The organism is Streptomyces sp. NPDC051183, assembly GCF_040682455.1.
GTDB lineage: Bacteria > Actinomycetota > Actinomycetes > Streptomycetales > Streptomycetaceae > Streptomyces.
Genome location: NZ_JBFBBA010000027.1, coordinates 57,672 through 115,342 on the forward strand (window position 1 = coordinate 57,672; position 57,671 = coordinate 115,342).

Here is a 57,671-nt window from a genome sequence, read left to right on the forward strand (position 1 = left end):
GGTCGCCGCGCCCCTCGGCCGCGTACTCGCGGGAGAACAGCTGGACGAGGTCGTGGCAGGAGTACCGGCCGATCGAACGTTCTTCGATCAGGTGGGCGCTGGCCAGTACGCCCAGTGCCCGGCGGGACGTGGCGAGCGGTATCCGGCACGCGGCCGCGATGGCATGGGCGGTGAAGTCGCCGCCGGGCACCACGCCGAGCGCCGTGAAGACCGCCTGCGCCTCGCTGTCGAGAGCGCGGACGCTCAGGGCCAGGGCCGCGGTGATGTCGGCGTCCTCGATCGAGAGCGCGGCGAGGCGCTGCTGCTCGTCGCCGAGTTCGTCGGCGACCGACCTCAGCGACCAGCGGGGATGCGCCACCAGCCGGGCTGAGGTGATCCGCAGCGCGAGCGGCAGGCCGCTGCACAGCCGGACCAGTTCCGCGGCGGCCTCGGCCTCCCGCTCGATGCGGTCGTCGCCGAGCGCGGCCCGCAGCAGGGCCAGGCCGTCGTCCTCGCCGAGCAGGCCGACCGGCACCGGGGCCGCACCGTCGAGGGCGAGCAGCCCGTCCAGGCGGAGCCGGCTGGTGACGATGGTCGCCGACCCGCCGCCCGCCGTCAGCAACGGGCGGACCTGCGCGGACTCGCGGGCATCGTCCAGCAGGATCAGCAGCCGGCGCTGCGCCAGCATCGAGCGGTACAGGGCCTGCGCGGCGGCCGGGTCGTCGGGAATGGAGTGCTCCGGCAGACCCAGGGCCGAGAGGAACCCGCTGATCACCACGGACGGTTCCACCGGCGTCGAGCCGTCGAACCCGTGGAGGTCGGCGAACAGCTGCCCGTCCGGGTAGTCGTCGGCGTGCGCGTGGGCCCAGCGCAGGGCGAGGGAGGTCTTGCCCACCCCCGCCTGACCGACGACCAGGGCGAGTCCCGAGGAGTCCGGGGCCAGCGCGCGCTCCAGGCAACGGAACTCGTCCTGCCGCCCGACGAAACCGGCCGGGGTACGGGGGAGCTGCGCGGGGTGGACCCGCAGGGGGGCGGGTGCCGGCCGGGGCGCGGCCTCGGACGGGGACGACGCCGATCCGGTGGGCTGCCGGGGTACGACCGCCGGCGACCGCTTGTCGGGAGCGGGGGGCATCCTGCTGAGCAGGTCGGTGAAGACCCTCTGGAGCTGCGGACCGGGTACGACGCCGAGGTCCGCCTTCAGCAGCTCGCGCGTCGCGTGGTAGAGGTGCAGCGCCTCCGACTGCCTGCCCTCCTGCTGGTGGCAGAGCATGAGCAGCCGCACCAGGGATTCGCGCAGCGGGTTCTCCTCCACCGCCTCGGCCAGCCGGGCCAGGGCCAGCTCCCCCCGCCCGGTCCGCAGCAGCCGCTCGCCCAGCAACTCCACGGCGTGCAGCCGCGTCTGCTCCAGCCGGGTCCCCGCACCCCCGCGCAGCGCCTGCGACTCGCAGTCCTCCAGGGCCGGCCCGCGCCACAGTCCCAGGGCCGCGTCCAGCAGGCGGATGCCCTCGTCGTCCGAGGCCTCCTGGGACGCCGTCACCAGGTCCTGCATGTGGTGCACGTCCACCCGGGCCCGGTCCGCCATCAGCGCGTAGCCGGGGGCCTTGGTCACGAGCGTGATCGTGTCGTCGAAACGGCTGCGCAGGCAGGCGACATGCCCCTGGAGCGCCGCCTTGGCGCTCGGCGGCGGCGCCTCGTCCCAGACCAGGTCGAGCAGTCGCTCCACCGGCACCACCCGGTTGAGGTTCAGGGCGAGGGCGGCCAGCACGGCTCTGCGCCTGGCGCCGCCGAGGGGTATGGACTCGCCGTCGTCGGAGCGCAGCTCCGACGGCCCCAGGAGCAGCAGTCTCATGTTCCCCACCCTTACCAACCGATGCACGAAGCACGTGGAACCGGCCCGGGCGTACGGCACTTGCAGGTGCCCGGGCGTCTCGGGGTGGTGCCGGCGGCAGCGCTTGGTCACGGCGCCGGTTCGGCAGGAGTTCAGGCCAGTGGCCGGATAACCGCTGATTCTGAGCCAAACCGCCCCGAGGTGAGTCGAGGCTAGCCCATTTCGGACGCATGTCCCGCAGCGCCCTCCGGTTCGACCGACTCCAGCGGCGCCAGGTGAACTCAGGGCGAATTCGCGGTGTCGGCAAATGCTTCTACAGGTGAACCTCCGTGGTGTCGCACCAGGTCGGATCCGCAGGACGGGAATCACCAGGGGCTGCTGCCCGTGGTCGGCCCGTGGGAAGTGCCGCGGGCGGGCGAAGCCGCGGGGGGCGCGGTGAAGGAGGGGCCCGCCGACGAGGACGAGGTGCGCGACCGGGTCGGGCCGGCGGAGGGGCGGTGGGCGAGGCCGCCGGACGAGGACTCGGTGGCCGACCGGGCCGGGGCGTCGAGATCACGACCGGCGACGTGACGCTCCGTCGGCTCCTCGGCCCACTCCAGGCGCAGCACCAGGTTGCGCTCGTGCTGGTTCCGGGCCCAGTCCACGTCCTTGCTGTGGATGGTCTGCGTACGGATCCCGTCCGAGGTCTCCCAACGGCTCTTGACCGCACGGATGTTGGGCCGCCAGGTGCCCTCGTACTGGTGCTCCAGCTCCAGGTGCCAGCTCCGGGCCTCGATGTAGCGGGCCGCGCCCACCGTGCCCGGGATCACGATCCGGGCGCCGCCCGCGCCGGAGACGGCGACCACGGCGCGCTGGGGCCAGGCGGCGTCGACGCCGATGACGGTGATCCGGCAGGGGCCCTCGTACCAGGCCATTGATTTCCTCCAGTTGGGTGGGGGTCTCGGGGGAGCGGTCAGGCGGTGCGGGCGGTGGTCACCGGTCGAACTCCTGCGCCACCACGGCCGCCAGTTCGTAGTAGGCGGCCCTGGTCCGGCCGCGCATCCGGTCCGGGTCGACTTCGCCGCCGACGGCGAGGTGGCCGTCGTAGGGAACCGTCACCACGGCCCGGCAGCGCCGGCGGAAGTGGGAGACGACGTCATCGACCCGGATCATCCTGCTGGAGGAGGACCGCACGCCGGAGACGACGGTCACCGCGCGCCGCGCCTCTTCGTGGAAGCCGTGGGCGTCCAGCCAGTCGAAGGTGATGCCGGCGCTGTTGGCGCCGTCGACGCTCGGGGTGGCGAGAACCACCAACTGGTCGGAGAGTTCCAGGACGCCGCGCATGGTGCTGTGCAGCAGGCCGGTGCCGGAGTCGGTGAGGACGATCGGGTACTGGCCGCTGAGCAGCTCGACGACCTGCCGGTAGTCCTGCTCGTCGAACGTCCGGGAGACCGCCGGGTCGGAGTCGTTGGCGAGGACCTCCAGACCGCTGGGCGCCAGCGAGGTGAACGCCCGGATGTCCATGTAGGTGTGCAGGTCGGGCATGGCCGCCACCAGGTCGCGGATGGTGGCGCCGGACTGCCGCTGCACCCGGCGGCCCAGCGTTCCGGAGTCCGGGTTCGCGTCGATGGCGATGACCCGGTCGGACCGTTCGCGCGCCAGGACCGTGCCGAGGGCCATCGTGGTGGTGGTCTTGCTGACCCCGCCCTTGAGGCTGATCACCGCGATGCGCCGACTGCGCCCGAGCGGGGTGCGGATGGCGTCGGTGAGCCCGTCCGGTACGCGGTGGCGGACGGTGCGGAAGATCCGGCGGGGCGTACGGCGTACCAGGCGCTCGGCGGAGAGCTCGGAATCCGCCGCCCAGCCCAGCCGGGCGGGCGCCGCGACGACGGCCGAGGGCGCGGGCGGTACGGGTGCGGGCGGCGCGGGCGCGGGCGGTGTGGCCGGCGCGGCCGCCGTGGCCTCGGGATCCGGCGCGGGGTCCTGCGCGGCATCCGGCGCGGGGTCCTGCGCCCGAGGCGCGGCGACCGGGCCGGGCGCCGACTGCGAGGGCCGGCCGGGCCCGGCGGGGTCGACGGCCGCAGCGGCGGCCTCCACGGGCGCGGCCTCCGGCTCGGGCGGGCCCGGCTCGCCGGCGTCCGGCCACGCGGCCGGACCGTAGTCGGGGGCCTGCGCCCAGTGCCCGGGCTCGGTCATGCTGTTTCTGTCTACGACGGTGGTCACCTCGGTGGTCCCTCCCAGTGTCCCGGCCGTGGTCATCCAGGGGAACGCGACCGGGTCCGGGGCCGGTTCACCTGCCGGGAGCGCGGAGCGTGCGGCCCGGGGATCACGCGGGGGCGAAGCCGTTCCGCTCCAGCAGCGGGCGGCAGGCGCGCACGGCGTAGAAATTGCGGGACTTGACCGTGCCCGGCGGGACGCCGAGCACCGCCGCCGCATCCACGGTCGAGCGGTCGTTCAGGTGCAGCTCCACGAGCACCTCCCGGTGGTGCGGGGACAGCTTGGCGAGGACGCCGCGGATGTCGTGGGCGACCACGACCTCCTCGTACGGATCGTGCGCGCCCGCACGCTCCTCCGGGTTCTCGTCGCCGAGCTCCTTGGCGCGGGCGGCCTGCATGCGGAAGTGGTCGATGGCGATCCGGCGGGCGACGGTGTAGAGCCAGGGCCGGCCGTGCTCCGGTCCGCGGGTCAGCGCCTGCGGGTGCCGCCAGGCGCGCAGAAACGTTTCCTGAACCATGTCCTCGGCCTTGCCCCGGTCGCCGCTGGTCAGCCGCAGCAGCGCGCGGAGCAGGTACGGGGCGTGCAGCCGGTAGAGCTCCGCCAGCGTGTCGGGGTCCAGGGTCGGGCGCTCGCCGCCGTGGACCGCACCCTCCCGCACGGCCGCGCCCGCCGTCGTGTCCCCGTCCGGACCGTGCCGCTCGATGCCCATCACGGCTGTACCTCCCGCATTGCGCCGCCGGCCGCTTCCCGTGGCCCGCGACAGCACCAACCGGCCGCCCCTGAGCAGGGCGTGCCGGGCTTGACAGAGGGAGAGTCGCAGCCGTCCCCAACGCCCCGCCAAAGAACCACCAACGATCGGCCAGTGCTGCGGCCGGGGAGGTTTGCCGTGCCGGGCGCCGTGACACGGCGAACCTTCCCGGTCACAGCACTACAGGAGCTCAGAACCGCGGTTCCCGTCCCCCGCCGGGGCCCGGTACCGGCCCGGCCGCCAGCCCCGCCGCCGCCCTCCGGGCACCACCACGGCGGCGCCTGCCATGCCCACCCCCACCGCGAAGGCCGCCGCGGTCACCAGCCAGGCCGGACCCGCCGCCGACGGCCCGGGCGCCGGGGGCATCACCACGCCGGGCGCCGACGCCCGGGCGTCGCCGGGCAGGCCCGATGCCGCGCCCTGCAACTCCTCCGGGAGCACCGCCGTGACGGCGGCCACCGGGTCCACGGGCCCGTACCCCTGGAGCGGGTCCGCAGGCCGGGCGTCCGACCCGGAAGCGGTCGCCCGCAACCGGTGCGCGAGCGCCTCGCCGGAGAGCTCCGGCCGGTAGCCGAGCACCAGCGCCGCGGTCGCGGCCACCAGCGCGGCCGCGTAACTCGGCCCGGACGCGGTGAAATGCCCCTTGCCGCCCGGCCCCGGGCCCAGCACCGCCTCGCCCGGCGCCGTCAGGTCCACCCGGCCCCCGGCCGCCTGCTTGGCCGGAGTCCCGCCGGGGCCCGTCGCCGCGACCGACAGCACCTGCGGATGGGCCGCCGGGAAGGCGGGCCCGCCACCCTCCCCGTCGGGCACTGCCGGGGCGACCACGACGGCGCCCTTGGACACGGCGTACCGGACGGCGTCCCCCAGAGCCTGGCTGTCCGAGCCCGCCACCGCCATCACCGCGATCACCCGTGCCCCGCCGTCGGCGGCCACCCGGATGCCCGCACCCAGCAGATCGGGAGTGGTGCCCCCGCGCCGGTCGGTCACCGGCACGTCCAGGATCCGGGCGCCGGGGGCCAGACCCGCGAACCCCGACCCCGGGGTCCGCGCCGCCGCAATCAGCCCCGCCGTGAACGTGCCGTGCCCGGCGCAGTCCACTGCCGGGCCGCCGTCGAACTGGCGCGGCGCCCGGCCCAGTCGGCCGCCCAGCAGGCCGGCGGAGTCGTCCACGCCCGAGCCGACCACCGCCACGGTCACCCCGGCGCCCTCGGTCAGCGGCCAGACGGTGTCCGGACGCAGGTACGCCTGTGGCCACGGCATCCGGGTGACGGTACGGTCCGACGCCTTGCGGCACTCGTCGCCGGTGAGCCGCTGCGTGAGGCCGGGCAGCGAGGACGGCTCCGCATTCGCCCCGGCCGGGGCCGAAGCGGTGGGTGTCCCCGCACCCGCGGCGGCCGGCGCCGAGGGCGCGGCCACCGCGGGCACCGTGGCCGAGGGGCCGGCCAGCAGCGCCCCGCAGACCAGCGCGGCCGCCACCGCGGCGCCGGCCCGGCCGGTACCCGAGGTCGCGCGGCCGCCGGTCACGCGACACCCCCCGGCACCCGGTCCCACGGGATGTCCTGGGGCAGCAGCAGGCTGAGCTCGGCCAGGTCCTCGATGTCCAGCCTGCTGAGCCGCCCGGCCTGCCGGGTGATCATCGACTCCAGCGTCTGCCGCGCGAAACGGCCGTTGCCGAAGCTCCGGTCACGCGGTACAGCGGCGAACAGCTCCCCGAGCGCCGCCAGCGACTCGGGCGGGCACACGTACCCGGCCTTCTCCGCCTGCACCTGAACGATCTGCACCAGCTCGGCGTCCGTGTAGTGCTCGAAGGAGACCGACCGCGAGAACCGGGAGGCGAGACCGGGGTTGGAGTCCAGGAAGCCCTGCATCTCGTCGGAGTACCCCGCGACGATGACCACCACCTCGTCGCGGTGGTCCTCCATCAGCTTCATCAGCGTGTCGACGGCCTCCTGGCCGAAGTCGTTGCCGCTGCCGCCGCGCGGGGTCAGCGTGTACGCCTCGTCGATGAACAGCACACCGCCGCGCGCCTTGTCGAACGCCTCCTTCGTCAGCTGCGCGGTATGACCCACGAACCGGCCCACCAGATCGGCCCTGGCGGTCTCGATCAGCTGGCCGCCCGGCAGCACGCCCAACTCGGCGAGCAACTGCCCGTAGAGACGGGCCACCGTCGTCTTGCCCGTACCCGGCGGACCCGAGAACACCAGGTGATGGCTGATCGTGGCGGTCGGAAGCCCCGCCTCCTTCCGCCGGTTCACCTGCTTGATCAGGTTGACCAGGTCCTCGACCTGCTCCTTCGCCGCAGGCAGGCCGATCATGCCGCGCAACTCGTCCAGCAGCTCGGTCTTCCGCTCGGCAGGCACCCCGGCGGCGGCCGCGGCGACCGCGGCGGCGGCATCCGCCCCGACGTCCTCGGGCTTCAGCAGCGCCAGGTCCGCGTTGCCGATCTCCGACAGCACGGCCAGCCGGGACGCCTGCCGGTCCACCATCTCCTCGAACACCTTCCGCGCCGCCCGGCCGTTGCCGAAGTCGGCGCCCTTGGCCACGCTCCCGAAGTGCGCCTCCAGCGCTTCGCAGGTGCCGTCGGCCAGCTCGTAGCCGTGCGAGGCCGCGGCCATCGCGACGATCGTCGTCAGCTCGGCGTCCGAGTAGTTCTCGAACTCCACCGTCCGGCTGAAGCGGGACGCGAGCCCGGGGTTGGAGTCGAGGAAACCCTGCATCTGCTCCGAGTACCCGGCCACGATCACCACGATCTCGTCGCGGTGGTCCTCCATCAGCTTGACCAGCGTGTCGATGGCCTCCCGGCCGAAGTCCGGTCCGCTGCCGCCGGTGCCCTGCGACAGCGTGTACGCCTCGTCGATGAAGAGCACACCGCCGAGGGCCTCCTTGAACACCTCCGTCGTCTTGATCGCCGTACCGCCGATGATCGCCGCCACCAGGTCCGCGCGCGCCACCTCGACCAGATGGCCCGACGGGAGCACGTCCAGCTCGGCGAGGATCGAACCGTAGAGCCGGGCCACCGTCGTCTTACCGGTACCGGGCGGCCCCGCGAAGATCAGGTGCCGGCTCATCGGAAGCGCCGGCATGCCCGCCAGCTCCCGGCGCCGCGCCAGCTTGTTGAGGTTGACCAGGGTGGCGACCTGCTCCTTCACCCCGTCCAGGCCGACCAGGGAGTCCAGGGCGTCCAGCGGCCCCTTCCGTGCGGGCGGGCCCGCCGGGGGCTGCCGCACCCCGTCGGCTCCGAACTCCCCGTCGGACCCTTCCGCCCCTTGCGCCCCGTCCGCCCCGTCCGGACCGGCCGCGCCCACGATTCCACCGGTGCGGGACCCGCCGCCCGCGGCCCCCGCACCGGCCTCGCCGTGCGCGTCCGGCATGCCGTTCTCCACACTGGTCAGGTTCTCCACCGCCAGCCGGTTCGAGGGCTTCGACTGGCGCAGTCCCGACCCGCGGTTCCCGGACACCGTGCAGTCGTGCACCCGTACCGCCTCGGCGGAGTCGATCCGGATGCCGTCCCCGGTGTTGTCCACCGCTTCGCACCGGCCGAGCACGGCACGGGCGCCCGCCGCGACCTGGAAGCCGTGCCGCCGGCACGAACGCGCCCGGGTGCGGGTGGCGTTCAGCTCCCCGCCGTCCTCGACGCGCACCCCCTCCTGCGAGGACTCGGCCACGTCGCAGTCCCGCAGCGTGGCCGCTCCGCCGTCACCGACCGAGACGGCGGCCGTGCCGGTGTCCCGCACCGCCGTGTTGCCGACGTACGCGTTGCCTCCGTCGGCGATCCGGATCCCGGCCTGACCGGTGCCGGAGATCTCCGAACCCTCCAGGCGGCCCCGCCCGTTGTGGGTCACCTCCACGCCGGGTCCGCGGACGTCCGACACGGTCACGCGCCGCAGCATCGGGTTCGCCCCTTCCAGGACGCGCACCCCCGCCCCGGCGCTGTCCCGGACCTCCAGCCGGTCGAAGTCCGGCGAGCTGTCCCCGGTCAGCCGGACCCCCGCGTCCTTGGCGTCCCGTACCGAGCAACGGCTGAACGAGGGCCCCGAGGACTCCTCCACCCAGATGCCGCTGCCCTCGGCCGCACTGGCCTCGCAGTCCTCGAAGGTGCCCCTGGAACGGCCGGTGACATGGATCCCGTTGCCCTTGGTACGGGAGGTCCGGCAGCGGCGCAGCACCGGATCGGTGCCCCCCGCCAGCGCGATGCCGTGCACCTTCGTGCCGGTCACCGAGCAGTCCTCCAGCACCACCCGGTCCGTCGAGCTGATGTACACGCCCAGCAGGCAGTCCCGTACCGACGTCCGCAGGACCCGGGTGGCGCTGTTCTGCTCCAGCGCGATGGCGGGCTTGTCGGTGGCCGAGATCTCGCAGTCCTCGACCAGCCCCCGCCCCTCGCCGTTGGCGCACACGCCGTTGCCGCGGGCGTCGCGCAGCACGCAGTTGCGGATCGTCGGATTGGCCCGCTCACCGATGACCACCGCCGAGGTGCCCAGGTGCTCCACGACGCAGTCCTCGATCACGCTGGTGCCGGTGGAGGTCTCCACGATCCCCGCACCGCCCGGGTTGGTCACCCGGCAGCCGCGCATCGCCAGCGAGCCCTGCTGGCGGGTGAGCACGGCCGTCCAGGCGTTGCCCACCACCTCGCAGTCCTGGAGCGCCGCCTGACCGCGCGGCACGTCCACCGCCGGCAGCTCCTCGTCCAGCCCCTGGAGCACCAGACCGGTCAGCTGCACGGCCTCGGCGACCACCTGGACCACCGTGCCCTTCCGGGGGATGACCCGTACGGTGCCCTGGGCGTCCTCGGCGGTGATCGTCACCATCTTGGTGATGACCAGGTTCTCCTCGTACCGGCCCGGTCGGACCGAGATCACCGCGCCGCTGCGTGCCGCCTCCAGTGCCTCTCCGATGGTGCGGAACGGGCCGCTGGACCCGCCGGAGCCGTACGAGCCGCCGCTCTGCGCTTGTGCGCACACGGTCAGCACATGGCGCGACATGCCTGATCGTTCCCTTCGTCGTGGGCCGGTGGCCGGAGTTGGCCGGGTTGGTTCAGGAGGAGGTGCACTGGACGCGGACCGCGTCGCCCGCGAGGTGGTCGTAGGTCTTCGTCGACCCCGACCAGTCCTGGCCCCGGTCGTGCAGCTTCACCGCCAGCTGGCCGCCGGTGATCCGGAAGCTGCCGGCGCCGACCCAGCGGCCCAGCTGGGACGGCTGGTCGACGTTGAAGGACCCGAGCGTGGGACCGCTCGCCGAGGCGGCGCCGTGCACGGTGTAGTAGGCCGGCTTCCCGCCGACCGCCTTGACGTCGCCGTTGTTCGGTACGTGCACGGAGACCTGGCAGGTGCCGGTGGTGACGGCGCCGGTCCGGAAGGTCCACAGCATGTGGTTGCCCGCGTCCTTTCCGCTGTGGCCGGACATCGGCATGGCGAGGAAGTCGCCGTTGCAGCCGCTGCTGCCGTAGCCGCCGGTGCCGTACGACTTCCAGCCCTCCTTCCCGTCCGTGTACCAGCCGTTGCGGCTGAAGGCGGCGCCCTCGCCCGCGCAGCCGGGGCCGGCGACCGCGGCGTACTCCTTCTTGGCCGGGGCCGGCGGGGGCGCCTGCTGGTCGGGGCGGGACTGCTGCGGGTCCTGGCGGGCTCCGGTGTCGGGGGACCCGCCGGAGCCGGGGTCGCCCTGGTTGCCGGAGGTACCGCCGGAGCCGGCCGCCGGGCCACCGGCCGGGCCGCCGCCGGGGCTGCCCTGACCCTCACCGCCTCCGGCGCCGGTGTTGGTCACGGGAGCGTTGGCGGCGCCCTGGCCCGGCGCGTCCGCGGCCGTTCCCGGGACGACGGCGCCGGGCAGCACGGAGCCCTTGTCCGCGTCGGTTCCCGGTACGAAGCCCTCCGGGCCGCCGTCGGGCTGGTTGTAGCCGGCGGGGCGGGGCGGGACCCTGCCGGGGCCGGCGTCGCCGCCGAGCTGGGAGAACAGCAGGGGCACGCCCATGAGCACCACGCCCGAGGTGGCGGCGGCCGCGAGCATCGGCTTCGGGATCCGCCGCGCCGGGCGCAGGCCCGTCGGCGCGGCCGGAGCCGCGACGGGAGCCGTGAGGGAGGCCGCGGCCAGGGCGTCCGGGGCGTCCGGGGCGGCCTCCTGCGACGACTCCTCGGCCGCCTGCGGCCGCTCCTCGGTCCCCTCGGCCTCCGGGACCTCCTCGCCCGCGGCGGCGGGGACCTCCGGGACGGCGCCGCCGGCCGGGGCGGCTCCGGGCTCCGGTTCCGTGACGGGCTCGGGCTCGGGCTCGGATTGCAGCACGGGAAGGGTCAGGGACGGGCGCGGCGCGACGGGGGCCGCCGCCGGCTCCTCACCGGCCGCGTGCCAGGCGACCGCCGGCAGGCTGATGGCACCCGGACCCCGTCCGGCGGTCCCGTGCCGCTGTTCGTTGTTGTCCACCGTGTTTCCCCTCGGTCGTCGCGGAACACCCGCATCACGTTCGAACGGACCGCCACCGCTTCGGGGTTCACCGGCACCGGTCAGCTCAGTACGTGGGCCGCTGCGGCTTCCGGCGCCGGGGTGAGCACGAAGGCCGCGGCCCGCTCGACCACCGCCGGGTCGAGGGGCGCCGGGAACGCGTAGTCCGGGCTTCCCAGGTGCGCGAGCAGGCCCGGCTCCGGGGCGAGGGCGTACTGCTCCAGGTAGTAGGTGACCGTGTCGGTCCACACCCACCGCCCGTCCGTACGGAAGTTCAGCGGCACCTCCGAACGCCGCTCGGGATCCAGTACGTCGTCCATCAGCACCGGCGTCATGAGTACGGGTGCGCCGGCGTTCAGCCGCTCGACCAGCAGGGCGAGCAGTGCGGGGTCCTCGACCGCAGGGTGGTCCGCGGCGAAGCCGGGCCCGGCCACCGGGTCCACGTGGTCGAAGACGGCGGCGAGCTGGAACTCCGGGTCGGTCATGACGGGGTCCTGTCCTTGGGGTCGGGGCGGCCCGGCGGCCGTACGCTCCCGGGAGAACGTACGCGGCGCCGGGCACGGTTCACGCCGACCAGTCCACGGTCGGCAGCGCGAGCGGGGTCCCCGGGCTCAGATGCAGGTACCAGTCCTCGTCCGGGGTGCCGTACTCGGATCCCGCGGAGGCGGCCAGCGCGCGCACGGCCGCCGCGAGGGCCGTAGCCTGCGCCGCCTCCAGCCGGGCGCGCTCCGCCGTCCGACCGGGATCCAGGAGGCCGAGCTCCTCGCGCGTCCGGCGGAGGTCCGCCATGGCCCGGGCGAGCGCCGTGCGCCCGTCCGCCCGGTCGGGGTCGGCCTGCTCCAACTCCCGTGCGATGTCGTGCATTCGATCTCCGTAGTGCTTGAGATTGGTCTCCACCGCCTCGCGCATGTCCTCCTCCAGGCGGTCGGGCCGGGAGGCGCTGCGCAGCGTGAGGTGCGGGCCCTGGGCGTCGCCCGCCAGGACGACCGGTGCGGAGCTGTCGGAGCCGCCGCCCTCCACGGTGACGCGGAGCAGGGTGTGCTCCGCGCCGTCCCCGCGGAAGCGGACGTACGAGGTGTCGTCCACCGTCAGCCGCAGCGTGCTGCCGGCCGCGGCGAGGCGGTCCCGTGCCTGCTCCACGGCCTGCGGGGCGGCGTAGAACTCCCTGGGCCGGCCCTCGTGACGGGGCAGCGCGTACCGGTGGTCACCGGACACCGTGAAGGCGGGGCGGTCCACCGTGTGGAGCGGACGGACCGGCCGGTAGGCCGGGAAGGACGCGGCGTCCCTGGCCGGGCCGTTCAGCGCGAGCTCGTACGGGTCAGCGCCGTCCGCCGCCGCCTCGATGCGCGCGTCCTCCGCCCGGCGGGTGGTGAGCGGGGCCGTGCCTCCCGTCTCGTACTCGGTCAGCTCGTAGGGGGCGAGCGGCGGTACCGGGTCATCGTCGTCCGAGTCGGCCGGATCGTCCGGGTCGTCGAGGTCCTGCGGGGACGCGGACTCGTCCCCGAAGATGTCCCCGGGGAAGTAACTGCTCGTGTCGCTCAGGGGAGTGGACGGGGACCCGGCGGCGTTCGACGCCACGCCGATGCCGGTCAGGTCCGCCCCGTCGAAGTCGAAACCGAGGTCGAAGTCGAGGCCGAAGTCGCCATCGCCGTCGACGTCGCCGTCGATGCCATCGTGAGACTGCTGGTCCGTCGTGACGGCTGCGGTCTCGACCTCGGCTTCGGCCTTCCCCTTGCCGTCCTGCGGGTCGCCGAGCATGCGCGAGAGGAACTTCACCCGGCCTTCGCCGATGCGCTGGAAGTGGGCGCGGACGGCCTCCGGAGTTGCGAACATCGCGGCGAGTTCCCCGTACATCCGCTCGTACTGGGGGGAGAAGGCGAAGCGGAGCGGTCGTACGGGCACACCCGATTCGTCCACGGCCAGGAGCGGGCCGCCGCGGAGCGGGTAGGCGGTGTTGGGGGATTCCTGGTCGTCGGAGGGGAAGAAGATGCTGTTGAAGGAGGACTTGCCCCGGCGGGCCAGGTCCTCGGTCGTCTGGTCGCCCCGTCGGCGCTCCCCGAGGCTGGTGGCGCGGGACTCCTGTGATTCCAGGGAGTCCTGGGAGACGTGGGAGTCCTCGGACCTGACCGACGCGGCGTCGTCCTCCAGGTGCTTCGCCGCGACGTCCGCCGCGCGCTGCGCCGCGCGCTGCCCCAGGGTCTCCTCGGCGCTCGGTGGAACGTACCCGAGCGGGTTCCAGATCAGGTCGTCGTGGCGGACGTACCGGCTGTAGGTGGTGTAGGAGGAGAAGTCGGCCTGGTAGTACTGGTGGAACTCGTGGAAGAGCCGGGAGATGGCCAGGGCGTCGGCGTCCGTCAGATCCGCGAGCCGGCGCCCGGCGCCGTCGTTGACGAGCACGGGCTTGCCGTCGAGCTTCAGGGCGGCCTCGGCGAGCCACTGGAAGGCGGTGTCGCGGTTGACGTTCGCCTTCTTGGAGTGCTTGTTGCGGTAGTAGAAGCCCAGCGGGTCGGAGTCGACCATCATGACGGCGGCCTTGAAGGAGCGGGTGTCCGCCTCCGAGTCGCCCCACAAGTACCGGTACTTGCCCATGAGTTCGACGGCGCCGCGGTGTTCGGGCTCCTGGTCGTGAGCCCCCTTCTCCTCCCCGTACATCGCCTTCGAGTTCACCTTCTCGATGTCGTGGAACAGGATCGCCTTGACGATGGCGTCGACGGGCACCGTCCGGTGCGGGTCGCCGGCATCGAGGGCGGCGAGCTTCAGGTACTGGCCCACGACCATCTGAGCGTGCTCGAAGAACGTGTACCCCTCGCTCGCGCAGATCTGGGCGTAGTTGTACGCCAGTTCGGGATAGTCCCGCGTCAGGCGGTCGACCATCCGGTACGTCGGGTTCCCGTTCTGCCAGAGCGCGGTGATCTTCTCCCCGGCCCGGAGCTGAAGCTGGATGTCCTCGCCCCGGTGCTGGCCCATCTCGCTGAAGTCGTGCATGAGCGGGGCGTCCGTCAGGTTCCGGTCGGCGAGGACCTCGTCGGCCTGGCGGGAGAGGATGTGGGCGATCTCCGCGTGGGAGGCCCAGGACAGGACGGTCTCCGTCAAGAAGCGTTCGACCGATGCCGTGTCGTGGTCCGGGTCCTCGATCGCGTGGTCGAGGATCCTGAGGTCGGGGTCGAGGTCCGGGTTCTGTGCGAAGGCCTCGCTGTGTTCCCGCAGGAACACCTTCAGTTCTCCGAGACGGCGGTCGTAGCTGGCTGCCGAGGTCTCGTCCAGCAGGGGGTGCGGCATGCGCTCGGCAGGAGGCTGCCGGAACTGCTGCCAGGTCACGTAGTGCGTGCGCAGCTGGTTGGAGATACGCCTGAGCTGGCCGGTCTGGTTGCGGTGCTTCTTGCCGTCCATCCACGGGTTGTACTGGTTGAGGAGCTGGCGGCTCTCGATGTCCGGGATGTCGAGCCGGCGGCGCAGCTCGTTCACGTGGACCACGCGGCCGTGCTTGGAGAACTGCGCGTCCGGATGGTCCGGGCTGAAACCGTCCGCGTCCTCGTAGTACGTGATCAGCGAGTTCGGCAGGATGTTCTCGCGCAGCAGCGCGAGGTGTTCGCCGCGGATACCGAACTGGTTGCGGTCGCCGGGCAGGTCCGTGTTGATCGTGCGGTCGGTGTTGGGCGCAAGGCCGTCGGGCAGCTGAACGGGTGCGGAACCCGGGCTCTGCGCGGCGTACTTCCGGGGGTAGTGGTCCTTGTCCCGCGCGATGGCGGGTTCGGGCACCCCGAGGCGCGATTCGTCACCGCGGAAGACGTCACCGGGCACGTTGACGTCCTTCTCGGAGATGGAGGTCGTCGTGATCCTGCGGTAGACGTCCATCGGGATCAGGTAGGACCGGATGAGCGGCTTGTTGAGTGCGGGGTCGTCGGCCTTGTACTTCATGGACCAGGCGATGGCCCGTCCGGGAGTGCCGACACCCGTCCAGATGGTGGCGTCGCCCGTTCCGCCGGTGCTCAGCACGACCCGCCCGGTGGCGGGGTCCTGCTGGATGTCCTTGTACTTGGCGGACGTGGCCCGCCCCGGGGTGTTCGGGTCGACCGTGAGCGCCACCTCGCTGACCACCGTGGTGTAGAAGCGCACGAACGGCTTCCCGTCGACCAGCTCGACCTCCACCTCCCCGCGGTGGATGGCGTGCGCCTCCCGGAACACGTACTGCTTCTTGCCCGCGTTGTACACCAGGGTGGAGTCCAGCGGGCGGCTCGGACCCGGGTAGCTCACGCCGGGGATGCCGATGACGGGATTCTTCGGCTGCGGCGGCCGGGAGGGTCCCTGGCCGGATCCGACGAGGGCCCGCGGGTTCACCTCGCGGAGGGTCACCTTGGTCCGGCCGGACTCGACGCGCTCCAGCGAAACGACCTCGAAGCGGGCGTCGGGCGCGAACACCACGCGGCCCTCGCCGAGGATCTGCCCGGCGTCGCGGGCGGTCAGGGGGAGCACCTCGAAGACCACGTTGTGGTCCGGCGCGGGCCGGTGCCGGGGGCCGGCCCTCCAGTCGGCGTCCGGCCCCAGCAACTGGTCGAGCGGCAGCGCGGTGTGGTCGGTGCCGCGGTTCTCGGCCTGCTGCCGGAGCGCCTTCACCTCGGCGAGGTTGAGCATGGTGCTGTGCCGTACGGGCTGCTGGTGGCGGGGCAGGGCCTGCTGGCCGTTCCGGACGGCCGCCGCGGTGGGATGGCCCGGCTGCCCGGCTTCGTCCCGCAGGGTCGCGTTGCCCTTGGCGTGGCCGATGGCCAGCGCCAGGTCCAGCACCTGGACCCGGCTGCCGCCGAGTTGTCCGAGGAGCTTCGCCGCGTCGGTGACGTACGGATCGTACTCGTCCCGGACCTCGGGGATCCGGAGCTGGGTGATGATCGTGCTCCGGCGGCGCACATCGGCCTTGGGTCCGTCGGAGGCCGCGTGGTCCCCGTCGATCGCGCGGCCCCGCGAGGTGACGACGAAGTCGGCCATCTCGGCCGCCCCGGGGAGGTTCTCCGCGTCCGCGGCCGACCGGATGCTCGACCTGAGTGCCTGGACGATGGAGTTGGCGCGCTCGGTGCCGGTCCTCTCCGCGGCCGGGGCGAACCAGTGGTTGCCGCCGGCGTTGACCTGGATCCGGAGCTTGCCCTCCTGCTGGAGATGACGGCGCCCCAGCTCGGGAAGCAGCTCTTGCACGAACTTGTGGAGCTGGGGCCCGTCGGCCGGATCGAGCGTCTTGCTGCCCTTCTTGAACGACACGGTCAGCTCATGGGACTTGGACGGCTCGCCGGACATGCTCACGGAGATGGAGACGGAGTCGGCGTCGTCCCGGGCGCCGGGCGGGGTGGCGGCCCCTTCTGCGTCTTCTGCCCCCTCAGCCCGTTGTGCCGTATCGGAATCGGTGCCGAACTTGACGGCGGAGGGGTGTTGGTCGCCGGGGTGTGTGGTGGGGGTCAGGTCGTCGTCGGTGTGGGTGGCGGTGTGGACCGGGGTGTGGTCGGGGCGGCCGGCGTCGGTGTACTCGTGCCAGGCGGCGTCGTTGGTGAGGACGGAGGGTTTGCCGTCGGAGGTGATGCCGATGTGCTGTGCGGTGACGAGGTGTCCGGTGGGGGTGTACCAGACGGGGGCGTTGGCGGCGAGGGCGGTGAGCGTGTCGGGGCCGGGTGCGGGCCGGCCGCTGGCCCGGTGTTGCCACAGACCGCTCATGACGGTCTTGAGGGTGGTTTCGTTGAGGGGCGTGGCGAGGTCGCAGGCAGTGAACTGGATCCGGTCGATGCCGTCGAGCTTGCCGGTGTCGTGGGCGGTGATGAGGGCCTTGAGGGTGGTCCGGGCGTCGGGCGGGCCGTTGGGGCCGGTGTGCATGCCGACGACGAACACGCCGGGTCGGGGCGGCAGTTGCCGGAGCGCGTCGATCTGGGCGGGGCTGAGTTCCCCGACGGTGATCCCGGCAGGGATGTCACGTACGGGCGCCAGGCGGGCGAACGCCTCCGTGCCCGAGGCCAGATCGTCCGCGATCTGATCCGTGGACCGCTGCCAGAACGGCAGGGTGTGGCCCTCGGCGCCCAGCAGGGCCGGGGTGAATCCCTGGTCGAGCAGGAAGCGCTGGGCCAGGATCCGAACGTCGGCGGTGATCCCGGTGCCGGGCTGCGATGGCTCCAGCCCCTCGAACCGCTGGAGCTGCTGCACGACGTCGGCGATGGCCACCAGCCGTTCCCGGTCCCCGGAGGCCCGGGCGACGGCCGTGTAGTAGTCATCGAAGATCTTGTCGAGATCCCGCTGTACGACGTCCACCTCCGGTGCGTCCTCGTCCTCGTCGCGCATCCAGGGCGAGGGCCCCTCGGGCTCCGACGGCGGCTCGCCCCCCTCGATCCTCCGGCGCAGTTCCAGATAGGAGTCGGCGTGGATCCGCCGCCAGTCGCGGCTGCGGCTCGGCTGCCGGTCCAGCACCTCACGGATCAACTGGGGTACTCCGTCGGGGGAGTCGGCGCCGTTCAGCAGCACCGGCCAGGACTCCTCGGGCAGCACCTCCGAGAGGCGGCGCCCCGCGCTCTGCGGGTCCGGTCCCTGCCACAGGAGATCGACGGGGCCCGACAACCTCTCGCGGGGTTCGAGCCCGAACGCGACCTCGTCCGGGAACCTTCCGCCCGGCATGGCCGTGCGGAGTTCACCCTCGGTCAGGGGCGCCAAGGAGCGGAACCTGCTCCAGTTGTCGGAGTAGTCCATCACGTCGTTGCCGAGCACGGCCCGCCCGAACTCGTCGGCCGCCCTCATGATCTCGTGGAGGGAGTGGTGGTGGACAGGGAGCATGTCCGCCAGCAGGGCGAGCCGTACCAGCTGGTAGTCGACCTGAAGGCTCCACTGCCGGCTCATCCTGTGGACCGCTTCGAGCACGAAGTACGTCGTGTTGGAGGTACCGGCGCTCAGCAGTCCGCCGGACTCCTGAGCGGTCGCCTGCCCCCAGCTCACCATCTGGATCGCACGGTGGTTCTCGCCCGGGAGCCATGCGAGCCGGCCGTCCTCCAGCGCGTGGCGGCGCTCGCGTTCGCTCAGCGGCGGCACCACCTCGTCCGCACGAAGGTCGGTCCGGACCAACTGCTTCATTGCGGCTTCGTAGGCATCGCGGTCCGGACCCGGCTCCATCGCGTCGAGCCGCTTCTGCATCGCGTCGCGGCGCTGGGCCACGTCGGGCGACACCTGCCGGTCCCACTCCTGCTTGAGGATCGGCGGGACGGTCTTCTTGAAGCCCACCAGCTTCTTGAGCACATCGCCGTGCACAGCGATCCCGAGCAGGTGCATCTGCTCTCGGAGGTTGCCCTCCCTGACGACCCGCTCCAGCTCGGCGAGGTCCGTGCCGACGGACCCGCTCCCGGTTGCGGCATCGGTACCCAGCGCACGGCGCAGGTCGTCGGTTCCGGCCTTGTCCCAGAGGGCCTGGACCAGCTGCCGCACCTGCCGCTGCACCGGCTCCAGCCCGGCGATGTACTCGCCCAGCGGGCGCTCGGCCTGCCGGGAGGCCTCCGCGTAGTTGATCCGCAACGCCAGCCGCGCCATCGGGCTGTCCACATCCACACCGGGGTTGGCGTGCAACGCCTGCTCCAGCCGCGTCAGCATCGCCAGCGGCAGACCGACCAGATCGGCCTCCGTCCGGGCCTGCCACGGCTGGAGCGTGCCGCCTTCGGCGAACACGCCCGTGACGCTCACGCGCTTCAGGTCGTCCTTGCCGACCAGGAGCCGGCCGTCACCCGCGTCGACGGCGCGACCGGTGGGAACGGTCACCTCCAGCAGGGTCTGCCCCCCGAGCAAGGGGCGCTGCGTCGTCAGCGTGGCCCACGGCTTGCCGCCGGTACGCAGGAACGCGTCGGACCGGCCCGTCACCTGGTCCACGGAGTGCGGGAGCACCAGATAGGCCGTGGTCACCTCGGCGGTAGGGCGACCGAGGGCGGCCAGCTCCGCCCGCCAGTCGGCGGGGTCCTCGGACTCGGCGACGTCGGAGTCGGCATCGGCGTTCCCGGGGGTGCGCTCGCCGTCGGCGGCGTCTGCGGGGGACGGAACACCGGCGTCGGCCTCGGGGTCCGTGGCCGGTGGGGTCACGGTGGCCGCGCTCCCGGGCGCGTCACCGCTCACCGTGGCGACGTCGGGGGCCTGTCCGGCCGCCAGGGACCGGGAGCGGGCGAACGAGGCCATGCCCATGGCCAGGTCCTCGGCGATCCGCTTCTCCATCCGCCGCCAGAACTTCGGGGTATCGGCGCCGGCCGGCAGCAGCGACGGGGCGTAGCCCAGGTCCAGCAGCAGGCGCTGGGCCAGGAACCGGCCGTCCGCCGTCATCCGGGTCTGCGGCGACGGCCCGAACTCCCCGACCTTCTGGAGCTGCTTGAGCGCCTTGGCGACGGCCGTCAGCCGAGCCCTGTCCCCGGAGGCGTCGGCCACGCTCCGGTGGTAGCCGTCGAAGACCGCGTCGAGCTCCGCCCGTACGCCGGGCGCGGGCTCCACGGGCGGCCCGTCGCCCTCGATCCGGGCGAGGAGCTTGAGGTAGGAGTCGGTGTTCAGCGTCCGCCAGTCGCCGTTCCGGCCGTCCAGGACATCCCCGAGCAGGGTGGTCGTCCGCGCGTCCGGGTTCGTCAGCAGCGTCGGCCAGGACGCCTCGGGCAGCACGCGGGACAGCGGACCGCCCGCCGCCTCCGGCCCGTGCGGCGGCCCGGACGTGAGCCGGGCGAACGCCGCCATGCCCATGGCCAGGTCGGAGGTGATCTGGTCCGGGGTGCTGTCCTGCCAGTAGTCCGGGGTGTGGGCGGCGTCGGGCAGCAGCGAGGGGGAGTAGCCGTGGTCCAGCAGGAGGCGCTGGGCCAGGAACCGGACGTCGGCCGTGATCGAGGGATTCAGATCATCGGTCGTCTGGAGCAACTGGACCGTCTCGGCGATGGCCGTCAGCCGCGCCACGTCGTCCTTAGCGGAGGCGATGGAGTCGTTGTAGTGATCGAAGGCGGTGTTGATGCCTTCCACGGCGTCGGCGTCGAGCGGCGAGGCCGGATCGGTGCCCTCGATCCGGGCGCGCAGCTTCAGGTAGGAGTCCGCGTCCAGCGTCCGCCAGGTGCCGTTCTGCCCGTCCAGCACCTCCCCGAGCAGGGTGGTCATCCGGTCGTCGGGGCTGTCCGGGCTGTCCAGCAGCGTCGGCCAGGACTCCTTGGGCAGCACCCGCGACAGGGGACCCGGCTCTGCCGTGTCCCTGTCGGTGCCGAATTTGACGGCGGCGGGGTGCTGGTCGCCCCGAACGGTCCAGGAGCCCGGGCCGTTGTTGTCGTGGAGGACGGAGCCGGATTCGGTGACGTTCTCGATGGCTTCGAGGTACTGCCGGGGGAAGGTGCCGTCGGGGAGGGCGGATTCGGCCATGACGCCGGACGCATCGGCCCGCTCGGGGGTGTGCCGGAACAACGACCGGGCGTCGTGGTAGCGGTCGGGCAGACCGGCGTAGTGGAGCAGCTCGTGCAGCAGCATGGCGTCGTCGCGCGTCGCCACGGCCGGGTCCGCGTCGTCGCCGTGCAGGCGGAAGTGCAGCTGGTCGGAGTTCCGGCCGGGTCCGGCGTCCCGGCTCACCGTGATCCAGTCGCGCCCCAGGGCGCCGTCCTGCGGTACGGGCACGGGGACGAGCCGGACCTCCATGTGCAGCTGGTCCTTGGTACGGGGCAGCTCGAAGCCGAGGTTCACATGGGCGTCGAGGAGGCCCTGCATCCGGTCCCGCAGGGCGGCGACCTCCGCCGCGGTGTACGAACCGTCCGTGGCCACGGGCAGGGTGACCTGGACCAGCCGTACCGACCCGCCCGGCCCGCCGTCCCGCGCGGGGACGTTGAAGCGCTGTACCTCGGCGTTGATGAGGGTGGCCCTGCCGTCCAGCAGGCCGCCGCCGCGGCGGCGGTCCGCGGTGCCGGAGTACGGCCCGGGGTCGTCCGGATCGGCCGCCGGGTCGAAGCGTTCGGTACGGATGCGGGCGGGCGGGGGCACGTCAGCGCGGCCGGGGGTCCACTTCCAGTCGGACCACTGCTCGGGGGTGACCGGCCGGTCCGTCGGGGGCACCAGTTCGGGCTGCTTGAGTCCCGGCTGCGAGTGCGGGGAGTCCTCGGGCACGGCGGGACTGCTGCCCTGGCGCTCGCGCTTGGGGTCCAGCATCTCGGTGTCGTCGTCGCTGTCGTCGCCGCGGCGGCGCTTGGGGACCGGGTTGGCCTCGGTCATCTCGACGTCGGGGCTGGTGAGGGACGCGCGGTACTCGGCTGCCCGCTCGTCGGGGAACTTGCCGTCGACGGCCACACGGGTGCGCAGCTCCGCCTCGGTCAGCGGCCCGATGGCGCGGTAGTGCCCCCAGTCGGGGGCGTTCCGGGAGTCGGGGGCGGGCATCCGTAGTTCCTCGACATCGGCCAAGTGGCCGTAGACGGCTGATCCCGCCATGACCTCGGGCACGGAGTGGTGTCCCTGGCCGACGAAGGTGGCGAGCAGGGCCATCCGCAGCGCCTGGTGGTTCACGGCCATCGACCACTGATCGGCCATCAGCTGGGCGTACTGGTGGAAGTAGAACGCGGACCCGGACGTGCCGGTCATGACCAGACGGCCGTGCTGCTCACTGGTGAGCTGGAGCGGCGTGTTCATCTTGAGTTCCAGCTTGGCCGCGCCCGGTATCCACCTCAGGGAGCCCTGGCGATCCAGGGCCTTCACCCGCTCCGTACCGCTCAGCCCCGGCGTGATCCCTTCGGGCCTGAGGTCCGTGCGCAGGGTCTTGGCCAGCGCGGACCACGCCTGATAGGTGTCCCGGTACTCCTGGGTATCCGTTCGTTTGTCCTTGCTCAGCCCCGTGACCTTGGCGTCGAGCCTGCGGAACTCGCTGTACTCGGGCCGCTCCTGCCGGGTGGGGCGCTCGTCCCTGATCGCCTTCGGGTAGCTGGCCGGGTGGTTGAGCGCGGTCGGCAGCACCTGGGTGGAGATGGCGTGGAAGACCAGGGTCATCCGCTCGCGCAGATTGCCCTCGTGGACGACGCGGCGCAGCTCCGGCTCCTTGTTGCCCACGATTCCGGGCATGGACGGCTCATTGCTGCCGAGCTTCCCCCGCTTGTCCCGCGGGAGGCGCTGCCAGACCGTCTCTGCCAGGGTTTTCGCGACCTGCTTGACGTCGTCCCGGCCGGCCAGGTAGTCCGCGAGCCGCCGCTCGTACGTCTGTGATTCCTCCAGGTAGCGAATCCGTACCCGATCCTCGATCGAGGCGTCGGGCGCGTTGACGGGGCCGGATTCGCCCGGCTCCGTGCCGAACTTCACCGCGTCGGGGTGCTGATCGGCGGTCGCGGGAGTGCGGACGCGCGCGTGGACGGCGCCGTCGGGGATGTCGCTGGTACGGGTGGCGGTGTGGTCGGGGGCGTGGTCGGGGCCGCCGGTGTCGGAGTACTCGTGCCAGGCGGCGCCCTCGGTGAGGACGGTCGGCCTGCCGTCGGGCGTGATGCCGATGTGATGGGCGGTGACGAGCGCGCTGTCGGCGCCGGTCGTGGGGACGACCCAGACGGGGCCGTCGGCGGCGATGGCCTTGAGGGTGTCGGGGGTGGAACTGGTCTCGCCGACGGCGCGGTGCTTCCACAGGCCGCTCATGACGGTCTTGACGGTGGCCTCGTTGACGGGGGCGGCCAGGTTGCAGGCGGTGAACTGGATCTGGGTGATCCCGTCGAGGTCGCCGGCGTCGTGGGCGGTGATGAGCGCCTTGAGGGTGATGGCGGCGTCGGGCGCACCCTGGGGACCGGTGTGCATGCCGACGACGAACACGCCGGGCCGTGCGGGCAGTTGCTGGAGGGCCTTGAGCTGGGCGGCGCTCAGGTCCCCGACCGCGATACCGGCGGGTATGACGACGGAGACGACGGGCGGGACGGCGGGGGCCGGCACGTCCGGCCCCGGGGGCGTGTCGTCGCTGCCGTCACCGTCACCGTCGCCGTCACGGCCCGGCGGAGGGGTGTCCGGCCGCTCGGGGGTGGTGGAGGCGGTGGTGGCGCTGTCGTCGGCGCCGGCGGTGTGGAGGGAGGCGTCGTCGGTGTCGGTGGTCCCGGAGTCCGTGGACGCCGACTCGACGCCGACGGCGGTCAGCGGCGTGTGGACGGTCGCCGGGGTGACGACGTCGACGGTGCGTTCGGGTCCCTCGCGCAGGACCGGCCCGCCGGGCGCCGTGGCGGTCCGCTCCTCGCCCGCGGGCCGCTGCCGGGTGTCCTCGGAGGCGAAGGGGTTGTCGCCGCCTTCGGTCCGCAGGGAGGACGGGTGCGTGAGGTCCTCGTCCGCGAGGGAATCGTCGTCGTCCACGATGAGCATGTCGAACTCGGGAGCGTGGGAGACGGTGTCCGGCGGAGCGGTGGTGGTCCCGTTCTCGGAATCGGCCCCGAACAGCGGGTGGTCGGCGAACTCCTCGCCGAAGGGCCGGTCGGGAGTGACGGTGGGCAGGTCGAACCCGCTGCCGGTGTCGCTCTCGGTGGCGACGTCGGGTACGTCGTGCAGCGACCCGGTGGCCGGGGCGTCCGCGGCGTGCGGCGAGTCGGAGAAGAACGGGGTACCGGTGAACGGGTTGGAGAAGACCCACTTGACCATGGCCTTCATCTCGGCGGTGACGCTGGGGTCCGGCGTCTGGGAGGTGGGGCGGGGCACCGGCCAGGGCGCGGGGTTGCCGGTCATGTTCGCGACGAAGGAGGCGATGTTGATCGGGTGGAGCAGGCCGAAGTACCGGTTGTCGTTGGGGTTCTCGGCGTACTGGTGCTTGAGGACGAATTCCTGGTACTTGATCATGACGGGCTCGAACATCCGGTGCAGACCGCTGCCGAGCAGGCTCATCGACACGCCGGCGGCGAACGGCCCGCCGCTGACCTCGAACGTCCCGTCCCCGAAGACCACGTTGTAGAAGCCCTCGCTGAGCATCTCGTGGGTGCCCTCTTGCAGGGTCGACGCGATGGCACCGCCCAGCTGGTACAGCGGGTTGCCCTGGAGCGGGTTCTCCTGGAACAGGACCCGCTGGAAGAAGCCCTTGTGCTCGGAACGGTTGAAGAGGTTCGGCATCGCCTCCGCGAGGTTCCGCAGCGGCTGCACGCTCGCCAGGTCGCCGAGGGCCTTGGTCAGGGACTCGGAGAGATCGCTGTGGTCGGCGCCGAGACGGACCCACTTGCGGGCCAGCATGTCGCCGAACTCCCGGCCGGCGGCCTTCATCTCCGCCTTCAGCGCCGCGTCGGCACCCTCCAGCGCCAGGTGCTTGGCGAAAATGTCGCCCATCTTGTCGGCGAACGCATCCGCGATGGTGCCGTCGCCGAACCGCAGGAAGCCGGTCTGCAGCTGACGGTTGACACTGCCGAGGAGGTCGCCGACTTCGTTGGAGAAGTCCTGCCGCGCCTGCTTGGTGGCCAGCAGGGATTCCAGCCGCGGCGGCACCTCGACGTCGGCCTGGCGGCCGGCGCTCCCGGCCGCCCCGGAGCTCTTCGAGGCCGACCCCGCCGGCGGGGTGGCGGCGTTGTCCGCCGCGCCGGCGCCGCCCGGCTTGGCCGTGACGGGGGCGTCCGGCCGGCCGGCCGAACCCGCCGAACCGGGGGTCCCGGCCGAACCGGGCGTGCCGGGCGCCGTGCCCGCCGCCGTGCCGGGGGCTTCCGGCCGGGCGGCGGGGGGCGTGGTGACGGCGTCGCCCGCGGTCTCCGTACGTACCGGGGGCGCCGGGGCGTCGTCCGGGACCTTGTTCACCGGCGTCTTCGCCGGCAGCTCCGGCTTGTCGATCGGCTTGGGGACGTCCGGCTTGGACCCCGCGCCGGCCGCGCCGCCCGGCACGTCCTTCCCGGCGTTCGAGGCGCCGTTGCCGGGGGTCTTGTCGAGCGTCTTGTTGATCTTGTCGTCGGCCTTGCCCTTGAGCGCGTCGTCCACCCGGCGGCTGAGGATCGAGGCCGGGCTGCGGCCTCCCAGGAGCCGGCCGAGCAACTTGCCGCCGTAGTGGAAGACGATCTCCAGCGGGCCGCCGACCAGACCGGTCAGCGCACCCTGCTTGATGGAGTCGATCATCGACTCCATGTTCCACTCCTTGGTGTGGCCCGCGCCGAGCTGGTACAGCTGGATGACCAGGTCGCGGAAGATGCCACCCGTGATGCCGATGAAGGTCTGGCTGACGATCGTGCTGAGCAGCCACATGAAGAGGCCCTTGAGGCCCTCACGGGTCATCGCGAACATCACCGACACGGGTCCCCACACCGAGCCGAAGGAGAAGACGGAGAAGATCGTGGCGAACAGGATCTGCGCCAGCAGTTCCACCAGCTGCAGGATCGCCATGATCTTCGTGTACTCGACCTGGTTGGCGACCTTCAGGGCCACGTCGGAGAGCTGCTGAGCGAGCTCCGCCGTCTGCTCCAGCTGGTTGGCACCCGCCGTCTGGCCCGTCAGGTCGTTCATCGACACGACGAACGAGGAGGCCGCCTCGCCCTTGAAGTCGCCCTTGACGATCGGAATGAGCTCCAGGACGTAGCCGGAGAGCGTCGTGAGGTCCTTCGCGATGTCGGCGTAGTGCTCCGACACCCGCCGCATGAGGTCCTCGTCGGCCTGGGGCCACTCCATGCCCGTCACGAATCCGAGGAAGTCGGCGATTTCCTTGGGCGGATTGATGGACATGGCGTGGTGGTCCTCCGGTCGGGCGGGTGGCTGTGCCCGGTGGAACGGAGACGGCCACCCGCACGGTTCAGAAGGTCTCCACGTGCTGCCCGGCCTCGTCGTCCGCGTTGTTCATCGTGTCGGCGGTGTCGTTGCCGGCGCTCACCACGGTGCCCAGCTTCTTCCTGATGTACGCGACGGTCTCGGTCAGGTTCTCGGTGGGCTTGTCGACCTGCTGGTGGTAGACCTGGCCGATCTCGTCCTGGCCGGCCGACTCCTTGTTGATCCGGTTGATCTCGACGATCTTCAGGTTGAGGTCGGTCAGGCACCGCTGATAGTCGTCGTAGTAGGCGAACTTGTCCTTGAGATCGCTCAGTACCTTGAGGTCCCCGTCCTCAGCCATTGAAGACCTCCTGCTTCCCGGTGGGGATCCGGCTCTCCGACTCGGCCGCGAACTCCTCCTGCTTCTTGTGGTGTTCCGACCTCGCGCGCGCGGCCTCCTCCTCGGCTGCGAACTCCTCCTGCTTGGCGGCCCTCGCCTCCTCGCTCGCCTCTTCCAGGCCGAACGAGGAGCCCATCGCGCGCAGCGGCTTCATCAGCTCGTCCAGGTCGTCGGGCATCCCGGTCAGGCCGGTGACCATGCGCAGGTGCTCGCCGAAGTTGTCGAAGCCCTTGATCCGCTCGATCACCTCGGCGCCCATCGTGGCCCGGGCGTCGTTGAGCACGGTGACCAGCGCGGCGGACAGTTCGGCCGGTGCCATCGCCTGGTACGCCTTGGTGTGGAAGGCCATCGAGACGACCTGGCCCTGGGGGCCGACGGTGACCGACACCATGCGGTCCTTGGACGTGGCGGAGGCCGTCGCCGAGTCGAGGTCGCGTTTGGCCGCGAGCATCCTGTCCCGATGCTCGTGCAGCGCCGACATCGCGTCCTTGATCTTGCCCTCGAAGTCGATGCTCATCGGTCGCCTTTCGGATGGCTGGTGGAGTGGCTGGTGGAGTGGTTGGCGGATCGGTGCGGTGGTGTCCGGGACGGCCGGGGGCGGATCAGCGGCCGATGACTCCGCTGACCGAGCCGGTGTCCGTGCCCCAGACCTCTTCGTCCTCGGTCAGCCAGGTGGTGCGCTGCCGGTCCTTGCCCTGGTTCGGCTGCCCCCCGGCGGCGCCCGCGCCGGGGCTCATCGGCGGCATCATCGGAGACTGCGGCGGCGACTGGCCCTGAAGGGCGTCCCGCTGCTGCTGGGCGGCGGCATTGGCCGCGGCCGCGGCCGGATTGCCCGCCACGGAAGCGCCCCTCTGGGTCCCCCACTCACCGATCCCGGTCATACCGCCGACGGTCGCCGCGGTGCCCTTGGGCTGTGGGCCGCCGACGAGGCCGCCGGCGCCACCACCGGACCCGAGACCGGAGCCGAGACCGTCCAGGCCCGGGAGCCTGCCGCTGCCGCTCCCCGAGGTGCCGCCGCTCTTGAACTCGAAGGAGGGGAGGCCGCCGGACTGGGTGTTGGGCTTGGGGATCGGACGCGAGTTGAGGGCGTGTTCGGCGTTCGTCAGCAGCTGGTGCGTACGGCTGATCGGCTTGCCGTCGGCACCCACGACGATGCCGTCCTTGAGGGTGGCCCCCTCGGGCAGTGTGTAGGGGTTGCCGTTGGAGTCGAGCAGCGGCTTGCCGTTGGCGTCGACGACGGTGCCGTTCTCCAGGATCTTCGCCCCTTCGGGGAGCCGGATCTGGTCGTACGGGCTGCTGCCCGGCGTCAGCGGGCCCTGGGGCGGCCCGCCCGGAGGCGCCTGGCCCACCTTGGCGCCGGGCGGTGCGATGACGGGCTTGCCGCCCGGGCCCAGGACCGGATTGCCCTTCGGGTCGTAGACCTTGCCGTCCTTGCCGATGCGGGACCCCGGCGGCACCAGCACCGGCTTGCCGTCGGGTCCGAGGACCGGCTTGCCGTTCTTGTCGAGCAACGGCACGCCCGCGCCCGTCCCGGAACCGCTGCCGGGCTTGAGGCTGCCGGGAGGGCCGCCCGGAGGCTTGTTGCCCGGGCCGGGGCCCCCGCCCGGCTTGAGCTCGGGGGGCTTCTTCGGCCCGCCGGGGCCGCCGGCCCCGCCCTTCCCGTCGGGGGGGTTCTTGCCGCCCTGGTTGAGCGGGTTGTTCTGGGGGTTGGGGGGCGGGGTCGGACCCGTGCCGCCTCCGGGCATGCTGATGTTGGGCTGGTAGACGCCCTCCTTGAGCGCGCCCGCGAGCTTGGAGTACGCCGCGTCCAGCGGGCCGAGGTGGTTCTTCGCGGCCGTGTCCAGCTTCTCCAGGTTCGCGAGCCAGAGCGTCTTCGCGGCGCTCTCGACCCCGTCGAGCCAGTAGGCATGGCTGATGTCCGACTTGTCGTTGTCGACGATCTTGAAGGTGTCCGGTTCGTAGCCGTACGTGTCGCCGTACGAGTAGGGCTTCCAGGTGACCTGGAGCTCCGCTTTGGACATGACTTTCCAGAACGCGTCGTGCAGCACGTTCAGCCCGTTGGCGTTCCGCGTCACGTACCACTCGCCGAGGGCCGTGTTCATGCCCGTGACGGATGCCTTGAGCTGGTCCTTGGCCGTCGTGATCAACGCCGCGTAGTCGCTCGGGGCCGTGATGTCGAGCCTGACCTTGCTCATCTCCACGTGGATCACGTTCAGGAACTTCTTGAACGCGCCGGCCGCGCTGCCCTTCCACTCGTCGCCGCCGGAGTCGACGGCGTCGCCCCACTTCTTGATGGTCGGCAGCCACTCGTCGAACCAGCCGACGATGCTCGTGACCTGGGCCGCCGCGTGCTCGAACGAGAGGGGGTTGGTGACTTCGTTCTTGAAGGGCGAACCCACCAGGGGCGCCAGGATCTTCTTCGGGTCGCTGAACCACAGGTTCCACTTGGAAGTGGGGCTGTCGAACACGTTCTTCTTGTCGATGTTGAAACCCGCCACGAAGTGGACGGGGCTGACGACGTTCTGGCCGTTCGCGTCCTGCAGCGTCGCGACACCTGTCCAGAACACGTCGAACGTCTTGGACCAGTCCTGGTTCGGATTGATGTCCTTGAGGATGCGGACGCCGTCGGTCGTGGTCCATCTGGCGGAACCGGGGCCCGCCACCGAATTGCGGTCCGCCAGCGAACCAGTGTCGGCCATGAAGACCTTGAGGGCTTCTTCCCAGTTCTTGCTCACCGGCATGATCGCGCGGAACTCCTGTCCGTGGGGCTGGGGGGTGTCTCGTCTACTTGGAGGGAGTCGAGGGTCCGGGGCTCTGCGTCTTGGCGCCCTGCTGGATCGAGTTGAGGATCTCCCACATCTCGGTGACGCTGACGGCGTCGTCGGCGGTGTTGTCGAGGATGAGCTTGATGGTCTTCAGGGTGAGGAAGCCGCTGTCGGCGACGCCGCGGAACACGTTGAGTCCGCTGACCACTTGGGCGCACATCGCCTTGAACTCCTCCTGCACCTCCTTGGCGCTCTGCAGCTGACCCGTGTTGCCCGGAAGGATCTTGCCGTCGTCGCCGATGCCGTTCCCCTGCGCCCACTGGGTCAGGCCCGCCACGGCCGGGTCCTCGCCGAGGTCCTTGAGGAGGGTCTCGAACTTGTCCGCGAAGTCCAGCAGGACCTGTTCGGTGATCTTGAACGAGCCGTTGTCGCCCTCGTCGTCCGAGTCTTCGTTGGGGGGCTTGGCCGCCATGCGCGCTCTCCTGCCTTCGGGTGGGCCGTGCGTGTCCGGCAGGAAGAACGGGGCCCCCGCGCCGCCCGGTTCACCCCCGGTACGGGAAACCCGGCCCGCGCGCGAGCGCCGTCGGGCCGGGTCCGGGTGCGCGGATCAGCGCTGGAACAGGTAGGCGCTCTTGCGGTCGCCGTTGCGGATGATGCTGTGGGCGTCGGCCAGGAGGTCGGCCCCCTTGTCGAACTGGGAGGACAGGCTCGCGTCCAGGTTGTTGACCGCCTGCTTGAACTCGGCGAACTCCTTGGCGGCCTCACCGGTGAACTCGGTCCTGATGGCGTCGAGGCGCTGGACGATGGTGTCGAGGGCGCTGTTCATGGTCGCGGCGACCTGCTTCATCCGGTCGTTGGCGTCCTGGAGCGCTCCGTGCTTGATGTCCATGTCCATTTCGCTCATGGCGATTCCTTACGTCAGTGGGGAGGGACTGCCGAAGACGGCGGCGTACGAGCGCCGGCCGGGGCCTACTTGCCGAGAATGTCGTAGACGTCGCCGGTCCAGAGGTCCATGTTCGAGTCCGCTTCGCCGGCGGTGTCCGTCATGACCCTGCTGGTGACGCCGACGGCTTCGAGGAGGTCCTTGTACTCGGCCATCACCGAGCGGTAGCCGCGCTGCCAGTTCTCGATCTTGGCGATGAACTTGGTGCCGGCCGTCGACACCATGCTCTGCGAGACCTGGCCCGCGATGTCCTCGGAATCCGTGTAGGCACGCTCCATCGTCTGGAGGTGCCCCTCCAGTTCGTTGAGGGTCTGGGTGAGTACCGCTGACGAGACTTTGAGGTTGTCACCGGGGTTTTCGGGCACCTGATCTCCTTGGTCGGATCGTGTGTGGCGTGGGGTTCCCGGCAGGGTGAACGGGGCGGCACGGGCGCAGGGTTCACTGCCGGAGCAGCGCTCGCGGGAGCCGGTCAGCCACGGGGAACGGCGCCCGGGCACGGTGCGTCCCCGGATCCGGGGACGGGTTCCACCAGGCCGGCCGAGGCCAGCGCCGCCGGGTCCAGTGCGGGCCCGGACGGCAGCAGGGCCAGGAGGCCGGAGGGCACGCCCGCCACCCCGGCGCCGCCGTAGCCCAGGGTCTTCACCGCCTCCGGCGAAGGCACCGCGTACTTCACGCCGTTGTCCGCCACCAGGTACGTCGCTCCGCCCGCGCCCGCTCCGGACAGGGCCCGCACCAGCGCCCCGCCGCCGGGCCGTACGGAGATCCGGTCGGCCGTACCGCAGCCGAGCGCCACGCCCGGCTGGGGCGCGGGCGGCAGTCCCGCGACCGCCGCCGCCTCGACCACGGTCACCAGCGTGCGGGGCCCGCCCGCCGAGGGCTGCACCGCCGCGCACACGCTCTGCCCCGCCACCGGAGCCACCAGCTTCGGCGGCGCCCCGGGCAGCCCGGAACCGGGCAGGGTCCCGGCCGGCGCCGCATGGGCGGCCAGATCGGCCGCGCCCACCACCACGGCGACCGCAGGCGCTCCCGCGTACGCCTCCCGCTGGGTGCGGGGGTCCCCGCGCAGCAGCTCGAAGAGGGTCTGGTCCAGCGGTGCCAGACCCTGCTGGGCCAGGACGTACGGCTCTCCGGCCGGGCCGGTGAACAACTGGCCGATCCGGGTCGGCTGCCCGGCCAGCGCGGGCCCGGCCGAACCGCGCCCGGAGATCTCCGGCGGTGCCAGATCGGGCCCGGCGGGCAGGGAGTTGAGGAAGGCCGGCGGCACCGCGAACGGGGCGGTGGAGCCGTAGCCCAGCGCCGTTCCGGCGCCCGCGGCGACGTCGAGCCGCAGCCGTCTGCCCTGCCACAGCACATACCGGGCACCGTCCGCGGTGCCCACCAGCAGGCCCTGCCCGGGCGACAGGGCCTGGCCCTGCGAGCCGCTCCCGACGGCCACCGAGAGCAGCGGCGCGGCCTGCCCGGACGCGCCGCGGCCGGGCAGCCCGCAGACCAGCCAGGACCCGTCGGTCAGACGGGACTTGGCGGGCAGGCCGTCCGGCGCGCCGACGATCCCGACCGGTCCGCCCCGGGGCGCCGCCTTGAGCGAGTTCAGGCCGACCTGGGAGACGGTCATCTTCTCCCCGGCCACCAGCCGGGCGCTGGCCTGGTTGAGCACCGGGCGCAGCTCCCCGCCGATGAACAGGTAGCGCGCGCCCGTCTCCTTCACCACGACCAGGGTGCCGGGCTTGGCCCAACCGGTCGCGCCGCCCGGCTTGATGGCCCCGTAGAGGCCCATGACCAGGGCGATCACCATGGCGATGAACAGCCCGGTGCGGACCCCGCGGGTGGTCCGCCGGGTCGGGAGGTCCGGTGCGTCGGGTTCGCCGCGCAGCATGCCGGCCCCGAGCCTGCTCATCACGAACAGGTGCGCCTGTACCTGGTCGCGCCTGGACTGCATGTGAACTCCTCCGCAAGTGACGTCCTGTCAGGGCCGTGGCACGGCCGCTCCGGTCGGGTGCGCGCTCCGGCGCGCCGCCGGTCAGCCGCTGAGCCCGCGCACCCAGGCGAAGACACCGGCCACGGCCAGCGCGAGCGGGAGCAGGCTCAGCGCCAGCGCGCTGTGCAGCAGGTCGCCGGCCCGGCCCCAGTACGGCAGCATCCGCCGCCCCGGCACGGTCCACGAGGCGATGGCGAGTGCCGAGGCCACGGCCGTCAGCCCGGCCAGCAGCCCCAGGCGGCCGCCGGCGTCGAGCGTGACCGCCCACTGCTCGGTCAGCAGGGCCAGACCGTAGGCACCGGGCAGGACCAGGGCCAGCCGCTGCCACATGGAGCCCACCTCGCGCGCGTGCAGGATCAGCAGCAGGGACAGGGCGGCTGCCATGGCGGCGGGGACCCCGCCGGAGGCCGTGCCGACCAGGGTGAGGCAGCCGGTGCAGAGTGCGCCGGTCACCACGTGGAAGGCGGTCAGGTAGCCGTCGGCCACGGCGCTGCGGTCCAGTACGTCCTGCGCCGGGTACGGCTCGATGTCCTCCTGGAGCTCGTCGGCGGTACGCGGCAGCGCCGGGAGCTTCAGTCCGGACAGCCGGAAGGCGAACCCGGGCAGGAACGCGCCGAACGCCACGACCAGCACGGCGAGCACCGCGGCCGTCTCCACGGCCGTGAGCCCCGCCAGCGTGATGGCCCCGGCCACGGCGCCGGTCACCGCCGTGATCAGCAGCCCGAGGAAGAGCGGAGCCGAACAGGCCACGGCCGACAGTGCGAGGACCGCCGCGCCGGCCGCCGCCGAGCTCCCGGCCAGCAGCCGGGCGGGCGTCGCGTCACCGCTGCCCGTGGGCAGCAGCGCACCGGCCAGGGCGAGGTAGGGCACCGCCGCCGCGCCGAGCGCCGTACCGGCCCCGGCGTCACCCACCGCCCGGGCGGCGCTGGCCGCGCCCAGCAGCAGCAGTCCGCCGATCACGCCGGCCGTGACCCCGCGCAGCGGCCCGATGTCGCCGGACAGGGCCAGCAGGGCGAGTCCGCCCGCCAGCGCGGCGAGCGCGAGGCCGAGCGCCACATGGTGGGTGAGCGCGGGGCGCCACGAGTCGCCGCGCTGCTCCAGGCCGGCCGCCACCCCGTCGATGAGGTCGTCGAAGTGGACCGTGGGCAGCGTTTCGCGGCGCAGCCGCAGGAACAGCTGGTCGCCGTCCCGCAGTCCCAGGGCCTCCGCCGACCGCTCGTCGTCCAGGGGCTCCTCGCCCAGCCGCTGGAGCACCCAGCCGCCCGCCTCGACGGCCTCCTCGTCGAGGTCGTCCCCGGCGTAGCCGATGATGGTCGGCAACAGGTCCGCCAGTGGTACGTCGCCCGGTACGGAGAGCTCCACCACCTTGTCCGGCCCGTGGAATCTCAACCGGCACAGTCCCGCCACCGCGCTACCGCTCACTGCCCGCGTGTCCTTCCCGCTGTCCGTCCGGGGCGAGGCGCCCTCAGCGGCCAGATGAACGGGCGGGTCCCGGCCGTGGGTTCAGCGGCCCCGGCGCAGTTCACTCAGGAGGGCCTCGACGCCCTCGTCACCGCGCCGTCCGATCAGTACGGCGATCCAGCGGGTCACGGCCTCCTGCTCGTCCTCGGTCCACCCGGCCGAGGAGGGGTGTTCCTCGACCACCAGTACGCGTGCGAGCAGGCACAGCTCGTCGGAGGGCGAGGGCGCCGCGGACAGCCCCAGGAGCCGGGTCACCGCATCGGTCACCTGGGCGGCGGTGGCCTCCGGCACGTCCAGGCCGGTCCCGGCGGCCGGAGAATCCGGATCCGTATCCGCCTCCGCGGGGACCGTGTCCCGCAGCCAGGAGCGCAGCAGCGAGCGGACCTCGTCCGCCGCCGCGTCCTCATCCCCGTATCCGTCCTCGTACACCCGTCTCCCACCGCCGACGCCGCCCCGGCCACCGCCCCGGCACCGCGTGCTCCGTCTCGTCCGCCGTGGCGACCGGCCGGCGCGATGGCCCGGTGACCACCCGTAGATGCACACACTCTCTCACTGTTCACCGTTCAACCGCTTGCGCTCCGTCTGCGAACTCAACGTGCGCCCGGACCCCGCGGTTCACCGGCCGCCCCGGTGACGGGTTGAACCGCCCCCCGCCGTCCACCCGTTCCCCCTGGGCGAGGAGACCGCCGAACACAGTCGGCCGGCGAGGCACGAGGAGCATTTTCGTTGAGCGTGGTGCTAGTCAACCGCCCGCCGCGGCGGCCGGGCCCCGAGATGCCGGACGGCGAGATCCAGCTGCAGGAACCGCCCGTACTGCCCGAGAAGCAGAGCGGCATGGGCAACATCATCACCATGGTGCCGATGGCGCTGTCCTCGCTGTCCATGGTGTTCATCTTCCTGCGGCCCAACGGCGGCATCATGACGTACGTCGCCATGGGCACCATGGCCGTCTCCGCGATCGGCATGGTGGTCACCCAGATCATCCGCGGCAACTCCGACCGCAAACAGGAGCTCACCGCCGAGCGGCGCGACTACCTGCGCTACCTCACCCAGATGCGGCGCCAGGTGCGCAAGGACATCCGCAGCCAGCAGGAGGCGTTGGCCTGGCGCAACCCGGCCCCCGCCGAACTGGCCTCGCTGGTGCGGACCTCACGGCTCTGGGAGCGGCGCGCCTCCCATCCCGACTTCAGCGACGTACGGATCGCCGTCGGCTCGCAGCGCCTCGCGGTGCGCCTCGCCCCGCTCGCCACCAAGCCCGTGGAGGACCTCGAACCGCTCACCGCCCATGCCCTGCGGCGCTTCATCCACGCGTACGCGACCGTCGCCGGGCAGCCCGTCGCCATCCACCTGCGCGGCTTCGCGCAGGTCCTGATCCGTGCCGGCTCGGCGGAATCCGGGACGGAGCCGCAGGCCCATGACGAGGAGCAGGTCCGCGCCCTGGCCCGCGCCGTCCTCGCCGAACTGGCCACCCTCCACGCCCCCGACGAGCTGCGCATCGCCGTCGTCGCCGCGCCGGACCGCCGCGCCCACTGGGAGTGGATCAAGTGGCTGCCGCACGCCCTGCACCCGAGCGAGACCGACGGCGTCGGCCCGCTGCGGCTGGTCGCCGGCACCATCGGCGAGCTGGAGCAGCTGCTGGGCGAGGAATTCGGCGCCCGGCCGCCCTACGAGCCCGACGCGACCCCGAGCCGCGACGAGCCGTACACGGTCGTCGTGCTGGACGGGGCCACCTTCGCCGCCCCGCACCGCGCGGCCCTCGGCGGCTACCGCAACGCCACCGTGATCGACATCGGCTCCACCCTGGACTGGAAGCACAACCGGGTCACCCTCCGGCTGCGGATCACCGGCGGCTCGGCCGGTGCGGCCGGTGCGGCCGGTGAGACCGAACCGGACGGCACCCTGGAGATGGTGGGCGCCGACCGGAACCGCAAGGACGAGATCACCGTCCTCGGTGCCGCCGACACCCTGTCGCACCCCGCCGCCGCCCGGCTGGCCGCGCTCATGGCCCCGTACCGGCTGGGCGACAGCGTCGACGCCGGCGAGCCGCTGGCCACCGACTTCGACCTGACCGCCCTGCTCGGCATCCACGACCTCCACCGGTTCGACGTCAAACAGCAGTGGGCGCAGCGCAACCAGGCGAACAAGCTGCGGGTCCCGCTCGGCCTCGGCCCCGACGGCACCCCCATCGACCTCGACCTCAAGGAATCCGCCCAAGGCGGCATGGGCCCGCACGGCATGCTGATCGGCGCCACCGGCTCCGGCAAGTCCGAGCTGCTGCGCACGCTGGTGCTGGCCCTGGCCCTGACGCACTCCTCGGAGATCCTCAACTTCGTCCTGGTCGACTTCAAGGGCGGTGCGACCTTCCTCGGCCTCGACCGCCTCCCGCACACGTCCGCGGTCATCACCAACCTCGCCGACGAGGCCGAGCTGGTGGACCGCATGCGCGACGCCCTGCACGGCGAGATGATCCGCCGACAGGAACTCCTGCGCTCCGCCGGAAACTACTCGTCCCTCCTGGAGTACGAGACCGCCCGCGCCGCGGGCACCCCGCTCGACCCCCTGCCCACCCTCTTCGTCGTCGTCGACGAGTTCTCCGAACTGCTCGCCGCCCACCGCGACTTCATGGACCTCTTCGTCATGATCGGCCGCCTCGGCCGCTCCCTCGGCGTCCACCTCCTGCTCGCCTCCCAGCGCCTCGACGAGGGCCGCGTCCACCAGCTCGAATCCCACCTCTCCTACCGGATCGGCCTGCGCACCTTCTCCGCGATGGAATCCCGGGGCGTCCTGGGCGTCCCCGACGCCTACCAGCTGCCCTCCCAGCCCGGCAACGGCTACCTGCGCAGCGACATCTCCACCCTCACCCGGTTCAAGGCCGCCTACGTCTCCGGCTCCTACAGGCAGAAGCGGCAACCGGCCGCCCAGCGCGCCCTGATCGAGGGCCAGGTCATGGCCTTCGGCACCGAGTACGTCGCCCCCCGCACCCTGCCGGCCGCCGCATCGGAGGCCGCCGAGGAGGAACGGGAGCCGGAAGCGGAGGAGACCCGTTCGCTCCTCGACATCGCCGCCCAGCGCCTCCTCGACGCGGGACCGCCCGCCTACCAGGTGTGGCTGCCGCCCCTGGACGTGCCGCCGACGCTGGACGAACTGCTGCCCCCGATCGCACCCCACCCCGAGTACGGGTTCACCGTCGAGGGCGAGCTGCGTGGCGCCCTCAAGGTCCCCGTCGGCCTCGTCGACCGCCCCTTCCAGCAGGTGCGCGACCTGCTGGTGGCCGACCTCGGCGGGGCCGACGGGCACATCGGCGTCGCCGGCGCCCCGCAGTCCGGCAAGTCCACGCTGATCCGCACCCTGATGGCAGCCCTCGCGCTCACCCACACCCCGGCCGAAGTGCAGTTCTACTGCCTGGACTTCGGCGGCGGCACGCTATCGGGCCTGCGCGGCCTCCCGCACGTCGGTGGGATCACCGGACGGCACGACCCCGACCGGGTCATCCGGACCATCGCCGAGGTCAACTCGGTCATCACCCGCCGCGAGAAGTACTTCGCCGAGCTCGGCATCGACTCCGTCGCCGCCTTCCGCCGCAAGAAGGCGGCCGGGGAACTGCCCGACGACCCGCACGGAGACGTGTTCCTGGTCATCGACGGCTGGAACACCCTGCGCCAGGAGTTCATGGACCTGGTCCAGCCGCTCACGCTGATATCCCAGCGCGGCCTCAACTACGGCGTCCACCTGCTCGTCGGCACCACCCGGTGGGGCGAGATCACCGGTGCGCTGCGCGACCAGCTCCAGACCCGGTTCGAACTGCGCCTCGGCGACCCGGTGGACTCGGTGATCAACATGCGCGCGGCGGGCAAGGTGCCCAAGGTGCCGGGACGCGGGCTGACGGACGACCAGATGCACTTCCTGTGCGCGCTGCCCCGGATGGACGGCATCGGCGCCGCGCACGACCTGGGCGAAGGGGTCGCCGACCTGGTCGACGTCGTCACCGACCACTGGACGGGCCCGCGCGCCCCCGAGGTCCGGATGCTGCCGCTGGTTCTGAACGCGGCCGAACTGCCCGAGCCGCACGGCTCGTTGCGGATCCCCCTGGGCCTCGAGGAACAGGACGTCCAGCCGCTGTGGCACGACTTCTCGCAGGACCCGCACCTGATCGTCGTCGGCGACAGCGAGTCCGGCAAGACCAACCTGCTCAAGCACATCACCACGCAGATCATGCGCGCGTACACCCCCGACCGGGCCCGCATCATGCTGGTCGACTTCCGGCGCGAGATGTACGAGACCGTGCCCGAGGAATACCGGCTCGGCTACGCGGTGTCCGCCGACCCGGTGCGGCAGATGGTCACGGGAGCCGCGAAGGCGCTGGCCAACCGGGTGCCGTCCGCCGACATCACCCCGGACCGGCTGCGGGCGCGCGACTGGTGGAGCGGACCCGAGCTGTTCGTGATCGTGGACGACTACGACCTGGTCGGCAGCGCGATGTCGGCACACGCCTTCGCGGCGGTCCTCGACCACCTGGCCCAGGGCGTGGAGATCGGCCTGCACGTCATCGTCGCCCGGTCCGCGAACGGGGCCGGCCGCGCCATGGCGGACCAGCTCCTGCGCAAGCTCCAGGACGTCAACACCCCCGCCGTGCTGCTGTCGTGCCCGCCGACGGAGGGCTACCTCTTCGGCAGCACCAAGCCGAAGGTGCTGCCGGTCGGGCGGGCGCTGCACATCACCCGGCGCCGCACCGTGCAGCTGCAGACTCCGCTGCTGGACCCCGACAGCACGAACCCGCAGATCGGAACCGACGGATGACCACCCAGCCGCTCACCTCCACCCCCGCGCCCGCCGGATCGAGGCTGTGGCCCGTCGGACCGCACCTGGTCATCGCCCCGCAGGAGGCCGAAGCCGCGCTGACGGACGCCCTCGGCGGGCTGGCTCCGCTCCCCGACGCCGTGCTGGTCCTGGCCGCGGCGCCGGACGCGGCGCCGGTGCTGCGCCGCGCCCTGCCGGAACTCGTCGACCTCGCGGAGGTTCGCGGCGCGGCCCGTCTGGTGCTGGCCGCGTCCGGCCTCGCCGCGGCCGGCCCGGACGGCCGCCGCCCCGTCGAAGCGGTGGCGGCAGCGGCCCGGTTCCCGGTGATCGCCCCCGACGGCATGGTCACCGTCGACCCGGACGGCTCCCTCCGGGTCGCCGAGCCGGGCACCTGGTGGCTGACCGAACCGGGCGTCGCCTCGCGCCCCCTGGGCCCGGCCTGGCCGCCGGAGGTGGTGCCGGGCGTGGAGGCCCCGGAAGCACCGGAAGCGGCGGCCCCGGAGGCGGGTCCTGCCGCGCGGATGCCCGTATCGGAGCCCGTCGTGCCGGACGCGAGCACTGGGCAGGAGGAGCCCCCGCCGCCGCCCGCCCCGCCGGTACCCGTCGTGGCCGAGTCCCAGGGCGGCGACCACGGGTCGGCCGTCGACCCGGTCGGTGCCGCGTTGCGGTCCGGGCCCCGGCCGGTAGCCGTACCCGTACCCGTACCCGGGCGCCGGGTGGTCCCGGGCGGGTTCTGGCTGGGGGAGGCGCCGGAGGGGGTCGAGGCGCTGATCGGCGTCGAGCCCGGGAACCTCCTCCTCGGCGTGGGTTCCCCGCAACGGCCGGCGCTGCCCGCCCCCGAACTGCTGGCCCACGTACCCGAGGCCGCCACGGAGCGGGACGGTCTGCTGCTCAGCGCCCCTTGGGCCGGCCCGGCCGAGCTCACCGGCATGGCCGTCGCGCTGGCCGCCCGCCTGGGCCGGGACGTGCGCGCGGCCGTCGGTCTGCCCGTGCGCACGGCCGACGGCCACGCCACCACGTTCCTCGACGAGCGGGGCGCGGCCGCCTGGCAGCCCATGCTCGTCGAGCTCACAGCCTCGCCGGGGCACCGGCGCGTGGTGCCCTCGGCCTGGCTGCGGCTGCCCGGACTCGACGCGCTCGCCCCGGCCGTCCACGGGCCCGGGATCGAGGGATGGGTGCTGGAGACCGTGCCGGCCGGGCTCTGGCTGCGCCCGGCGGGCCGCTCGGCCAACCCCTGGCCCAGGATGCTGCACCGCGACCCGGCCCGCCCGGTGCTGGTGGTGGGGGAGCGGGATCGGGACATCGCCCCGGAAGTGTGGGACGCGCTGCCGGGCGTACTGGCCGCCCTGCCGGACCTGGGTGCGGCCGCTCCGTACGGCCTGCTGGTCCAGGGCAACCGGGCCGGCGAAGCCGACGCGCGCGCCTTCGCCGGGGCACACGGCCTGGACCTGCTCGGCCAGACCCCGGCCGGGTCCTCGCCGCGTCCGACGGCCCCGGAGCGGGCCGCACCGGCGCCGCCGCCGCAGCCCGAGCCGTCCCCGTCCGCCGCCCCCACGGAAGCCACCCCCGGCCCGCCCGCGCCTGCCCCGACCGCGTCCGGCCCGACCGCGTCCGGCCCGGCCGCGCCTGTCCCGGCGGCGTCCGGCCCGACCGCGTCCGGCCCGGCCGCGCCTGGCCCGACCGCGTCCGCCCCGGCCGGGCCTGGCCCCGCCACACACGTGCCGACCGCGTCCGTCCCCGGACCGGCCGGGCAGAGCGGGCCCGAGGACCGGGCCGCCCTCAAGGAACTCCTCGGCCAGCGCTACCACCTGCTCGCCAGCAAGACCGAGCTGCTCGCCACCCGGCTGCCCGCCCTCCGCTCCACCCAGCAGGACGACCTCAAGCCGGACATGGTCGCCATCGCGCTCTACCAGGCAGACACCCCCGAACCGGCCTGCCGTGCCGACCTGGTCGCGGCCGCCCGGGCCGCGGAGCCCGGGCCCTTCACCCCGTTGCTGCGCTGCCTCGGCTCCGGCCTGCGCCGCCTGCCCGGCCACTACGGGGCCGTCATGCTGGCGGCCCCGGCCGAAGAGGTCCCGCTGGACCGGTACATGCCCGGCTCCCTGCTCGTGGAGCCCGCTCCGGTGGCCGCCGTTCCGGCGTGCGACGCGGACCTGGAGGGCTCCGTCGAGTTCGGGATCTGGTCCACCACCGGCCGCCGTACGTCGGTGTTCGCCGGTCCGGACGACGAGCCCGAGGTGGTGTTCCCGCCGGGAACCGCCTTCTCGGTCCTGGCGCTCAGCCCGCCGCCCGACGACGAAGGGCCGATCCGGGTGCTGCTCCGCGAGATCTCGCCCGCCGAGGCCCGGACCGTAGGCCACGGCACGACCGCCTCCGGTGGCGGCGAGGACCGGTCCCGGGAACGGGACGAACAGGCGAAGGCCCGGCTGACCGCGTGGTTCGAGCGCCGGGACATGCTCCCGCCCGACGAGCGCCGCCCGCTGCCGGACGCGTCCCGGTTCCACCTGGCCCCGGGGGCCGCCCTCCGCTGAGGCGGGGTTGGTGTGGTGCCGGCCCGCCCGATCGCCGTCCTGGCAGGATGGCGGCATGGAACGTGTGCTGGGAATCGGTGGTTACTTCATGCGGGCTGCCGATCCGGCGGCCCTGACCGCGTGGTACCGCGACTGCCTGGGCCTGGACGCCGACGAGCACGGCCTGTGGCATCAGGGACCCGGGCCCACCGTGTTCGCGACGTTCGAATCCGGGACCGACTACTTCGGGTCCCGCGCCCAGCAGTGCATGCTCAACTTCCGGGTCCGCGACCTCGACGCGATGCTCGCGCAACTGCGCGCCCGGGGAGCGGACGTGGCCGAGGAGACCCAGGACATGGAAGGCGTCGGCCGGTTCGGCTGGGTCACCGACCCCGAGGGCAACCGGATCGAGCTGTGGCAGCCCGCCCGATGACGTAAGGGTTTCGTCACCGGTGCGGACATGGCACCCCCCGCCTCCAGCGCGTTGAATGTGGGTGAAGATCCGCGAGGGAGAGGCATGACAGTGCGAAACACGAGGCGGCGGAGCCGGCTGCTGGCCGGAGCGGTGATCGCGGCGGTGCTGGTCCTGGGCACGGGGCTGTACTGGTTCCAGCCGTGGAAGCTGTGGCAGAACGCGACCGTGAGTGAGGCACTGCCCGTCGCGACGGCCGCGCCGACAGCCGGATCGAATGCCGCGGCAGGTCCGCGGACGGTCGCCTCGGGCGAGCTGATCAGCCACGAGCACGCCACGACCGGATCGGTGAAGATCGTGCGGCTGGCCGACGGCTCGCACACGCTGCGCCTGGAGAACCTCGACACCAGCAACGGCCCCGACCTGAGGGTGCTGCTGAGCGATGCCCCGGTCAAGGAGGGCGTGGCGGGCTGGCGCGTCTTCGACGACGGCAAGTACGTGAGCCTGGGCAAGCTCAAGGGGAACAAGGGCGATCAGAACTACGAACTGCCCTCCGCCGTCGACCTTTCCCAGTACACCAGCGTGAGCATCTGGTGCGACCGCTTCGACGTCTCGTTCGGCGCCGCGACCCTCGCGAAGGCGTGAACGTGAACCATCCGCCCCAGCCCTTCCGGCTCCTCCCCGGCGCCGCCACCTCGCCGGTGATCCTGCACGTGCCGCACTCCTCGCGCGCCGTACCCGGGTCCGTCCGCAGCGGCATCGTGCTCGACGACCGGGCGCTCGAACAGGAACTGGACCACATCACGGACTCCCACACCGCCGAGATCGCCGCAGCGGCCGCGGCCGGGTCCGCCCTCACGCCGTGGCAGTTCGTGAACGGGCTGTCCCGACTCGTCATCGACCCCGAGCGTTTTCCCGACGAGCGCGAGGAGATGCTGGCGGTGGGCATGGGAGCCGTGTATTCGCACACCACCCACCGGGAACGCCTGCGTCCGGACGGCTTCGACGGCCGGCCCCTGATCGACCGCTACTTCCACCCGTACGCGGACGCGATGACGCGGGCCGTGCAGGACCGACTGGAGGCCGTCGGACGGGCCGTGATCATCGACGTGCACTCGTACCCGACGGAGCCGCTCCCGTACGAACTGCACGGCGGCGGCCCTCGGCCGCCGATCTGCCTGGGCACGGACCCCTTCCACACCCCGGCCGCTCTCCTCGCCGCGGCCGGGACGGCGTTCGCCGGCTTCGGCGGCACAGGACTCGACAGCCCCTTCGCGGGCACCTACGTACCGCTGGAGCACTACGGCAAGGACGAGCGGGTCGGTGCGCTGATGGTCGAGATCCGCCGGGACGTGTACATGTCCGAGCCGGGCGGTCCCGCCGGGCCCGGGCTCCCCGCGCTGGCGGCGGCCCTGGCGGAACTGGTGGACGGCGTGCTCCCGTAGCAGGCCGCCCGTTGGAGCACGAACGTGCTGGAAAGCGTCCTCGAACGCTTTCCAGCACGTCGGCGTCACGCGCAATCCGTCACCGCGGCAATGTCACTTGCCGTAGTACGCGTTGTGGATCGCCAGCGTCGACGTGTTGCCCTGCTTGTCCGTGACCTCGGCGAGGAAGGAGATCGCCTTGTCCTTCGCCGGGTTCTTCACGGAGATCCTGCCGTTCTCGACCTTCACGAGCTGCCAGGTCTTCCCGTCGTCGTAACTCACGGACACCGCGAGCGACTTGAGGTTCTTCCCGGCCGCCGAGCCCTGCACGGTCACCGGGATCCGGACCGGCTTGCCCGCCGGGGCGCGCGAGGTGAGGTCGACGGGGGCCGCGAAGCGGACCGTGGACACCGGCAGCGCCGTGGTGGTCGTGACCTCCTTGGAGCGGAAGGTGAAGCTGGTGTCGATGCGGGTGGAGGCCGCTGCGACCTTGGCCGAGCGCTCGACGGAGGTCGTCAGCCGGTACTCGGCGTCGGTGGCGTCGACCAGGAAGGGCCTGCGGCCGTTCAGCGGGTCGTCGTTCTCGCCGACCTTGACGCCGTTGCGGTACAGCGTCGAGGTGGCCGACGTATAGGCCGAGAAGCCCGTGTGGCCCTTGCCGTCGGCGAAGAGCGGCAGGGCGGCGACGATCTGGTGCTCGCCGGTGGCCGGGTCGGCCGCGGTGCGGAAGACGCCCATCCGCTCGCCCAGGAGCGGGCCGAAGACCCCGGTGTTGAAGGTCTCCTGGTACGTCATGCCGGCCGCGTAGCGCTTCGGCTCGACGGTCTCGTAGGCGCCGTCGTAGGCCGGGTAGCCCCACTGGTCGGGCTCGCCGAGCTGATCGACCTTGGTCGTCCACTTGACGCCGTCGGCAGTGGAGACGTGGAAGGTGCGCGAACCGGGTGCCGGCTGCGGAGCCGAGAACCCGTTGCCCTCAGGTGCGCCCGGGATGTGGGCGAACGGAGAGGCGAGAGTGGTCTTGCCGGGCGCGGAGGCCCCGACGTCGACCTTGAGGGTCGCCAGCTCGTTCGCCTTCACGTGCTTGGTGTAACCGGTCGCGAGCCGCTGCGCCTTGCCGCCGAAGGCCACCGAGTACTGGGTGGTGGCGTCCTTGAGGAAGTGCGCGTCCCAGGTCTGCAGGAGCGAGCCGTCGGTGATGTCCGGGCCCATGTGCGCGGTGCGGAAGCCGGTGAAGGTCTGCAGGACCCAGCCGTTGCCGATGCGGCCGATGTCGGTCGCGCGCTCGTAGTAGGCCCCCGCGAAGTCCGCGGTGTTGAGGCCGGGCACGGTGATGTCCACCGGCTTGGCGGCGCGCGCGTCGGAGGTGACCGTGATGTCGCCGGAGACGTCCAGCTTCGGCTGGGAGAGCCAGTCGGTGCCCTTGGCGAGGTCCGACGGGTCCTGGTAGACCGCCGTGTTGAGCGTGTACGAGCCCTTGGGCACGCGGATCTTGTGCGCGCCCGGCTCGTTGTCGATGCGGGCTTGGAAGCCCTTGCCGGGGCCGGCGACGCCGTACAGGCTGCTGGAGAAGTTCCGGGCGTCGGTGCCGTCGCGGTCGACGGTCCTGAGCGTGAGGTCGTAGGACTCGGCCTCGCGCACGGCCGCCGCGGCCGTGCGGACGGACTGGCCCGCGCCGGTGGCGGTGACGTAGCCCGAGTACGCGCCGTCGGCGTCGCCGATCCGGGTGTCGGCGGTCAGGTCGACCTCGGCCCTGCCGCCGGCGGGCACGGTCACCTTGGTGGCGCCGAGGGCGAAGAACCCGGCCGGGGCGGGCCTGCCCGCCGGGTCCAGCGCGGACACCGACAGGTCGAGGGTGACGTCGCTGGTCCCGAGGTTGCGGTAACCGACCTTCTGGGTGACCGGCTTGTCATCGGTGTGCGGCCACTGCGCGACGCCGAAGCTCAGCGAGACCGGATCGGCGATCACGCTCTGGGCCATCGCCCTGTCGACCTGGATGCGGCCCGAGCCCTGCTGGAAGACGGTGTACTGGCCGCCCTTGGTGGACGCGGTCAAGGCGCCCTTGAGCTCGGCGGACTGCCAGCCCGGGTGCTGCTGCTTCAGGATCGCCGCCGCGCCCGCCACGTGCGGGGTGGCCATGGAGGTGCCGTCGATCTGAAGGTAGCCGGGGGCCGGGTGCGGTGTGCCGGGCCGGGTGTCGATCGCGCTGCCCGGGGCTGCGGCCGCGGCGATGGCGACGCCGGGCGCGGTCACGTCGGGCTTGACGGCGCCGTCGCCCGTGCGCGGGCCGATGCCGGAGAAGGGCGCGAGCCTGTCGTCCTTGTCGACGGCGCCGACGGTCAGCGCGGCGTCCGCGCTGCCCGGCGAGCCCACCGTCGAAGCGCCGGCCTCGCCCTCGTTGCCCGCCGCGATGGCGAACAGGATCCCCTTCTCGGCGGACAGCCTGTTGACCGTCGCCTCCATCGGGTCGACCCCGGGCGAGTCCGGGCTGCCGAGGCTCAGGTTGACCACGTCCGCGCCCTCGGCGGCGGCCCACTCCATGCCCGCGATGATGCCGGAGTCGTCGCCGAATCCGTTGTCGTTCAGCACCTTGCCGCTGATGACCTTGGCGCCGGGAGCGACACCCTTGTACGTGCCGCCCGACTTGGCGCCCGTACCGGCGGCGATCGAGGCGACGTGCGTGCCGTGCCCGACGCGGTCCGCGGCGTCGGGGGAAGTGGTGAAGTTCTTCTCACCGACGACCTGGGTCCTGAGGTCGTCGTGGGTCTTGTCGACGCCGGTGTCGAGGACGGCGATCTTGACGCCCTTGCCGTCGTACCCGGCCTCCCACGCCCGGTCGGCGCCGATCTGCCGGACGCTGCGGTCCAGGCTGGCCCTGCGCACCCCGTCCAGCCACACCTTGTCGATGCCGGAGGCGGTGGCGCGCATGCCGCCCGCCCGCTGGTCGGTCAGCGCCTCCCACACCTTGGCCACGTCGTCCTGCGACGTACGGATGGCGTCGGCGTCGATGGTGGGGAACGTACGCCGCAGCTGGGTGTCGCCGGCGGCACGCACCTCGGAGCGTGCCGCCGCGCCGGCCCCGCCGTCGTACTGGACGATCAGCTTGAGGCCGTCGCCGTGGCTCTGGCGCAGCAGCGGGTCGGTCAGCTCGGTGACGTCGAAGAGCCGCTGGTCCAGCTTGCCCGCGGCGATCAGGCGCTGCGCGTCGCTGGGCACCACCAGCGTGTGGTCCTCGGTGCGCTGCACCTGTACGGGTATGCGTTCGCGGCCCTTGGCGGCCTCGAAGCCCACCACCTGACCCTTGGCGCCGACCAGCACGCGGTCGCCCGTGATGAGCCGGATCCGCTGGCTGCCGTCGGAGCGTGTGATGTCCGCGGTGTTCGTCGTGGTGGTCGTGTTCGCAGCGATCGCTGTCGTGGGGCCGGTCATGCCTGCCACGATGGCCACTGCCGTGGCCGCTGCGATGGTGAAGGCGCGTGCACTCTTCACATGGTCGCGCAAGTCTCCCCCAGGAGCTTGGGATGAAGGCGAGCGGTCGTGTCCGACCGTGGGCGGAGAAGCGCCCGATGCCCGGTCAGCGCAGTATGTGTTGTGATCGATTCGTGATCAACGGTGCGCCGGGAGTGAAGAGTTGAGGCGTGTGGTTTCCGGACATCTTCGAAACCGGCGCGTTTCGGGGGGACTGCGTCCGGAGGTCCGTCGCGCGCACCGGGCGCGCCCGGTCACCCCGCTCCGTGATCACCTTGCGGAGGGCGCCGCCACGGAGCGTGTCCTGCCGAATGGCCGTATCCGTACGCGGCATCGAACCCGTCACGGTCCGGGCACGTTGTTCTCGGGGTGCTCGCGTCACATGAAAGGCCCCCGCCGCTCAAGCCATCGGCTGTGCGGCGGGGGTGGCGACAGCGCCGGCCCGAGGGTCAGTGCTCGCAGAGGGAGAATTCCCGTTCGTAGAGCTGCTCGTTGTGTTCGTCGACGAAGAACTTGCGTTCCTGCATGAGCTGTTCGCGGTAGTCCTTCGCCTGTTCGAGCGTCATGGTCGAGGTGTCGGACCACGGCTGTTGCGGTGGCACGTCGGAGGTCGAGACGATCGTTTCCGACGGGTCGACCAGGAAGAACGCGAGGATCTTGCGGTGTCCCGGGCGGGTGGCGTCCGCGAGGCCGAACGGGCCGACGCGGTGCTGCAGGACGTTCGGGAACGCCAGGCAGCGGCCCGCCGGGGTCGAGGTCGATCCCAGTACCTGGTTCAGTGCGTCTTCGTCCTCCAGGCCGTAGACCTCGCGCAGACCGTCGTCGTCGTTCTGTTCGTACTCCGGGTCGTCGAGCGCCGTCCGGAAGCTCAGCCGGCTCTCGGTGATGTTCTCGCTGTCCCAGTAGTAGATGCCGGTCGAGACGATCCGCTCGTTCAGCATGCCCTCGACGTGCCAGGAACCGCCGGCGTACTCGGGCTTCTCCGGGGTGAGATGAATGGTGGCGAGCTTCACGATGACCTGGAGCCGGCGGCCGCGCAGGTCGACCCGGGCGGATGCGTCGGGCGACTCGGGCGGGGTGAACTCCGGGGCGTCCGGGATGACGGGCTGGCGGTTCTCCCACCACTCCTCGTGGGCCTCTCCCCACGCGCGACGGGCCTCCGCGTAGGCCTCGTCATCGCTGTAGGAGGACCTGTTCGGATACTCCGGCTCCGAGTCGTACCACCCGTAGGGATCGGCCTCGATCCGCGGGGGCCGCGGACGGCGCAGATCGGTGAGCACGTTCTCCAGCAGCGGGCGTATGCGCGCGAACAACTCGGGAAGGACGGCGGCCAGTTCGCGGTGAGTGTCGGGCCGGACGTTGTTGACGTACGAACGGAAGGCGACATCGCCGTCGGCACTGACGTCGACGTCCGTGGGCAGCCACTGGAACCTCTCGGAGAACTCGTGCTTCGAATAGCGGTCCGTCGGGTTCCGCCAAGCCCGCTCGGGCGCGCCACTCGCCTCTCTCACCAGGCAGAACAGCGAGGGATGGACCAGATCCAGTACCTGGCCGTCGGATCCGGGATGCCAGTCCGGTTCGGCTGCGGGGACCTGCTCCAGAACCTGAACCGCCTCACGCAGCCGGGATCTGAGCTCGTCGTCCACCAGCGTGTCCGACTGCCACACCCCGTCGACGGCGGACACCTCGACACCGCTCTGCCCGTCCCGCAACGCGGCGTAGTGCACGAGTTCGGCGAGCACGTAACGAACCTGCGCTTCGGTGAGGCCCTGAGCCAGCGCCTCCTGGGTCCACCGGGCGACGATGTCGGCATCGTTCATCTTGTCGAACCATCCGGGCTTCGCCCGGATGTGTGAGCTGCACTGCATCATCTGAAGTTCCCGCAGCGTTCGGGGTGTCGCGTACGACATGGAACGGGACGCTTGAAAGGGCAGCGGGAAAGCAGACAGGCCAGACAATTCTCTTGGTCCTTCGAATCGGTGTGCGGTGGCGGGAAGGATACTTCAGCGCACTGACACCGCAGCCGCGCTTCCCGCCACCGACCGGAAAGACTGTCCGGGAGTCCGCGCGCGTCGGCCGGCGGCCGGAAGTCCCGGACTGCGTCGTGGTAGTCGCGCAGCCGGCGCCCCAGTTCACTGATTCCGGCGGTCGATCGCAGAGCCGACGGCCAGGGCGTGAACGCCGGTTCGCCGTGCAGCAGCGACAGGACCTCATCGGGTCCCGTCGACGCCAAGGGCTCGCGGAGCCCGGGCGAATCCCACCGCTTCCAAGTGGGTCAGCAAGGCGTGCACCGCGGGCGTCCACTCGCCGACCGGCCGGCGGATCGTCTCGCCGATCCGCCGCACCGTGGTCACGCTCCCCCGGTCAGTGGCCCCGTCCTCGATCATCGGGCCGGCGTAGCCGGGAGCCGGAGCTGCCGGCCGGAGCGGCAGTCATCGCGGGCGCCGCCTTCGCCGGACGCCTCCTCCTGCGCGGCCGGTCAGACCACGGAGAGCAGGTCCACCACGAAGACGAGCGTGGAACCCGCCGGGATCAACGGCGAGGGGGACTGCTTGCCGTAGCCGAGGCGCGGGGGAACGATGATCTCGCGCCGACCGCCGACCTTCATCCCCCTGAGCCCCCGGTCCCAGCCCTTGATGACCCTGCCACCACCCACGGCGAACTTGAAGGGCTCACCGCGGTCCCAGGAGGCGTCGAACTCCTTCCCGGACTCGAAGGTGACCCCGACGTAGTGAACCCGGACCACCCTGCCCGGCTTCGCCTCGGCCCCGTCCCCGACGACGAGGTCCCGGATCGTCAGCTCCTGGGGAGCATCGCCCTCCGGAATTTCGACCTCGGGCTTCGTCGGTTCACTCATCGCAGCCTCACTACTCTCCGCCGGTCACTCCATGCAGTGGTGATCACGCTACCTCGGTCCCGAGGACTACCTGACCTGAGAGCCCGCCTCGCGGAGGCCCGGCGCGTCGCCCGGGACGTCGAGCCGGTCAGTGGTATCTGCTGGGTCGTCAGGGCAGGCGTGGTTCACGGGAGTGTCTGGTGGGCGATCACATCGCGGTGTCGGCGGCGGAAGTCTTCGACGAGCTGGGCGGCGAGTACGAGCGGGCGTTCGCGGGACTGCCCGGCCAGGACGAGGCGCTGCTGTGGCTCACGGAGCGGTTGTCGGCCGGCGCCCGCGTGCTGGACGTCGGCTCCGGTACGGGCCGGCCCGTGGCGGCCACGCTCACCGACGCGGGGTTCCGGGTGACCGGCATCGACGTCTCCGCCGCCATGGTCGAGCTGGCCCGTTCCCAGGTGCCAGGTGCCGAATTCCGGCTAGCGGACGTGCGCACCTACGAGCCGGCGGAGCGCTTCGACGCCGTCTGCGCGTTCTTCCCGCTGCTGCTCATGCCGCAGCAGGACGTCGCGGCATCGTTGGAGCGCATCGCGTCCTGGCTCGCCCCCGGCGGCTACCTGCTGTTCGCGACCGTCCCCGGTGACCTGGACGAAACCACGCTGACGTGGATGGGGCGCCGCATGAACGTCAGCAGCCTGACCGCCGACGAGTTCCCCACGCGCCTGGAGGGGCTCGGGCTGACCGTACTGCACCGCCACACCGCCACGTTCCAGCCCGACAGCCGCATCGCCGGCCCTGAGGAGCACCTGTTCCTCCGGGCCCGGCGCACCGGCCGGGTCGCCCCGCCCGCCCACGCGCTCCTGGGCCCCTACCCCCACCCGGCCCGCTACCGGGGCCCGCACGCCTTGGGCACCGACGCACGGGCCGCGTTCGAACCCCGCTTCCGACGCCACGACATCGACGCGGTCGTCGACGCCCTCACCGGCTGCCGTCGCATCCTCGACGTCGGCGGGGCCGCCGGGGCCGGGGTACGGGCCATCGCTGCCCGGTACGGCTCCTGCACCACCGTCGAGATCGACCGGGACCGCGAAGCCGCGATCCAGCACCTGCCGGAACACGGCATCACCGTGCACCCGGGTCGCGGCGAACGCCTTCCCTTCCCCGACGGGGCCTTCGACGCGGTCACCGCGAGCTGGGTGCTCCACTACGCCGACGACCCGGAGGCGGCGGTCGGAGAGATGCTGCGCGTCCTCGACCGCGACGACCCGCAGGCGCGGATCGTCCTCGTCCAGGGCACCCCCGACAACCACATCGTCGAACTCCTCAACCGGCACTGCGTGATCCCGGCCGGGGAACAGGACGACCACCAGGGCCACCTGCTCCACTTCGCGGCCCGGCAGTGCGTCGAAGCAGGACTGACCGACGTCGCGTACCGACGCGTGGACGCGACCCTCGTCCCCGACCCCGGTGCCCCCGACCAACAGGCCGCCCAGACGGCCCGGATCCTCGCCGACTTCTGGCACGCCCACCACCCGGACAACGCGGCGATGCGGGCGTCCCTGGAGCAGGACCTGCTGGCCCACTACGGCGCCGGCCACCAGGCCGTCGACGGCAGTGCTGTCCTCCTCACGGCCCGACGGCCCTGACCGCGCCCGGTCAACGCCGATCGGCCACTGCGGCACCGCTGTTGACCAGGTCAGCAGTCGTTCTCCACCGGTCGGCCTTCGATGCGGTCCGCCAGCCACCCGACGGTCGCCGGGGCGACCGCGTAGAAGGTGGCCATGTGGGTGGGCGTCAGATACGTGTCCCAGTCGACGGACGCGCCGAGCCCGCACAGCCGGTCCTTGAGCTCGGTGCCCACCCGGTACGGGATCACGTCGTCCAGGCGCGAGTGGTACAGCCGCACCGGCACCGCCGGTCGGTAGCGCCCGGCCCGCTGCTCGGTGAGCCGGCCGCGCCAGTCGGCCCGCGCGAACGGGTCCTCGGTGGTCAGCCGGTCCCAGCTGTGCATGCCGTACTTGGTGGTGATCTCCAGCGTGCAGTCGTCGGAGATGTTGGCAAGCAGCTTGCGGCCGTGGTCGGTGAACAGTTCGTCCAGCGGGAGTTCCGGGTACGCGTGCCTGAGGCCGACGGCGGCGGTCAGACCGAAGCCGAAGGCCGGGCTGCCGTCCACCCCCTTCGCGACGGCCAGGAGGTCCGCGGCGGGCGCCCCGACCGAGGCGCCGCGCAGCTTCAGTTCCGGGGCGTAGGAGGGCTGGAGTTCGGCCGCCCAGCTCGCCGCCTGGCCGCCCTGCGAGTAGCCGGCGATGACGACCGGGGCGTCGGGGGCGATCCCCGCCTCGGGCAGCCGCTGGGCGGCACGCACCGAGTCCAGCACGGCCTGGCCCTCGGCCCGCCCGTTGACGTAGCTGTGTCCGCCGGGGGTGCCGAGCCCCTGGTAATCGGTGGCGACCACGGCCCAGCCGCGGTCGAGCATCGCCTTGATCACGATGCTCTCGTACTGGGTGCCGTCGGCCAGGGCCCGGGAGGGGGCGCACCTGTCGCCCAGACCGTGGGTGCCGATGGCGTGCGCGACCACTGGGCGCGGGCCCGGCCCGTCGTACGGGGCTTCGGGGACGAGCACGGTGCCGGAGACGGCGATCCGGCGGCCATCGGCGTCGGCGGAGCCGTAGAGCAGTTGCCAGGACCGTACGCGCTGGTTGATCACGCCCGTCGGCTCGATCCGGAAGTCGGCGGCTCTGCGCTGGATCACCTCGCCCGGCCCGGCGGTGACTTCACCGGGCGGGGGAGTGTAGAAGGCGTCGTGGAGGTCACCGTTTTCCACGGCGGTGGCTGGAGCGGCCGTCGCGAGGGCGGCCAGCAGCGCGGCACACGGAGGCCATCTGGCGGGCGGCGGACGCCCTGCGCCTGCCGTACGACGGGCTGTTCGTGGTGCTGGTCGCCGACCCGCCGCCCGGACCGGTGCCCGAGCTCGGAAACCGGCTTGCCGCTCACGGCATCGCCTCCGCCTGGAGCCGCACCGCAGGCCTGCTGGCCGGGCTGGTCTCGGTCCGCGATCAGCGCACCCTGGAGCAGCTGCTGACCGTGCTCCAGCGGTCGGCCACCCTCCGCTACGGGGCGAGTCCGGTCTTCACGCGCCTTGCCGACTGCGCCACCGGCCTGCGGCTGGCCCGGCTCGCGCTGGCCACCGCCGACCCCGCCGGCCCGCCGGTCGCCAGCTTCGACGACGGCCCGCTCGCCGGCCTGGTGGTGCACTCCCCGGACGTCGCCGCCCGGATGGCCCGCTCGGTCCTCGGCCCGCTGCTCGACCTCCCGGCCGAGCAGCGCACCATGCTGATCGGCACGCTCACCGCTTGGTATGCGGCCTCCGGGTCCACGGAGGAGGCCGCACAGGTGCTGCACTGCCACGCCAACACCGTTCGTCAGCGGCTGCGCCGGATCCGCGAGCTCACCGGACGCACCGTCACCGACCCGGTCGGAACGGCCGAGTTGTACGCCGCGCTCCAAGCCGTCCGGGCGCTGCCGTCCTCGGTCCTGCACTGATCGGTTTCAGCTTTGGTACGAGGGATCGGGCAGTCCGCGGCAGCAGGCGCCGCCGCCGGCACGGCCCGAAGATCTGAACCGGTACCGGGAATCAGGCAGCGACGAGCTCCTGCTCGCGGTCCGGCGCATCGACCTTGGGCTTCTTGTTCGGCAGCGAGAGCCGGAAGACCTTGCGCCACGCGGAGAACACCTGCTTGGGCAGCGGCCCGGTGACGTACTCCAGCTCGTACTTCTCGAACAGCGCGCGCACCCTCACCGCGACCTCGGCGTACCGGTTGCTCGGCAGGTCCGGGAACAGGTGGTGCTCGATCTGGTGCGACAGGTTGCCGGTCATGAAATGCATGGCCCTGCTGCCGCTGATGTTCGCCGAGCCCATCATCTGGCGCAGGTACCACTGGCCGCGCGTCTCGCCCTTGATCGACCGGCGCTCGAAGACCTGCACGCCCTCGGGGAAGTGCCCGCACATGATCACCGAGTGGGACCAGATGTTGCGGACCAGGTTCGCGGTGAACGTGGCGGCCAGCGTGGGGAGGAAGGACGGGCCCGACAGCAGCGGGTGGATCACGTAGTCCTTGAGCACCTGCTTGCGGATCTTGCGGCCCACGGCCCTGGCCCGGGCGCGGAACTCCGGGTTGTTGCGGCGGCGCTTGTGCAGGTTCTTGCCGAGCTCCAGGTCGTACGCTGCGATGCCGTACTCGAAGAAGCAGGCGTTGAGGAAGTTCCACAGCGGCTGGCCGAGGTGGAACGGGTGCCACTTCTGGTCCTCGTCGACGCGCATGATGCCGTAGCCGAGGTCGTTGTCCTTGCCGATCACGTTGGTGTACGTGTGGTGCAGCTCGTTGTGCGAGTGCTTCCACTGGTCGGCCGGCGAGACGTGATCCCACTCCCAGGTGGTGGAGTGGATCTTCGGGTCCCGCATCCAGTCCCACTGGCCGTGCAGGATGTTGTGCCCGATCTCCATGTTGTCCATGATCTTCGCCACGGACAGACCGGCGGTGCCGAGCACCCACGCGGGCGGGAAGATCGAGAACAGCAGCACGCCCCGGCTGACCAGCTCGAGCTTGCGCTGCGCCGAGATGACCTTGCGGATGTACGCGGCGTCCTGCTCGCCGCGGCCGGCGATCACCTCGTCGCGGATCGCGTCCAGTTCGCGGCCGAGCTCCTCGATCTGCTCCGCGGTCAGGTGGGCGGTGGGGTCGATGGCGGTCAAGGTGCTCCTACCGTTCGATGTCGCAGGGGCCCGCCGCGGCGGACACGCAGGTCTGGATGAGGACGCCCGGCTCGGCCTCGGTGATCTCGCCGGTGCGCAGGTCGCGGACGGCGCCCGCCTTGAGCGGCGTGACGCAGCCGAAGCAGATGCCCATACGGCACCCGGACGGCATGAGCACGCCGGCCTCCTCGCCGACGTCCAACAACGGCGTGGCGCCGTCCGCGTCGACGGTCTTGCCGGTGGCGCTGAACGTGACCTCGCCGCCGTCACCGGCGACGACGATGCTGGGGCGGAAGCGTTCGGTGTGCAGGCGCTCTTCGACGCCGTGTTCGCTCCAGAACCCTTCGGCGGCGTCGAGCAGGCCCGCGGGCCCGCAGGCCCAGGTCTCGCGCTCGGCCCAGTCGGGTACCAGTTCGTCGAGGCGGGCGATGTCGAGCACGCCGTCTGTGTCGGTGTGCACCTCGGTGAGCCGCAGCTTCTTGTCCGCGACCAGGTCGTGCAGTTCGTTGCGGAAGATCACGTCCTGCGGCTGTGGCGCGCAGTGGACCATGACGACGTCGTCGAACTCGATGTCACGCAGCATGCCCATCACGGGCGTGATGCCGCTGCCGGCCGTCAGGTAGAGCACCTTGGCGGGCTTGGCCTTCGGCAGCACGAAGTCACCGGTCGGCTGGTCGAGCTGGACCAGCGTGCCCGGTTTCGCCCTGCGGACCAGGTGATTGCTGACCTTGCCGTCCGGGATCGCCTTCACGGTGATCGTGACGCGGCCGTCCTGGCGGTTCGTCGGCGAGGTGATGGAGTAGGCGCGCCACAGGCGCCTCCCGTCGACGTCGACCCCGATCCGCACGTACTGACCGGCCGTGTGACCGCGCCAGCCCCTTCCCGGCCTGATCACGATGGTCGCGGCGTCACCCGTCTCGGGGTGCACGGCCTCGATGCGCCCACGCAGGTCAGCACCCGCACGCAGCGGGCTGACCAGGTCGAGGTAGTCCGACGGCAGCAGCGGCGTCGTGATCATCTCCAGCAGTTTCCACGCCCTACTGCGGAGGGCTGCACTCGTCATGACCTCAGCTTGATGCGCCTCAGGGCGTAAAGTCCTGACCGCAGGACGTAAATTTGGTCGGCTGAATTGTTCGTAGGGAATAAAACGTGAGCCATCCAATCCGGAGAGTCACCGAACTGGCGCTGGATCGGACAACGGTCACCGCACTTCGCGGCGCGTTGAAGACCACCGCCGACGAGGTCGTCCAGGCGATCATCGACGAGGTCCCTCCCTATGCCAATGCCCTTTCGGGCCGCATGGGCGTCACCATCCGCCGAGCCGTCCGCACCGCCCTGGGGCACTACCTGGACCTCGCGAGCGGGAACGCCACAGGCGGCGACGCCGGTGACGCAGCCTACGAGCTGGGCCGCGGCGAGGTGCGCGACGGGCGCTCGATGGACGCCCTGCTCAGCGCCTACCGCGTCGGCGCCCGTGTGGCCTGGCGATGCCTGGCAGCGGGTGCCGTACCCGCAGGTCTGCCCGCCGCCGAGGTCGCCAAGTTCGCCGAGCTGACCTTCGCCTACATCGACGAGCTCTCCGCCGCGAGCGCCGCGGGCCACGCCGACGAACTGGCCGCCCGGGGCCGGGAGCACGAGCGCCACCTGGAACACCTGGCCCGCGACCTCCTCGCCGGCGCGAGCCCGGACGTGCTGCTGGCCTCTGTTCAACGGGCCGGGTGGCAGCCTCCGGCTTCGCTGACCGCCGTCTTGCTGCCCGCCGCCCAGGCCAGGCCTGCCTACCGTGCGCTCGACCCGAGCACCCTCGTCCTCGACGATCTGCCGGACGCCTTCGGTGTGCTGCTCGTCCCCGATGCCGACCGGTCGCACCTCTTGCGGCAGCTGACCGACCGCAACGCCGTGGTCGGCCCGGCCCGGCCATGGACTCGTGCATCCGCCTCGTACGCCCGAGCTGCACGCGCGCGCTCCCTCTCCTCCGATATCCGTGACACCGAGGACCACCTGCCCGAGCTGGTGCTGAGCGCCGACGTGGACGCGTTCGCAGACCTGCGGGCCCGGGCCCTCGCACCGTTGCGGACCTTGCCCGTCGCGACCGCACGGCGGCTGGAGGAGACGTTGCGGGCGTGGCTGCTTCACCAAGGCAGGCGGGACGAGGTGGCGGCGGCGTTGTTCGTCCATCCCCAGACCGTCCGGTACCGGATGTCGCAGCTGCGGGAGCTGTTTCCGGATCTCGCATCGCCGCACCGGGTCCTCGAGCTGACGCTGGCGGTCGGGAGCGGGAGAGGGGCGGGAGGAACCGGGAGGAACTGAAAGGACCGACACCCGTATCGAGCGGGTCGCGCCGACGGCGCCTGACGGGCGGAAGCCCAGACCAGCATGTTCTTGGTCTGCTGGTGGTACAGCATTTGCACCCACGCTGACCTGGGAAAACGGTGCCGCGTAGGGCTCTCGGGTGAAGCCTGGTCCGGAAATGGTCCGGGTCCTGGTCCGACGGGCACCCGCCCAGGCCCGGCTCTGGGCCTCACGTGAGGGTGCGCAGGCTGCTGAGGTAGTCCTGCCACCGGGGCATGCCGTGGTGGGCCGCGCGGGTGTGGATGTGGTCGGTGACCTGTCGGATGTACTGCTGGGGCATCGATGGCCGGGTGGCGAAGTCGGCGGCGAGGCGCCGGTGGAGGTGGGGCGGGAGGGCGCGGGTGGTCTGGGTGAGGAACCAGGTGCGGGCTCCGGGGCTGAGGCGCATCACGTCGGGGAAGACGGTGACGGCGCCCGCTTCCGCACAGGCGTCGACGAGGGCGTCGAGGGCCTCGGGACGGTCGGCGGCGTGGGGGATGACGGGGGCGATGAGTACGCCGGCGGGCACGCCTGCCTCGCGCAGGGCGCGGATGGTGTCGAGGCGGGCCCGGGGTGGGGAGGCGGCGGGTTCGAAGGCGTGCCAGACGCGTTCGTCGAGGGAGCCGAGGGAGGTCATGACCAGGACGTCGGTCACGCGCGCGGCCTCGGCGTACAGGTCGGTGTCGCGGCGCAGGAGGGCTGATTTGGTGGTGGTGGTGAAGGGGACGCGGTGGTCGGTGAGGGCGCGCAGGATGGCGGGCATGAGCCGGTAGCGGCCCTCGGCGCGCTGGTAGCAGTCGGTGGAGGCGCCGAGCATGACCCACTGGTCGCGGGTCTTCCCGGTGCGCAGTTCGCGGCGCAGGACGGCTGCGGCGTTGGTCCGGATCCTGGTACCGCAGGCCCGGGCGGCAGGGGTCGGTCAACGGTGGGAAGTCGTGGGAGCGATCGGGAGTAAGGAAGGCGCTCCCACGGGTGGTCTGTCCTACGGGCCACGGGCCACGGGCCACGGGCTACGGGCGATGGTCGTCGCGGAGCCATCCGGCGGGGGAAGCGTGCGGGTGTCCCACACGGCTGTACCCCTGCCCCGTACTTGCCCCGGTAGGCGATCGGTGGTGCCTTTGTTAGGCGCAGGCCTTGTGCTCGGGACGGACTCTGGCGAGCGGGGTACCGGGATGTAGGGGAGCGGCGCGGTCTCGTGGTCCGGCGTGGCCGGCGGCTGGACCCGGCATGTAGGGTCGGCGTCCTCCATGGGGCGCCGTATCTGCCGTTGCTTCGGCATGACGGCGGGCGGTTCGCTCGATGTCGCGTCGAGGTACGCAGTGTGATCGGCGGTGGCGGTCCAGGACTCGAACGCCGCTGCCCCTGTCGCTCCCGTTCTCCCCTCCGGTGCATGTCGATCGGCCGCCGCTTGGCCTGCCGCTCCTTCTGTCGGGCCGCGAGCCGGTCGGCGACCTCCGGCCGACAGGGCGCGAACAGGGTCAGGGGCATCCCGTCGGGACAGTCCCGCCGGGCTATCAGGCCATGCGGCGCCACGGAGCCGAGGGCTCCCGCGCGTGCTCGACTGCCGTCGCCTCCCAGTCCACCGGCCCGGCGCCGAGCAACGCGTCGCGGTCCAGTACGGCAGGCGCTGCGCACAGGGCGACGATGAGCTTCGCGAACGGCAACGCATCGCCCGCGGCCTCGCCGTAGCCCTCGCGAACGCGATGAATCAGGGAAATCGTTCCATGATCGCCTTCACGATCCGATCCGGTGCATCCTCTTGGACGCAGT

35 protein-coding genes (2 of these 35 cut by a window edge) are annotated in these 57,671 nt (G+C 72.2%); 8 read left to right on the forward strand and 27 right to left on the reverse strand.

Features of this window, described 5'->3' with window-relative positions:
- The 18 genes from AB0M99_RS23410 to AB0M99_RS23495 form a co-directional block, all read right to left on the reverse strand.
- Nucleotides 1-1,828, reverse strand: the 5' portion of a protein-coding gene (locus AB0M99_RS23410; protein ID WP_365923412.1) for a BTAD domain-containing putative transcriptional regulator. 947 nt of this gene lie to the left of the window's left edge; 1,828 of the gene's 2,775 nt are visible here — the first part of the coding sequence; its start codon is at nucleotides 1,826-1,828; its stop codon lies off the left edge, out of view.
- Between the two features lie 344 nt (nucleotides 1,829-2,172).
- Nucleotides 2,173-2,721 (reverse strand): hypothetical protein, encoded by a 549-nt coding sequence (locus AB0M99_RS23415; RefSeq protein ID WP_365923414.1) that lies wholly within the window; start codon nucleotides 2,719-2,721, stop codon nucleotides 2,173-2,175.
- Between the two features lie 58 nt (nucleotides 2,722-2,779).
- The gene (locus AB0M99_RS23420) at nucleotides 2,780-3,982 is read right to left on the reverse strand and encodes a MinD/ParA family protein (RefSeq protein WP_365923416.1); all 1,203 of its coding nucleotides are present in this window, start codon (nucleotides 3,980-3,982) and stop codon (nucleotides 2,780-2,782) included.
- A gap of 130 nt (nucleotides 3,983-4,112) precedes the next feature.
- Nucleotides 4,113-4,712 (reverse strand): sigma-70 family RNA polymerase sigma factor, encoded by a 600-nt coding sequence (locus tag AB0M99_RS23425; protein WP_365923485.1) that lies wholly within the window; start codon nucleotides 4,710-4,712, stop codon nucleotides 4,113-4,115.
- A 219-nt stretch (nucleotides 4,713-4,931) separates the two neighbouring features.
- Nucleotides 4,932-6,275 carry a S8 family serine peptidase gene (locus tag AB0M99_RS23430; protein WP_365923418.1) on the reverse strand — a complete coding sequence of 448 codons (1,344 nt, stop codon included), beginning with the start codon at nucleotides 6,273-6,275 and terminating at the stop codon, nucleotides 4,932-4,934.
- Nucleotides 6,272-9,733 (reverse strand): right-handed parallel beta-helix repeat-containing protein, encoded by a 3,462-nt coding sequence (locus tag AB0M99_RS23435; protein ID WP_365923420.1) that lies wholly within the window; start codon nucleotides 9,731-9,733, stop codon nucleotides 6,272-6,274. Before AB0M99_RS23435 ends, AB0M99_RS23430 begins: the two co-directional genes overlap by 4 nt.
- A gap of 52 nt (nucleotides 9,734-9,785) precedes the next feature.
- Nucleotides 9,786-11,165 (reverse strand): hypothetical protein, encoded by a 1,380-nt coding sequence (locus tag AB0M99_RS23440; RefSeq protein WP_365923422.1) that lies wholly within the window; start codon nucleotides 11,163-11,165, stop codon nucleotides 9,786-9,788.
- A gap of 80 nt (nucleotides 11,166-11,245) precedes the next feature.
- Nucleotides 11,246-11,668 (reverse strand): hypothetical protein, encoded by a 423-nt coding sequence (locus AB0M99_RS23445; protein ID WP_365923424.1) that lies wholly within the window; start codon nucleotides 11,666-11,668, stop codon nucleotides 11,246-11,248.
- Nucleotides 11,669-11,747: 79 nt separating this feature from the next.
- The gene (locus tag AB0M99_RS23450) at nucleotides 11,748-25,811 is read right to left on the reverse strand and encodes a hypothetical protein (RefSeq protein ID WP_365923426.1); all 14,064 of its coding nucleotides are present in this window, start codon (nucleotides 25,809-25,811) and stop codon (nucleotides 11,748-11,750) included.
- A gap of 67 nt (nucleotides 25,812-25,878) precedes the next feature.
- The gene (locus tag AB0M99_RS23455) at nucleotides 25,879-26,193 is read right to left on the reverse strand and encodes a hypothetical protein (protein WP_365923428.1); all 315 of its coding nucleotides are present in this window, start codon (nucleotides 26,191-26,193) and stop codon (nucleotides 25,879-25,881) included.
- Nucleotides 26,186-26,749, reverse strand: a complete 564-nt coding sequence (locus AB0M99_RS23460) for a YbaB/EbfC family nucleoid-associated protein (protein ID WP_365923430.1) — start codon at nucleotides 26,747-26,749, stop codon at nucleotides 26,186-26,188. Before AB0M99_RS23460 ends, AB0M99_RS23455 begins: the two co-directional genes overlap by 8 nt.
- An 85-nt stretch (nucleotides 26,750-26,834) precedes the next feature.
- On the reverse strand, nucleotides 26,835-28,973 hold the full coding sequence (locus tag AB0M99_RS23465) for a hypothetical protein (protein ID WP_365923432.1): 2,139 nt from the start codon (nucleotides 28,971-28,973) through the stop codon (nucleotides 26,835-26,837).
- A gap of 43 nt (nucleotides 28,974-29,016) precedes the next feature.
- Nucleotides 29,017-29,469 carry a hypothetical protein gene (locus AB0M99_RS23470; protein ID WP_365923434.1) on the reverse strand — a complete coding sequence of 151 codons (453 nt, stop codon included), beginning with the start codon at nucleotides 29,467-29,469 and terminating at the stop codon, nucleotides 29,017-29,019.
- A gap of 135 nt (nucleotides 29,470-29,604) precedes the next feature.
- On the reverse strand, nucleotides 29,605-29,901 hold the full coding sequence (locus AB0M99_RS23475; protein WP_365923436.1) for a hypothetical protein: 297 nt from the start codon (nucleotides 29,899-29,901) through the stop codon (nucleotides 29,605-29,607).
- Between the two features lie 65 nt (nucleotides 29,902-29,966).
- Nucleotides 29,967-30,305 carry a hypothetical protein gene (locus AB0M99_RS23480; protein ID WP_365923438.1) on the reverse strand — a complete coding sequence of 113 codons (339 nt, stop codon included), beginning with the start codon at nucleotides 30,303-30,305 and terminating at the stop codon, nucleotides 29,967-29,969.
- A gap of 104 nt (nucleotides 30,306-30,409) precedes the next feature.
- Entirely contained in the window at nucleotides 30,410-31,876 is a 1,467-nt protein-coding gene (gene eccB / locus AB0M99_RS23485; protein WP_365923440.1) for a type VII secretion protein EccB, read from the reverse strand.
- An 81-nt stretch (nucleotides 31,877-31,957) separates the two neighbouring features.
- A complete protein-coding gene (gene eccD, locus AB0M99_RS23490) occupies nucleotides 31,958-33,337 on the reverse strand; it encodes a type VII secretion integral membrane protein EccD (RefSeq protein ID WP_365923441.1) in 1,380 nt (459 codons plus the stop codon).
- An 81-nt stretch (nucleotides 33,338-33,418) separates the two neighbouring features.
- Entirely contained in the window at nucleotides 33,419-33,805 is a 387-nt protein-coding gene (locus AB0M99_RS23495) for a hypothetical protein (protein ID WP_365923443.1), read from the reverse strand.
- A 345-nt stretch (nucleotides 33,806-34,150) separates the two neighbouring features.
- On the opposite strand from AB0M99_RS23495, the gene eccCa reads away from it, so the two are divergent.
- The 5 genes from eccCa to AB0M99_RS23520 all read left to right on the forward strand — a co-directional run bounded on the left by eccCa (nucleotide 34,151) and on the right by AB0M99_RS23520 (nucleotide 42,540).
- Nucleotides 34,151-38,173 carry a type VII secretion protein EccCa gene (eccCa, locus tag AB0M99_RS23500; protein ID WP_365923487.1) on the forward strand — a complete coding sequence of 1,341 codons (4,023 nt, stop codon included), beginning with the start codon at nucleotides 34,151-34,153 and terminating at the stop codon, nucleotides 38,171-38,173.
- Entirely contained in the window at nucleotides 38,170-40,704 is a 2,535-nt protein-coding gene (locus AB0M99_RS23505) for a hypothetical protein (protein ID WP_365923445.1), read from the forward strand. The genes eccCa and AB0M99_RS23505 overlap by 4 nt, the downstream gene beginning before the upstream one ends.
- Before the next feature lie 55 nt (nucleotides 40,705-40,759).
- Complete coding sequence (locus AB0M99_RS23510; protein WP_365923447.1) at nucleotides 40,760-41,116, forward strand: VOC family protein; 357 nt, start codon at nucleotides 40,760-40,762, stop codon at nucleotides 41,114-41,116.
- An 84-nt stretch (nucleotides 41,117-41,200) separates the two neighbouring features.
- Complete coding sequence (locus AB0M99_RS23515; RefSeq protein ID WP_365923449.1) at nucleotides 41,201-41,740, forward strand: DM13 domain-containing protein; 540 nt, start codon at nucleotides 41,201-41,203, stop codon at nucleotides 41,738-41,740.
- A 2-nt stretch (nucleotides 41,741-41,742) separates the two neighbouring features.
- A complete protein-coding gene (locus AB0M99_RS23520) occupies nucleotides 41,743-42,540 on the forward strand; it encodes an N-formylglutamate amidohydrolase (RefSeq protein WP_365923451.1) in 798 nt (265 codons plus the stop codon).
- A 93-nt stretch (nucleotides 42,541-42,633) separates the two neighbouring features.
- On the opposite strand, the gene AB0M99_RS23525 is transcribed toward AB0M99_RS23520, so the two are convergent.
- The 3 genes from AB0M99_RS23525 to AB0M99_RS23535 form a co-directional block, all read right to left on the reverse strand.
- Complete coding sequence (locus AB0M99_RS23525) at nucleotides 42,634-45,945, reverse strand: S8 family serine peptidase (RefSeq protein ID WP_365923453.1); 3,312 nt, start codon at nucleotides 45,943-45,945, stop codon at nucleotides 42,634-42,636.
- 488 nt (nucleotides 45,946-46,433) lie between these two features.
- Nucleotides 46,434-47,942 (reverse strand): DUF4246 domain-containing protein, encoded by a 1,509-nt coding sequence (locus tag AB0M99_RS23530; RefSeq protein WP_365923455.1) that lies wholly within the window; start codon nucleotides 47,940-47,942, stop codon nucleotides 46,434-46,436.
- Nucleotides 47,943-48,463: 521 nt separating this feature from the next.
- Nucleotides 48,464-48,841 (reverse strand): FKBP-type peptidyl-prolyl cis-trans isomerase, encoded by a 378-nt coding sequence (locus tag AB0M99_RS23535; RefSeq protein ID WP_365923457.1) that lies wholly within the window; start codon nucleotides 48,839-48,841, stop codon nucleotides 48,464-48,466.
- A 179-nt stretch (nucleotides 48,842-49,020) separates the two neighbouring features.
- On the opposite strand from AB0M99_RS23535, the gene AB0M99_RS23540 reads away from it, so the two are divergent.
- Complete coding sequence (locus AB0M99_RS23540; protein WP_365923459.1) at nucleotides 49,021-50,463, forward strand: methyltransferase domain-containing protein; 1,443 nt, start codon at nucleotides 49,021-49,023, stop codon at nucleotides 50,461-50,463.
- A 50-nt stretch (nucleotides 50,464-50,513) separates the two neighbouring features.
- On the opposite strand, the gene AB0M99_RS23545 is transcribed toward AB0M99_RS23540, so the two are convergent.
- The gene (locus AB0M99_RS23545) at nucleotides 50,514-51,641 is read right to left on the reverse strand and encodes a lipase family protein (RefSeq protein ID WP_365923461.1); all 1,128 of its coding nucleotides are present in this window, start codon (nucleotides 51,639-51,641) and stop codon (nucleotides 50,514-50,516) included.
- 56 nt (nucleotides 51,642-51,697) lie between these two features.
- Between AB0M99_RS23545 and AB0M99_RS23550 the strand changes: the two genes are divergently transcribed.
- Nucleotides 51,698-52,360 carry a helix-turn-helix domain-containing protein gene (locus tag AB0M99_RS23550; protein WP_365923489.1) on the forward strand — a complete coding sequence of 221 codons (663 nt, stop codon included), beginning with the start codon at nucleotides 51,698-51,700 and terminating at the stop codon, nucleotides 52,358-52,360.
- 91 nt (nucleotides 52,361-52,451) lie between these two features.
- Here the strand turns inward: AB0M99_RS23550 and AB0M99_RS23555 are convergent, their stop codons facing one another.
- Together AB0M99_RS23555 and AB0M99_RS23560 are read right to left on the reverse strand one after the other, a co-directional pair.
- A complete protein-coding gene (locus AB0M99_RS23555) occupies nucleotides 52,452-53,570 on the reverse strand; it encodes an acyl-CoA desaturase (protein WP_365923463.1) in 1,119 nt (372 codons plus the stop codon).
- A gap of 7 nt (nucleotides 53,571-53,577) precedes the next feature.
- Entirely contained in the window at nucleotides 53,578-54,633 is a 1,056-nt protein-coding gene (locus AB0M99_RS23560; protein WP_365923465.1) for a ferredoxin reductase, read from the reverse strand.
- Between the two features lie 86 nt (nucleotides 54,634-54,719).
- On the opposite strand from AB0M99_RS23560, the gene AB0M99_RS23565 reads away from it, so the two are divergent.
- Entirely contained in the window at nucleotides 54,720-55,880 is a 1,161-nt protein-coding gene (locus AB0M99_RS23565; RefSeq protein ID WP_365923467.1) for a helix-turn-helix domain-containing protein, read from the forward strand.
- A 211-nt stretch (nucleotides 55,881-56,091) separates the two neighbouring features.
- On the opposite strand, the gene AB0M99_RS23570 is transcribed toward AB0M99_RS23565, so the two are convergent.
- The 3 genes from AB0M99_RS23570 to AB0M99_RS23580 form a co-directional block, all read right to left on the reverse strand.
- Nucleotides 56,092-56,718, reverse strand: a complete 627-nt coding sequence (locus tag AB0M99_RS23570; RefSeq protein ID WP_365923469.1) for a hypothetical protein — start codon at nucleotides 56,716-56,718, stop codon at nucleotides 56,092-56,094.
- A gap of 697 nt (nucleotides 56,719-57,415) precedes the next feature.
- Nucleotides 57,416-57,565 carry a hypothetical protein gene (locus AB0M99_RS23575; RefSeq protein WP_365923471.1) on the reverse strand — a complete coding sequence of 50 codons (150 nt, stop codon included), beginning with the start codon at nucleotides 57,563-57,565 and terminating at the stop codon, nucleotides 57,416-57,418.
- 44 nt (nucleotides 57,566-57,609) lie between these two features.
- Nucleotides 57,610-57,671, reverse strand: the final stretch of a protein-coding gene (locus AB0M99_RS23580; protein WP_365923473.1) for a haloalkane dehalogenase. The gene runs 799 nt beyond the window's last position; only the last 62 of its 861 coding nucleotides appear in the window; its start codon lies off the right edge, out of view — the gene reads right to left on this strand; its stop codon occupies nucleotides 57,610-57,612.

Bases quoted from the DNA above. Each gene is read 5' to 3' on its own strand.
- AB0M99_RS23415 (WP_365923414.1), bottom strand. From the start codon at position 2,721: ATGGCCTGGTACGAGGGCCCCTGCCGGATCACCGTCATCGGCGTCGAC.
- AB0M99_RS23420 (WP_365923416.1), bottom strand. From the start codon at position 3,982: ATGACCGAGCCCGGGCACTGGGCGCAGGCCCCCGACTACGGTCCGGCC.
- AB0M99_RS23425 (WP_365923485.1), bottom strand. From the start codon at position 4,712: ATGGGCATCGAGCGGCACGGTCCGGACGGGGACACGACGGCGGGCGCG.
- AB0M99_RS23435 (WP_365923420.1), bottom strand. From the start codon at position 9,733: ATGTCGCGCCATGTGCTGACCGTGTGCGCACAAGCGCAGAGCGGCGGC.
- AB0M99_RS23445 (WP_365923424.1), bottom strand. From the start codon at position 11,668: ATGACCGACCCGGAGTTCCAGCTCGCCGCCGTCTTCGACCACGTGGAC.
- AB0M99_RS23450 (WP_365923426.1), bottom strand. From the start codon at position 25,811: ATGTCCATCAATCCGCCCAAGGAAATCGCCGACTTCCTCGGATTCGTG.
- AB0M99_RS23455 (WP_365923428.1), bottom strand. From the start codon at position 26,193: ATGGCTGAGGACGGGGACCTCAAGGTACTGAGCGATCTCAAGGACAAG.
- AB0M99_RS23460 (WP_365923430.1), bottom strand. From the start codon at position 26,749: ATGAGCATCGACTTCGAGGGCAAGATCAAGGACGCGATGTCGGCGCTG.
- AB0M99_RS23465 (WP_365923432.1), bottom strand. From the start codon at position 28,973: ATGCCGGTGAGCAAGAACTGGGAAGAAGCCCTCAAGGTCTTCATGGCC.
- AB0M99_RS23470 (WP_365923434.1), bottom strand. From the start codon at position 29,469: ATGGCGGCCAAGCCCCCCAACGAAGACTCGGACGACGAGGGCGACAAC.
- AB0M99_RS23475 (WP_365923436.1), bottom strand. From the start codon at position 29,901: ATGAGCGAAATGGACATGGACATCAAGCACGGAGCGCTCCAGGACGCC.
- eccB (WP_365923440.1), bottom strand. From the start codon at position 31,876: ATGCAGTCCAGGCGCGACCAGGTACAGGCGCACCTGTTCGTGATGAGC.
- eccCa (WP_365923487.1), top strand. From the start codon at position 34,151: ATGCCGGACGGCGAGATCCAGCTGCAGGAACCGCCCGTACTGCCCGAG.
- AB0M99_RS23505 (WP_365923445.1), top strand. From the start codon at position 38,170: ATGACCACCCAGCCGCTCACCTCCACCCCCGCGCCCGCCGGATCGAGG.
- AB0M99_RS23510 (WP_365923447.1), top strand. From the start codon at position 40,760: ATGGAACGTGTGCTGGGAATCGGTGGTTACTTCATGCGGGCTGCCGAT.
- AB0M99_RS23515 (WP_365923449.1), top strand. From the start codon at position 41,201: ATGACAGTGCGAAACACGAGGCGGCGGAGCCGGCTGCTGGCCGGAGCG.
- AB0M99_RS23525 (WP_365923453.1), bottom strand. From the start codon at position 45,945: ATGACCGGCCCCACGACAGCGATCGCTGCGAACACGACCACCACGACG.
- AB0M99_RS23535 (WP_365923457.1), bottom strand. From the start codon at position 48,841: ATGAGTGAACCGACGAAGCCCGAGGTCGAAATTCCGGAGGGCGATGCT.
- AB0M99_RS23560 (WP_365923465.1), bottom strand. From the start codon at position 54,633: ATGACGAGTGCAGCCCTCCGCAGTAGGGCGTGGAAACTGCTGGAGATG.
- AB0M99_RS23570 (WP_365923469.1), bottom strand. From the start codon at position 56,718: ATGCTCGGCGCCTCCACCGACTGCTACCAGCGCGCCGAGGGCCGCTAC.